The sequence below is a fragment of the uncultured Sphaerochaeta sp. genome (assembly GCF_963676625.2).
Classification (GTDB): domain Bacteria; phylum Spirochaetota; class Spirochaetia; order Sphaerochaetales; family Sphaerochaetaceae; genus Sphaerochaeta.
The window spans coordinates 1-57,671 of record NZ_CAXXYB010000009.1; the positions used below are offsets into that span (position 1 = coordinate 1).

Below are 57,671 nucleotides of genomic sequence, written 5' to 3' on the forward strand. Positions count from 1 at the left end.
TATTGAAGCCTTATAAGCCGATAAGCAAAAATTCTGACAAGGATTCTGATAAAAAAGCAGGAAGATTGATAGGAACAGTGGAACGTATTACCATGCTTGTCCTTCTATCCGCCGGACAGTATTCGGCAATAGGATTGGTTGCTGACAGCAAAATCCATCGCTAGATATGACAAGATAGCGCACGAATCCGAATTTGCAGAATATTACCTACTGGGAACTTTATTAAGCACATTGATAGTGATACTTGCCTCATTCATTTTGAAATTACCTGGAAGGAGTATGTAGGATAACTGTTCATCATATCATTTTTGGATTTCGACCATATTCTTTTTTGACGGTTATTTGCATTATTTGCCAGAATCCTCGATAATGATCTGTTTTTGATAAAAGATCACACATATTCTCATCTCAAATTACGATTTTGCCCTGAAGTTACGCAAGGATCCCTCTCGCTTCTTGGGAAAGAAGATATTCTTGCGTTCTCGAAAATCCATTGAGGACAATCTTGATTTTGGGAGAAGGATTCAGCTTAAACAAAACTCCTTGAGAAAGAACTTCATTGTATCATTTGGATACTTTTATTTCCCCATTTCGAGTTTCCAACGTAATTGATACAACCGGAGAGTTTCCGATGATGCCGGCAACCTTTGTATCCGAGACACTGAGCTTATCAGAAAATGAAGGTTACAATAGACCCTTCCTTGGTAGTGGCCGAAAATGAAAATTCAAGTTGCTCAGGAACCTCCAAGGTAAGCCCTCCATTTTTGGAATAGGCTGTTAGGTTTCCCAAAATTTCATTGAAAGAGATTTGTATATTTCCTTCACCGGAAGCTTCAAAGGAACCTGAACCCAAAATACCAGAAGCAGTCAAATTGCCATTCCTTGCAGTATATATCATTGCACCTTGGGAATCACGAATCGACGTATTTGCATTTGTGGTTTGTATCTGTATTGTTTGGGCGTCTAAGTTCCTGAAATTCAACAGTCCGTTTGTACTTTGGATTTTCACCATGGATGCAGTAAGCTCAGATCCCTCCATTTCCCCATTTGTTGTTATAACAGTGATAATGGATGCTTTTATATTGGACACTACAAGTTTTCCACTTGTGGTATCGGCACTGAAATCGTTGGATAAATGCAAAGGAACCCTGGAATCTATCGTACCGCTTGTAGAATGCAAGAATAAACTTCCAGTATATATTTGGGGTATATACAGCTCCACATATGATTCAAAACCAGAACGAAGAGGCCGCTCCCCCCTCTGTTATCCGTAGACCACTATTCCCTACAGAAATTCTTGCATAGTATTCTTTCTTATTCTTGTTCATGTATTCTTTCAAAAACAAGTTTTTCATTTTTGCTTTCCAGAATATGGATATCATCCTCATCATAGTCCAGGTGTATGCTTTGCATAGCATTCATATCGAAAGTCTGGATATGTACCAGTGTAGGTATCTTTGCATTGCTGCATCCTGTTAGGTGAACAACGAGAAAAAGGTATGCGACAGAAAAAGAAAATAGGCTACGTTTCATGAATCATCTTCCTTTGTATGTAATTAATTGAACCGTTCATTCAATTTTTATATATTTTTTTACGGATCTTTTTGATCCGCATTATGACACTTATATACTGTAAGCGTGAAGCAAGTTATCCATGCATACTTTTTTTGCTATTTCAGCTGTAATATCTTTTTGTATATCAAAAGCATCATTGGTGATATGCATACCCCACCAAGACATAGTTTCGATTATTACCTGGGCAGTATATTCAGGATACTCAACTTGGCGAAATGTTCCACTTTCCCCATAGTGAGTGATATAGGATACTATTTGACGATAAAATTCCAGACGATACTCTTTATAAGAGTGTATCAAATTTCCTAAATCATCAGGATTCTTTTCAATGAGCAAGCACCCTATTCCATATTTTGAGATTACATCATAGGCATCAGACAACATTTGTTCAAAGGGATAATCCGCTATATCGACTAGATGAGAGGAGAAAGTTTTCATGTTCCGTTCAAAAGCTTCCTTTATCTCATTATCCAAGGAATCAAACAACTCTGATTTTATCGGTAATTCAAATTCTTTCGTAATAAAAGTAGGTTCAACGGTTCCCTTGAGGATAAAATTGAGAATATCTCTCTTTCCTGTAAAATAGACATACAGCATTCCTGTTGATAGCCCAATTTCCCTTGCGATGTCTTTTATTTGTGTTCTTGAGTACCCTTTATTGATAAACAGGTGACTGGATGCATCAAAAATCATTTTCAATCTGTTTTCCATAGGACCTCGTATTTAATTGAACCGTTCATTCAATAGAATTGTTAAACTTTTTTCTTTTTTTTGTCAACATGTATTCCAAGCTAGAATAATTTTGAATAATTTTCATACCTGTCTCTCTCTCCAGCAAAAGAATCAGTGTTTAACGTTCAAAACCAAACTCTGAACTTTCCTACAATTTTCTTGATTTTTAAGTGTATCAAAGTCATCATCAATACTATACATATCTTGAAATCAATAATGGAGGGACCCTTATGATACAGTATTTGCCTTCATATGATATTGAAACGGTTCGTTGCCTGGAAGGAGTACGTAGCATAGCTGCTCATCATATTCATTTTGGAATTCCTGCTACGTTCTTTGTAGTCGGAGAATTACTGGAAGATCAGCATTGGGCAGAGGAATTAGGCCAGAATCCTTGATAATGATTTGTTTTCCATACAGAATCATACGTATTCGCATCTCAAATTACAATTTGGGACTGAAGTTACCAAAGAATTCCTTTTCCTTCTTGATGAAGAACTTTCAAAAACCAATTCCTTGATCGAAAAGACCTTCAAGCACACACCAACGGGATTTCGTTCCCCGATGGGATTTCCTGACGGCTTGAAAGGTGAAGATCAAATTCTCAAGGTTCTTTGGAACAATGGCATCCGCTATGTCAGCTCCAAGGCAGTAGGAAGACATGGAACCATCCCTGCCTCTTTGTCTGATTCCTTTTACTACGATGAAGAAGACATACTCCATCCCCTTCTGGAAATTCCCGTACATGGGTGGCATGACAATGTATTGAAAGGATACAACTATTGTCCCATGCTCTGGCCTCCACTCTATACTTGGAGTGCAATCCTCACACCACCTGAGACTCCCCAGGATGAATTTCTCATCTATAGAAAATGGTTTGAGGAAGCCGAAAAGATGAAACTCAGCCATTTCGGCCCTATTTTCCACCCTTGGGCAGTCTATCGGTTCAACCAGAAGGCAGAAACCATCGCCCTATTGTTGAATTACATACAGGAAAAGGGAATTCAGACCAATACCTATGAAGGATTCAACGAATTTACAAGAAAAAATAAACCTATTTAAAAAAATAGGTTTAGGGTATAAAAGAACAAGTCATTAATATCATTTCATCAAATAGAGAATTCCGTTTATCATCCCAAAAAGGGAAATAAAGGAAGGAAGGATCTACCTTGCTTTTTTCTTCTCAAGCTTTTCTTGCTTCTTCTCTTTCGGGGTCTTCAAAGGCTTTTTCTTTTCATCTTTTTTTGCATCTTGCGATTTTGACATAATAGGATACCTCTTTCAAATATATATACGACATAATGATCATAAACACATGTACGCCATAATACAACCTACATTTGTTTTTGCTTTGCCAAATTTTCATCTTTTTTTGCAAAAATCTATAATAGCCGGTCTTTTACCATTCTATAGGCAAGACTATATCCCTCTCCCTCTACCTTGATTCCACATATCTCACGCAACCCATGTTCTATGGTATCCAGTCGAAAATATGCAGCCCTGCAGGTTTGGGCCAGTAGTTTGGATAAGGTAGTTTTTCCTGTTACCGGTAATCCAGAAAATATAAAAAGTGTAGGTTTCATGTACATCTTATAGCTTTGGGCCTTTTCCTTTCATCAGTTTTTATAGATCAGTCAGAAGAACAGTGCCTAATCTTCACAATAGCAACCATGACAATATTCGATTCAGTTTAAAACAGTTGCCGGTAACAGGTTCCTAAAATCTCGATTTCTCATAATTATAGGGAATACTGGAGCCAACCACAACATCCTCTATTTTTTCCAGTATCAACCAATCATCCATATTGCCTTGATGATCAAATGCCATCGGCTTCATTTCCTGGATGTCAGAAAACTCAACCAGGCATAGACATTTTTTGTGCCATCGTTCTTTCTGTTTTTCTGACAAATCCAATTTGGATTGATTCTTTTCCATCACTCCAATTATTTCCGCGTCTGTCAGCTTAGTATAGTTTTGGACTGTCTTCACTGTTGCACTGGCTGAGATCAAGAGAGAGCCTTTTTTCATAAAATACAGCTTTTCATGTTCCTGTACACGACTATGCGGTATCTTTCTTCCGGCTGCGCCTCGAATAATCATCGTTTTTCGACCTGAAAGTATTTTTTCAAGCACTTTTTCCTTGTCATCGCAATACACAAGATGAACCATTTTGGTGCTCCTCCTTTAGCCTATGCAGTATACCTAACCCACGTTCATTTTCAATACAAAGAAATATTCAAGTACAGTCTTTTATTCTTATGGCCATGCCAATCATCATATTCTGAAGTGAAATACATCCGTGAATGAATACTATACACACCGTCCTCTTCAAATCATTTGCTGTGCTGCCATTTTCACGTTTGCAGACCATCCCTACGACCTATCTGCTTGAGATCGAGAATCTGGACACATTTCGCTCCCTGGTCATCTTGCACCAAGCCAAACACCTCCAGGGGCCATTGGGTATATAGCAAGGAATAATACCGTGACAACATGTCAGGAAACAGCACGGTTTCATACAAGGCAGTCTCATCCTCAAAGGAGACAAAGCACATGCTCTGGCCATCCTTGGTAAGCACTTCCTTCTGGGTAACTTGCCAACCTATCAACGTCACATGGTAGTTCACATAACGGTCGAGGTCACAGGCCCGCACTCGTTTTATCGGGACCAGGAATTTTGACCAGAGTATCAAGGGGTGAAAATCCCTGAGGAAGCCCAGGGCATCATATTCCCTGTGCAATTCATCTTCGGTTCTCCTGATTTTAGCTTGTATCACCTTTGTTTTTGCAACAAATATTGGTTCTTGCTTCGCAAAAAGATCACCCTGCTCAAAAGACTCAGTCCTGCGACGGGTAACCAGAAGCCGTTTGAGTTGTTCGCTTCGAGGTAAGCTGGGTGCAAGTGAGTCACACGTGCCGGCAGCAACCAAGGCAACCAGATCATCCCGACAAACCGATACCCTTGAAGCTATTTCTTCCAAGGATGCATACCTACCCCCACGTTCGCGTTCTTGCACAAGAGATCGCATTGCCGTATGGGACAGATTGGCTATGGCCATAAGTCCGATGACAAGCATCTGATTCTCTGCATGGTATCCCACCCTGCTTTTGTTTATATCCGGACCACTGATTACCAGTCCCATTCTTCGTGCCTCGCTGATATAGGCATGAGGACGGTAATACCCTCCTTGGTTGGTCAACACCGCTGCCATAAAGAATGCAGGATGATGGACTCTAAGATAGGCAGATTGAAAGGAAACCATTGCATAGGAAGCCGAATGAGGCTTGCAAAAGGAATATCCATCGAAAGAGAGCATCATGGCCCAAACCTCCTTGATAGTTGCCTCCTCTATTCCATTGGCTTGGCACCCTTCAAAAAATTGACGTTCATAGCGAGCCAACTTTGCGCCCCCGGCCTTCTTGGCTATTACCTTACGAAGTGCATCGGCATCGGTTTCGTTGAAATTGGCAAGAGCCACGGCAGTTTTGGAAACATCCTCCTGATAACAAAGAATTCCATAGGTCTCATCAAGGATATAGGCAAGCCTGGGATGCAAGGGATTCCAGGGTTTGCCTTTCAACCGATCGACATATTCAGCGATAAAACGATTAGCTGCCGGTCTTATAATGGAAGAATGGATGATGATATGTTCAAAATCACCCCTTCCGGTCTTCTTCTGCAATTGTCGCATTGCAGGGGATTCAATATAGAAAACACCCAAAGAATCGCCACGTGCCAAGGCCGCGATGGTTGCACTATCCTCGGCAGGTTTCCAGGTCTGCTCATCGATGACGATGCCATCTTCTTGCAAGTTGGCCAAAGCATCACGAATAACTGCAAGCGAACGATTTCCCAACAAGTCTATCTTTACGAATCCTGCAGCCTCGGTACCCTCTTTTTCCCAGGCCAGCAAAGGATATCCCTCGCGTGAATGACCAACAGGGGCATAGTGGCAAACAGCTTGCGGCGTTATTACCAATCCTCCGCAGTGCATGGACAATTCCTTGGGAAGCCCTACCAATTTTCTGGAAATTGAACAGATATCCTGCCATAGAGGATCAGGGATGGCCGATAATCCCTTGGTGAACAAAACCCGTTCGGTGCGGGTGATTTGGGCATCGTCGATGCCATAGGAGCGCGCAGTCTCCCGTAGCGCCGAGCGAAATCGAAAACAATTATGGTTGGCCACCCTGGCACAGTGATCCTGCCCGAATCGATTGAACACTGCCTGAAAAATACCATCGCGCTCATCCCAGGCAAAATCAACATCAATATCCGGGGGATCGAGTCTGGCCATTGATAAAAAACGCTCAAAATAGAGATTATAGGCAATGGGATCAACATTGGTGATATTCAGGGCATAGGAAACAATCGAAGCTGCACCGGAGCCCCGACCACAAGTCCTGCTGCTCATTGACACGATGTCGTGCATGACCAAAAAATACGCGGCAAATCCCTTTCTCTGTATGATATCCAATTCATATTCAATTCGTTCCAAAACAGCATCGGACAACTCCCCATAGCGCTTTTCGGCACCCAGGAATACTCGTTTCCTCAATTCTGATTGAACAGTAGCACCAGGGGTCGGATAATCGGGAAATGTGAGCTCTCCTGAAAAAGGGCTGGAAAGACACCTGTTAGCAACTTCCTCTGTTGCCGACAAAGCCTCCGGCCAGGAGGCAAAGGCTTTCTGATAGGACTGTTCATCCAACAGAACCCCTCCCTTTCTTTCCTGATCTTCCTCCAAAAGGGTCCCTATCGTCTTTCCCGTTGCAACCGAGCGCAATACCCTATGAACCGACCTGTCTGCTTCCTCCAGGAAACTGGCATCCTCGAGGGCCAGCAAAGGAAGCTTGAGACGGCGCGCAGTAGGAATGGAAGACAAGGAACGAGGGGAAATCGCCGCATAGAGATAGGCAGAGGTACCACTAAGACGTTCAAGAATTCCAGGAATAAAGGAAGCTAGCACCAACCCCTGGGAATCCTGGGCAAGGGAGGCAAGGCAGTCAGGGCAATCGTCTTTACTTTGCTCGGATAAAAGCTCGCATAACCGGGAAAAACCCTTGGAATCCTGAACAAAAGCAAAGACAGAACCTTCCCTACAGAGAAGTTCAGATCCCGTAATCAACTTGATACCTACCTCGGAAGCTGCTTCCAGACAAGCAGGAAGGCCATAGAGATTGTTCCTGTCTGTTATGGCTACGGAGGTGCATCCCTGGGCAGCCAGGGCCTCGAACAATCGAGGAACCGAGGCTGTCCCCCATAGCAAGGAATAGGCGGAACGTACGGCAAGTCGGCTAGACACGAAAAACCGCCGCTGCATGGGTGAGAATGGCAGGGCCAAAACGAACTCGGGTAGCATCGACTGCTGATTGCAGTCTTTCGTCTTTGGTAGGACCTTCCGGAACAAATAGGTCAGGTTCCTTCCAGGCAAGGGAAAGCCCTTGCAGGGAAAGATTGAAAGCTACTATACGAACCCTACGGTTCATGGCTTGCGTCGTAGCAGACCAACCGGCAACAATGAGCTCCTGATCCAGGACCCATTGCCCCTTGGTCCTCTGAAACGCTTCACTAAAGGCCCCATCGCTCCAAGAGAGGGAAACCTTCACGATTGAACATCCCAGTCTATCTTTACGCAGGGATAATCCTGCATCCTCAAAGGCAGAAACAATTGCGGCACGAAGCAAGTCAAGCTCACCTATCGGTTCAGCAAAATCAACCCTGCGAAAAATCCTGCGTTGGCCCAGGGTATGGGAATCCAGGGTGGAGAAATCCAATCCCCTGGCAGCATCCCTGAGCGATAGTCCCCGTTTACCCAAAAAAGCAACGACCTGTACATCATCCAAGGCGGCAATTTGCCCAATTTCCTTGATACCTGCCACTGATAGCAACCTACCGATGGAAGAACCGACTCCAGGAAGCAGGGAAACATCCTGTCGAGAGAGAAAAGCCGCTTCCTCGCCGTTCCGTATCTGGGTAATCCCGCAAGGACGAATAGTCCTGGTGCCTATTTTTGACACCAACTTGTTTGCAGAGACTGCTACTGCGGGTTCCAGGCTCAGTTGATCATGCATTTCATTGCGAATCCGTACTGCACAATCGACAGAGGGGCCAAACAGTCTGGAAGTTCCTGCGACATCCAGATAAACATGGCCTCCTGAGTCCTCCTGTATCGTAGGGGAATACTGGAGGGCAATTTTCATTATCGCAGCATTGGCCTTCGCATAGGAAACAGTATCGGGGGGAACCAATTGCAGGGAAGGCAATAAGCGTATCGCCGTGGCAACGGGCATTCCCGAACGGACACCTTCTTCAAAGGCCCTACGGGAAGGAGTAATGATGATACGGCGAGAAGTTCCCTCCTTGGCTATTGCAAAAGCAGTATCGGCAAGGAAAGGTTGCTTGGCAATGGCCACGGCGGCAGCGAAATCAGTCACATTGATATGGATGATGGTAGCCTGTTCTCCTTTCATGCCTTCGTTTCCTTTGGTTCCAAAAGAGATCGCAATCTCTGGGCATTTTTTACAGCCTGACCACGACGATGATTATTGAAGTAGACCACTACCGTGCCAGATCCAAGGGCCAGACCCCGGACTCGCTGTACAATGGACAAAAGTTCCCGATCAGAATAGAGATAATCGTAACGGGCGGCAGCATCGGATCCCCACCAGGCAGCTTGGTTCCTTCCATGCAGGCGAATATAGGCCAAAGGAGCGGTTGAAACATCCATAAGGGGAGGATTTCCCTGTATTTGAGGAAGATCAAGGGAAACAAAGGCAACCTTCAGGGACTTCAAGGCATCGAGGGTTCTGTTATTGTACCATTGGGCATTACGAAATTCGACAGCCAGGGGAATTCCCGGAAAAAATCGAAGAAGTGCATCCAAATACCGGCGTTGATCTGGTTCATAATGAAAGGAATACGGAAATTGGAGCAATACGGCCTCAAGGGAATCTGTATTGAGAAGTGGTTCAAGGGCAGAACGAAAAATCGTGGCCTCCCTTTTCCAGTTTGCAGGATCGATGCTATGGGTAAGGGATTCATGGGCCTTTATGGAAAAAACCAAAGAGGGAGCTTGCTCGTGCATGGCCTGCAATTGATCGGCTACAGGCATACGGTAGTAGCTGAAATTCAATTCAACTGTCTCAAATCTATCAGCATACAGACTCAGGTATTCACTTGCCTTTGTCCCTTCCGGATAAACAGGACCAACCCATTCTGTGTAGCTATACCCTGATGTACCAATCAATATATTTGCCATAATTCTGTTTTACTACATATATGTTAAGTAATCAAGAGAAAGACTATTCATTGCTCCCTGTCGAGGGATTCTTTTCAACCAACACATTTGCATGAAAACCAAACAGCTATTTCTTTCAGGATAATCTTGAATTCCTTCAGTCCATATTCAAAACTTATTTATGGAAATTGCTCTCTCAACCCTTTCTTCCAGGAAAAGCTTGCCACTGCGTTTTTCTGTTAGTACCATTGAGACACAAGGAGAAATTCAGGTGAAGGCAATTGAGGAGAGAAGAAGCATTCGTACATATACGAACCAAAAAATTGCAGATGAAACAGTTTTTCAATTGTTCGAAAGTGCAAGGCTTGCTCCCTCTGGAAGCAATTCCCAACCTTGGCATTTTTTGGCAATAACAAATCAGGAAATGCGAGAGAAAGTGGCAAAAGTCTCCCATGACCAGAAGTGGATGCTCAGTGCCCCGCTTTTCATTGTCTGCATCGCCAAAATTGAATCGAATACAAACCTATACCTTGATGAGACATCTCCCGAATTCAATCTCAAACGAGGAATCCGTGACACTTCGATAGCTGCAGAGCATATTGTCCTGGAAGCAACAAGGCTGGGTCTGGGAACCTGCTGGGTCGCTTGGTTTACCCAAACAGAAATAAAGACTTTGTTGAATCTTCCCCCTGATACCTATGTAGTTGGTATTCTCACTGTAGGATACCCTGACGAAAAGCCCGCACAAAGAAAAAGAAAAGAGCTTTCGGAAATACTTCATTACAATACGTGGTAACAGTATCTTCTCCAGCTAGGAAGACTTGTGCTTTTAGACAAGCATCTCTAGTCAATGACATAAATACTTACAGATTTTTAACAGCTCTTTGACAAAAAGGGCAAGTCACCCCCTTGTACCTTATCTTGCATCTGGCTACTGTTAATACAGTATAAAAAAAGGAGAGTCCGTTAGGACACGATGGATACAATAAAAAAAATTGATAGGTTACCTACCAAACAACTATATTTGCTTGTTTGTATTCCTGCTATTGCCATCCTTCTTTATTTTATTACCCAGGATGTTACCGTGCAATTTGCACAGACTCTTGAATTCATGTTTCTTATGCTACTGCAGACTTCTCTTTTTTGCCTGTTACTCAACATGCAATACCAGTTAAACACTTTTCGGATAGAGAAACCAACAAAACTTGAGTTCTTCCACCTTACAAGCGACATCCTTTTCAATAAAGAGTTTCTCAAGCTCAAAAACTATTTCCACCATAGCAACCATACCTACGACCATGTCGTCCGTGTTGCCTATATTTCCTATTCCATTGCCAAAATCCTCGGACTTGATTACAGGGCAACTGCAAGAGGTGGCTTATTGCATGATTTCTTCCTGTATGACTGGAGAGAACGAAAGGCAAGCGACCTACGAAGGAATATGCATGGAAAGGAACATCCTCTCATTGCTTTGGCAAATGCCAGAAAAAACTTTTCAGTAAACGACCTTGAGGCAGATATCATTGTAAAGCACATGTTTCCCAAAACGCACGCGCTTCCTAGACACAGTGAAAGCTTTGTGGTTTGTTTCAGTGATAAAATAGCCGCAAGCTATGAATATCTCTCTCATCTTTCTCATCCCAAAACGCACACTATTTCACGCTGAATTTGAACTAATATAAGAATTTGCGAAAATAATGCCCTGGAAGGACTTGAAAAAGCCTCTCTCAGGGCATCCATTTTCTGCAAAATACGCGTCTATTCCCTATTTTCTTACTATAAATAAAAATATATTCATTATATTTTAAAAACTGACAAATATTTTGCTTATATAGTGTATAATGTTTTTAGTTACTTATATTTACAATTGTCTTCCTGCACAAATCATTTCAAATTGGGAAAATTATGAAAAAAACACTTTTACTCGTGCTTGTTCTCTGTTTTTGCACGTTCTCTATGTTTGCCTCCAAAAGTTGGTTTGGAGTTGAAGGCTTCGCTACACGTAGTGAAGAAACAACGACCTATACTGTAGTGGGAATAGATTTTGACCAAGATAGTACGGCAACCCTTATGGGCGTAGCTGTCTCAGGTACTCTCTTCCCAAGCGAGAATTCACCCATTGGACTAGGTTATCAATAGGCGCCGGTAAAGTAGTCGATGCCACACATGGCTCTACGCAAGAAGATGTTTCTGATTATCCCCTGACTTGGAGAGGTTCCCTTTCCTGTCAATATAGTGCTGATTTTACAGAACAACTTTCACTGCAACTTGGAGCAGGAGTCTTGTATGAGTCGATTACCAGAGGAGCTGACAGCGATAACTCACTGGCTGTTGTTATTAGATATAGCACATTCAGCTTCATCGCCAATGCCGATTTGTTGTTCCATGTATCAGATTCCCTCGCACTCTTTGGAGGCGTAAGCGTCGCAACTCCCCTAAGTAGCCAGGCAGAAGTCACCAGCGGAGACTTCTCTATTGATTCTGACGTAACTGTTTCTGGCTATACCGTTCTTGGTAAACTCGGAGTGGCTCTTTCCTTATAACCCTGAGTTCCATTGACAACGCTACCTAGCAGGTATGCCAATGGAAAACTTTTTCAACATTCTTTAGTGAATAGTCAATTTTGCCCTAGCCTTCCTTCAAAGGAAGACGAGGGCAAAATCTTTATTTGAAATATAATCAGTTTTTAATACTATGTACAATTCATAATTTGTATCTTGTTCTGACATTCCTAGTATCCTTCATACCATGTACATCTCTTACCCAAAGTGGTTTTTCATTCCTTGCAATCTGTGTAGGATGGGATATGATACAGATAAGACTTTTCAAGGAGTAGTGCTTCCTATGGCAGAAAGAAAACAGTGCATCGGTATATTCACGGCCTCGTTGGACGATGCCTATCAATCGACAATCTGGCATGCCATAGAACAAAGTGCAGAGGAAAAGGGGTTTGGCTCAATCTCTTTTCTTGGCTCTCGCCTTGGTTCTCCCATTGCTTCGGAAGCTTCTTCCAACTTAGCCTACCATCTGGCAAACAAGCGTAATATCGATGGACTCATCATCATTTCCTCCTGCCTTGAAACGTTCTTGACTTCAGTGGATCTCAAGGCTTTCTTCGCTTCATGGGCCGACCTTCCCCGGGTCTCCATAGGTATGAGAATTCCCGGGATGTCCGATGTCAGTGTTGATGAAAGCAAGGCTCTTACCCAAGTAATGGAACACCTCATCGACGAACACAAGCATACTCACTTTGCCTTGATTGGAGGCCCAATTAGCCATGACGAGGCCATCAGCAGGTTGAACACTTGCCTGACAATCTTGAAAGAACGGAATATACCAATCGACCAACGTTTGATAGTCTCAGGAACCTTTACCCAGGATTCCGGTATTCGCGCCGTAGAACTTCTCTGTGAAACAGGCCTTTTTTTTGATGCCCTCGTTTGTTTGAATGATCAAATGGCGCAAGGAGCCTTGAAAGAACTGAATAGAAGAGGAATAAGAGTCCCTGAGGATGTTGCCCTCATCGGATTTGATGGAATTGAAGCCTCCCTGTATACCTTGCCTCCCTTGACGACAGTTGGGCAACCCATGCGTGAACTGGGAACTGCCGCAGTCAATATCCTGGAACGTTTGATGAAAGGGGGAAAAGAGGAGCATCTGACCTTGGAATGTACCGCTATCTTCAGGGAATCGTGCGGTTGCAAACCACGATTCCGATACACTCCCGATCTGCAGGAAATACCTCAGTATGCCAGTCTTGCTGAAAAAAAGGCTATCGATGAACTTATAAATTTAATAAAGGCAAATGATTACGATGGCCTGATCATTTGCCTTAATCATGCTATCGACACAACAGGAGCAGAACGTGGCTCACTACCACGATGGTATGAATATTTATCGTTCATTGAGCATCAATGCAGGGAATATAACCTAGCGGACAATCAGGCGATAACCAATCTCATGGGAGCAGCCAAGGCTTTCACGGCTGAAAAAATTGAAAGGCACCAAGCCACCAAACGGATTTCAGCCGAATCATCCTTCGAAACCTTACGACGAGTCAGTGCCATACTCGCAGGAGCTTTTGAACTTTCAGATATGTTTGCCAATCTGAAGAAAGTATTGAAAATGTTTGGAATAGACCGAGGATACTTGGTAGTATTCAACAAAGATAAAAACAAGACCAAATTATTGATGGATATAGAAAAAGAAGCAGAGACGGAAGCTTCCCTGCCCCAAAAATTCAATCGGACAAACCTGCTCCCTTCCTCTGTGGGTCATTTTTGGAAACAAAGACAATGGATTTTGATGCCACTGGTATATAATAGCGAACCCCTGGGATACCTGATTGTCCCAATCGGAATAGAGATTCCGGCCTTATATGACATCCTGCAAGAACAAATTTCCAGTAATCTGAAGGGAACCCTGCTCCTTGAACAAATCAGGTCACATGAAAAAACACTGTCTCAACAGGTTACCATAAGGACAAAGGATCTCATAAGTACTAACAAAGAGCTTTCCGCAGAAATAAAACGAAGAAGCGAGTTGGAAAAGGAAGTTTTGGAAATTTCCAACCAAACCATTGAACGCATCGGGCAGGACCTACATGATGATCTCTGCCAACACCTATTGGGAATTTCCTTGCTGGTATCCTCAGTCAAGAAAATTGCCATAGATCATCAATACATAACTGTCGATACCCTGGAAAAAATCAGTGCGCTGCTCTCGGAAGCAATTACCAAGATCAAAACGATATCGAGAGGCATGCTTCCCTTTGAAATGGAACCCCATACTTTTTTGCAACGCATTGAAGCCTTGGTTGGGGATACGCTTCGTATTTCCCATGTAAATGTACATATCAATGCTGATCCTGACTTTGAAATAGAGGATGCGAATGCTGCATTGCACATTTTCCATATTATCCAGGAAGCCTTGAACAATGCCATCAAGCATTCCCATGCACAGAGTATCGAAATTTCCCTGATACACGAAATTGCAAGTGATGGGACAATATATAAAGTTGCCTCGGTGGTCGATGATGGCATTGGGCTACCCAAGCAAATCAGGGAAGGAGGCTTGGGCCTTCGAATCATGCACAACCGGGCCAGCATGGCACAGGCACAATTATTGATTGATTCATCAAAAAAAGGGACAGCTGTACGTGTTTGCATAGGGAGGCAGGACAATGGGACAAAAAATTGAATTCATGGTCGTTGATGATCACCCACTTTTCCGACAAGGACTGGTGAGCGTCATAGAAAACTATGAACGTTATAAAGTCATCGGTGAAGCAAATACGATTGATGAAGCCATAAAGATTGTCGATGCCCATCCGCCACAAATTCTTCTGGTGGATATTTCCCTGCATCATGAGAATGGTCTGGAACTAGTAAAAATAGTGCACAGCACTCACCCTACTACGTTTCAACTAGTCGTTTCCATGTACGACGAGATCATCTATGCCTCAAATGCCCTGAAGGCAGGAGCCCAAGGATATGTCATGAAGCAAGAAGCTCCTGAGACGCTCATGCAAGCCATTGAAACGGTGCTCAATGGAAAAATCTACCTTTCACAATCCATGCATGAACGCTTGCTGGCTTCACTGATTTCCCAGGATACAAAAAAACCACAAGTTGATCCCATTACCCAACTGAGTGTCCGCGAACTGGAAGTATTTCGCCTGATCGGGCAAGGTTTCGGAGTTTCTGAAATTGCCTCCGCCCTGAATCTTTCAGGCAAAACCATCAATGTCTATCGTGACAATATCCGTCACAAATTATCGATCACCGACGCAGGAGCCCTTCGAAAATTCGCAATCAAATGGATGCAAAGCCGAGAGATGTAAAAGATTTTTACCTAGGACTAATGTCCTAGGCAAAGTCTAGGCATATGGCTAATGGCGTCCACAAACTTTCGAGAGTATTCTTTATTCAGGAAGTAACGATTTTAGGGGGGACTTTCCTTGTGTATATACCTGGAAAGTCAAGCAAAAAGTATTCATATGCCTTTTAGGCACATGCAATAAGGAGGATTCTACATGAAACGTGGTTTTAGCTTCTTGATGGGTATTATGCTGATCGCTTGCATCAGTATGCCACTGTTCGCCAATGGTACCGCGGAAAGCGCGACTACAGGGCAAAAGGTAATCAATATTTGGAGCTTCACCGATGAAGTACCAAAAATGCTTGAAAAGTACAAAGCCCTTCATCCCGACTTTGGATATGAAATCAAATCCACTATCGTTGCTACTACGGATGGAGCTTATCAACCAGCCCTTGACCAGGCTCTGATGAGCAGTGGTTCAAATGCACCGGACATCTTTTGTGCAGAGAGTGCCTTCGTCCTGAAATATACACAAGGCGATGCTGCTCAGTATGCTGCCCCGTACAAGGATCTTGGCATCGATGTCGATACACTTCTCAAAGAAGCCGACATAGCCCCCTACACAGTGGAAATCGGGACAAACCCGAAAGGACAATTGGTTGGTTTGGGATATCAGGCAACTGGTGGAGCTTACATTTATCGTCGTTCCATTGCAAAAGCTGTTTGGGGTACCGATGACCCTGCGATCATCAAGACAAAAATTGGTCCAGGTTGGGATAAATTCTTCAAGGCTGCAGCTGATCTGAAAGCCAAAGGATACGGAATTGTCTCAGGCGATGGTGATATCTGGCATGCAATCGAAGGCAGTTCCCCGAAGGGATGGATCGTTGACGGTAAACTGTACATTGATCCTACTCGTGAAGCATTCCTTGACCAATCAATGATGCTCAAGAAGAATGGGTATGAGAATGACACCAGAGATTGGACTGATGCATGGTATGGCGATATGAAAGATGCCAATCCAATGAAAGTCTTTGGTTTCTTTGGACCTGCTTGGTTGATCAACTACGTCATGGCAGGCAATTCCGGCGGCACAGCTCCTGGTGAAGGGACCTATGGGGATTGGGCAGTATGTGAACCTCCTGTCGGATTCTTCTGGGGTGGTACCTGGGTTCTTGCAAATAATAACAGCAAGATCAAGAGTGTTGTCGGGGACATCATCAAATGGATCACTCTTGACAGCTCAAATACAGGTCTCCAGTATTATTGGGCAAACGGGACCCTTAACGGCCCTGGTGGCACGAAAGACACTGTAGCTTCTGGTACCGTCATGAAAAAGTCTGATGGGAAGCTCCCCTTCCTCGGTGGACAGAATATGTTTGACGTGTTCGTACCTGCAGGAGCTTTTGCAACTGGCAAGAACAAGAATCAATATGACGAAACCATCAACATGTATTGGCGTGACCAAGTCCGTGAATATACGGCTGGAAATAAATCAAGAACCCAGGCTATTGCTGACTTCAAGCAACAGGTATTGGATAATCTCGACATTGCCTCCAAATAAGTATTTTTCGAAGCCGAGGGAACCCCTCGGTTTCGATACTTGTACGGAAGACTTCAGACAAAGGCCAGGTAGCTGGCCTTTCTTCTGAAGCAACAGACAATTATCTTGCGTAAGGGCGGATAATAAACTCGTCTTTCTCGTATTTCTGGAGGCAAACACCTATGAAGCAACATAAAAGTATCAACTACGCGAAATATGGGTATATCTTTTCCATCCCTTTCGTACTGACATTCTTGATTTTTTCCTTATACCCCTTGCTTTACACTACGGTAATCGGTTTTACCGACTTAAGGGGCCTGACCAAGACATCAATTCATATCTTGGACAATCCATTCGGAAATTTTCAATCAATCTTGCAAAATCCGACATTCGTGAAATCACTCTCGACGACTTTTATCATTTGGATCATGAATTTCATTCCCCAGATAGTTCTGGCACTATTGCTCACCGCCTGGTTTACCAACAGGAGTCTCCATGTAAAGGGACAAGGAATGTTCAAGGTCTTGATCTATATGCCGAATATCATCACAGCGGCAACCATAGCCATCCTGTTCTACAGCCTTTTTGGATATCCAAAAGGACCGGTCAATGACCTTTTGATGCAACTTGGAATTACCAAGGCACCCCAGAACTTCCATCTCCAGAAATGGACGGCCCGGGGAGTCGTTGCCTTCATCCAATTCTGGATGTGGTATGGAAATACAATGATTATCTTGATAGCAGGGGTACTTGGTATCAATCCTACGTTATTTGAAGCTGCCGAAATCGATGGGGCTACGGCTACACAGATATTTTTCAAAATAACACTTCCAAGATTAAAAACCATTTTACTGTATACATTGGTAACAAGCATGGTCGGTGGGTTGCAGATGTTCGATATTCCCAAACTTTTCTTGCTGGGAGGTCCTGATAATGCAACTCTTACTACCAGCGTATTCATTTACAATCAGGCTTTCAGCGGAAGTTATCTGTACAATCGGGCTTCAGCTGCAAGCTTGATCATGTTCCTTATTATCGCAGTACTTTCCTCCTTCATGTTTTATCTCTTAAGGGATAAGGATGCAGCGAAGCAAAAGAAACAGGCACGGGAATTGAAGAAAGCACTAAAAATGGCAGAGAAGGAGGTGGCAGTATGAACAACAGCCTGAAAGTGTCACGGAATATCAGCAAGACAATCATTTACATTGTCTGTATCTTTCTTTCATTCCTAAGCCTTTTCCCCTTCTGGATTATGTTCATGAATGCTACTCGTTCTACTTTTGAGATACAGCAGAATTCCATAGGACTTTTTCCCTCCAAATTTTTCATGAGCAATCTGCATATCCTTTCCGGTAAGAGCTTCAATGCGGCAAAGGGATTTATCAATTCCATGACTATTTCCAGTGGAGCAACTTTATGTGCAGTTTATTTTTCCTCATTGACTGCCTATGCCTTGGTTGCCTATAGCTGGAAACTAAGACAGCCGTTCTTTACGTTCATTCTGGCTGTCCTCATGATTCCTGCCCAGGTATCAAGCATCGGATTCTACCAGTTCATGTATCACATAAATCTGACGAACAATTTTCTGCCCCTTATCTTGCCTGCGATTGCTTCTCCTTCGATGGTGTTTTTCATGCGCCAATATCTGGTGGCCAACCTATCCTTGGATATAGTCAACTCAGCAAGAATCGATGGAGCTGGAGAACTCTATATTTTCAATAGAATTATTCTGCCCATAATGAAACCAGCTGTGGCAACCCAGGCAATTTTTACCTTTGTACTGAGCTGGAACAACCTTTTCTTGCCTCTTATTTTACTTACGGATAGTGATAAATACACCATGCCAATCATGGTAAGTCTCCTTAGGGGAGATATCTATAAAACAGAATATGGTTCAGTTTACCTAGGATTGGCTCTGACTGTCCTGCCTCTATTCGTAGTTTATTTCATGCTTTCAAAATATATCATCGCAGGTATTTCCTTAGGTGCCTTAAAGGAATAGGCGAAAGTTTTCTTCAAGGATTGAATAAAGTGAAGGTGGAAATTCTACCAGCCACTCTCAATCCTATAGGAATCGGTACGATATACATTCATATCTCATATCGCCTGGATGACACGGATACTTAGTGAAGGGAGTTGGCTCTATGCAAACAAATAGGGAACGGGCTGTTGAACTCGTTGGAAAGATGACATTGGAAGAAAAGGTCGCACAGCTTTGTGCTGCCTGGCTCGAAATAGCAGAAGACGGAAGTTTTTCACTAAAGGAGACTTCTTCTTTTCAAGATTGCCCAAAATTGGAAGGAACTGATGTGCTTGGCCTGGGGATAGGGCAAATAACCCGTCCTTTCGGAACCCAGGCAAAAGATCCTCGTTCTATTGCCAAGGGAGTCAATGAAATTCAACATTTTCTGGTGACAAAGACCCGATTGGGAATCCCGGCGATGTTGCATGAGGAGTGCCTTACAGGGGCTATGGTCATGGGAGCCACTATCTTTCCTTCAAGTCTCAATAGCGCCTCGAGCTGGGATATCGATTTGGTGGAACGGATTGCTACGGTGATCCACAAGGAGTTGTCTTCTCTGGGAATACATCAAGGTTTGGCCCCTGTCCTGGATGTTGCCCGGGATGCCCGTTGGGGACGAACAGAAGAGACTTTTGGTGAAGATCCTTATCTTGCAGGAAGCATGGGTATTGCCTATGTAAAGGGACTTCAAGGAGTTGAGCGCAAACCAATAGCTACTCTCAAACATTTTCTTGGGCATTCGTTCAGTGAAGGCGGACGAAACCATGCTCCTGTTCATATGGGACTGAATGAGATGCTCAATACGTTTGCCCTACCCTTTGAGATGGTAATAAAAGCAGCCAACCCCGGGGCAATCATGCCTGCTTATCATGATATTGATGGTCAGCCTTGTTCCAGTTCCCGTCGTTTACTGACCGGCCTTTTGAAAGAAACCTGGCTTTTCAGGGGTCTTGTCGTCGCAGACTATGAAGCTCCCAGTCAGTTGTTTCATGACCACCGGGTTGCTTCCAATCTTGCTGAAGCAGCTGCTCTTGCAGTTCATGCAGGAATGGATATCGAACTTCCAGGCAGTACTACCTTCAAACCAGGTTTGGAGCAAGCCATTCATAAGGGAATACTTCCAGTATCAGAATTGGATGAAGCAGTCTGCAATGTACTGATGGAGAAATTCCGCCAAGGTCTTTTTGAAAACCCGTATATTGAAGTGGAAAATATTCATCTCAATAATCAGGTAAGCCATGACCTTGCCGTTGAAGCTGCAACCAAATCGATTGTACTTCTTAAAAATGATGGCATTCTGCCACTTTCTCCTACAGGAACGATAGCAGTGATCGGGCCCTTGGCCAATCATCCATATGCCATGTATAACGGATACTCAGCTCCCATTCACCTACAAGGTTTGGAGGGAGCAGAGAATACCCTTCCCCTTCGTGCAAAGACCATCAAGGCAGCAATTGAGGGACTGTCAGGTACAGCAACTATTTTATATGAACCTGGTTGCATGATCTATGAAAACAAGATAGAACGGGCCGTATTCTTCCCTGGAGATGTATCTGAGGAGGATTTGAAAAACACAGAAAGGCCCAGTACTGATACCAGTCGTATTTGCAAAGCAGTCGAAGTTGCCAAAAAAGCAGATGTCGTCGTGCTGGTCGTCGGGGATATCGTTGGATTATTTCAACGGGGAACGGTCGGAGAAGGTTCTGATGTTTCCTCTCTAGCATTGCCAGGTGTACAGCAGCAACTCGTTACAGCCATTCTGGAAACCGGAAAACCAGTCATTCTTGTCTTGGGGAGCGGACGTCCCTATGCCTTGGGAGAATTCAATGAGAAAACGTCGGCCATTTTGGCTACCTGGTTACCAGGGGAAGGCGGAGGGGAAGCCCTTGCAAATCTGCTGTTCGGGAAAGCCTGTCCAAGTGGCAAGACTCCATTATCCTTTCCTCGTTCCGCAGGGGCCCTTCCCTATGCGTACAACCATACGCCAAAGGCAGCGGGATTTCCTAGACAACGTGAATTCGGTGCGTTATATCCATTTGGCTATGGTTTGAGTTACACCGATTTTTCCTATGGAGATTTCAATATAGACAAAAAAGAACTATCGACTGAGGATGAAATCAATATTTCTTTGACCGTCACGAATATCGGAAAATGTGCAGGTGATGAAATTGTACAACTCTATGTGCATGATTCATTTGCCTCAATTGTTCGTCCGGTAAAGGAATTGAAGGGTTTTGCCAGGATTTCCTTGCAACAAAAAAAGAAAAGCATTGTAACGTTTACCATACCATCAGATATGCTTTCCTTTGTTTTTGATGGAATAAACAGAATTGTTGAGCCCGGCACCTTTGAGCTTATGATCGGAAAATCTTCTGCCGATATAATCTGGAGACAGGAAATTACAGTTACCGGGACAACCAGGGTTTTACCGTATGACTGGAAGTTCCAAACTCCGGTCAAAATTCAGTATTGTTAATTAGCTTTGAGTGCATCCTGGTGAGGATGTCCACCCTGAAAATCAACGATTACCTCCGTTGGATTCAGGGTGGTTTTATGTAGGCTTATCATTGATTTATATATCCTGGCTGCAAAGGTTCCCTTATCAACAGAACATCCAATGTTTCGGATTGTCAGCCTCCTGCTGGAACTCTTCCAGAAACTTGGCTATGTGATATCCATCAGTTGTTGCATGACTTACTGTCATGGAAAGTGGCATGAGCAATTTACCATCCTTCTTGTAATATTTTCCGGCTTCAATGGAAGGGAAAAAATATGTAGGATTCTGGGTCTGCAAGGAAAAGGACTTGAAGGAGACCCAAGGCAAAGTCGATACTGTATAACTATTGACAGGAGGATCTGGCTTTCCTAGGACTCCATGAACACCTGCATATCGTTCAGTATCCTGTAAATAATTCTTGTAGAACTTCGTAAAGCTTGCATCAAAGGAAGTCCATATCAACGATATAGTAGTATCATCCGGATGGAAAAGGGCATACATTGGGGTAAGAGTATCCCAATAGCCGAGAATATCATCTTTATAGGCAATCCTGAATTCCTGATATCTATTGCAAATCAAAGTTGACAGATAGAGATAGCAAGGAAAAAAATTTATCCCTTCCTTCTTCGCAGTTTCCCTAAGTATTGTCACATCAAGATCTACCGACACTGAATAGCCAGTGGGAGCCATCCGCGAGAAATAATAAAACATCTGTATTCTTGGTCAATTGGGTTGAACGTACTTTCAGCCATGCTTTACCACCATATTTCTTACCAATTTCAATTGGTCCTCAAACTGCGTTTTTAAAAATCCCAACACAGGTGCCGTTGCAATTACATTATCAAAGAAATATAGAAGATGAATGGCAAGCGTTTCACTATCTTGTACCGAAAAAACACCTTGTTCATACCCATAGGTCAGCAATGAGGAGAGCATCTCAGCACCAGCTTTGAATCGTTCTTGAAGGAACACATTTTGATCAGGTTCCGTAAAGGAAAACTCATGAATTGCATAGTAAAAACCATTGTCTTTTGCAAGGAAAGCTTCTCTCTGTTTTTCCAGAAAGCCATCAAACAACAAAACTGCATCAATATTTTTTGAAAGAGCTTCAGACAATTCCTCACTACTCGAATCTCGATCATCAATAAGCAGTTCAATAAATATCTCTTTCGTTGAACCAAAATGACGATATAACCCACCTCTACTCATATGTGTTGCCTCGCACATATCTTGCATGGTAACCAAACAGTATCCTTTTTGGGCAAATAATTGTTTCGCCACTTTCTTGATTTGTTCTCTGGTGCAATCACCTTTTGTAAGCATATCTACCACCTATATAAACGACACTATTGTCGCTTATTAAACGACATGCGTGTCGTTTTATCAAGTAAGTTTTATGCCGTTTTGCTTATTCAATTCAAAGTTTGAAGGAATCTTTACATTTTTTTTGGTTTTAGCTGCATAGTTGTTCAATAAGACAATTGCAATCATTTCCCATACCCTATTGAAATTTTGCAATTGTCTCACCAAATCAGAAAACAAGTATTTTCCTTAATCATCAAGAAAATAACTTTTCATTGGCTTTTCTTTCTTTCCTGCAAATAGGTGCGAAGCAAAAGAGGCCAATCACTCTGGAAAATGGTAAATCCTCGGTCCAGAAGCCACCCCCAGTGTTTTTCCTGCCCCTCTGCAATGGCACTACGGTCGTCATGTCCTGCACATAGATTGATATCGTCGGTCAAAGTCAGGGTATTTACCCATAGAGCCAAACCTTCTTTCTGGAGGGAATGCAAAAAAGAGGGAGCGACCACAGCACTTTGCTCTGAGTTAAACACGATTTCCACTGCTACCTTGTTTACGTTATATTGATTGGCCAGTTCCCTGTCTTCCGGCCTTTTTATAATCGGCATATACATTTGATGCAGACCAAAATTTTCAAGATATTGCAACTGAGTTGCGACAGGAGGCGATTTTAGAATAATTTGATCAAACATTGCATGATCCTTGAGAACGGGAAAAAGTTCTGGCCAGAAATTCCAGGATCTATCAAGATTGATCAAGCATCGTCCCTTGAAATGTTCCAAGACAGCATCCAAAGAATTTATACACTCTTTTTGGGGCTTTCTGAACGTATAACTCAGGTAATGGGTGTTTTTCATCTGTTCTGCAGTCATTGAAAAAATATCCTGATCAAGATCCAAGACAGAAGGTATTTGTTCATCATTGAGAACAAAGAATTGATCATCCCTTGATTTTACTACATCCATCTCAATGATATCAGCGCCTTGGACCAAGGCATTCTCAAAAGCTGAAATAGTGTTGGGAAATATACTCCCTCCCCAACTTCCCCTATGGGCAGCAATACGTACTTTTCCGTCTCCAACAGGATTATCCATAGTTGACTCCTCGTAGAATTTGCCGGGAATCATGCTTGAGAAGATGCTCGATTCCCTTGTTCTTTTAATACTAGCGGAGCCCAGGAATATAGGCAATCCAAGGAATTTGATCTTTTGTGACACGCCAAGAAACTTAAAATTATGTAAAAACAGCTATTTTCATTCTATGAAAAAAGGATCATCCCCTATTTCTGTCTCTCCAAGAATTCGGATGTCATGCTCCAGCAAAAGCTCGGCACATACGCCATTACCTGCAATGACTTTTCCCGAGAAACTACCATCATAGATTTCTCCATGTCCACAGGAAGGACTTCTTTCCTTGAGTATGGCAAACTTGCAATCCAAGAGCTTGGCCAGTTTGAGACAAGCCTGGGCTCCTTTTTCAAACGGAAGGGTAACATCAATTCCGGAACGGGAAACAACAAGTCCATCCTTGCGTTCCGAGGGTTCCCGAGGTGTAGCCAAACCTCCATACACTTCCGGGCAAACAGGAACCAGGTGATACTGTTTTTTAAGGGTGCATACGTTCTCATTGGTCTTATCCGTACCGTCATAACGGCAGCATATACCCAAGAGACAGGCACTGACCAATATTGTTTGTTTTCCTTCACCACTGCTTTCTTGAGTTTCTGTATGGTTCATTTCAATATCCTTTTCTGCTCCATTCTACATAATGCAATGTCTTTTTTCCATACAATTATTACGTAGGCATACCATAGAAAACAATAAGCTATCAGCCTACCATTTTCACCTGGCAACCAATAGCCTATTATTGAGTTCTATAGTTCTATAGAATCAAGCATCCACTGAATTTCTGCTTCCAATCTGGTAATCGTCCTTATGTGCAAACATAAAGGAAACGGTTCTCGGTTTATTCCCGGTCAGTTTTTCAAAATCGTCAGTGAAGGAATTCATTTTCCCCAAACGTATGGCTTGGGCGAAGGTGACCATTCCATCACTTGAAAACGGAGCCGGGGAATCTTTCTTGAAATTACCATCAGTTGTCCTGGGTACTCCCATTGCATCAAAGGCTGCATACATAGCTTCATCAGTAGTATTATTGAGAGTAACGTTCATTCCTGTTTCCTTGTTTCCCTTTGAGACAAATTCGGCAAGAGTCAACAACTCAGGTCCATTGATATTCAAGACCGCCTTATGCAAATCAGTCTTCAAAAGTGCATAGGCTGCGGCAATTGCACAATCCTGCCGGGAGATATACGCCATTTTACCTTCTCCCTGACAACTGGTCATAACTCCGTTGGAAGTCAAGAAACTGGTAACCATGGCCTCTGCATACTGGGAATTTCTCAAGAAAATATAATCAAGCCCACTTTTTTCAAGATATTCTTCGGTAAAGGCATGATCGAGCTTCTCAATACTGGGATTCTGGGGGTCTCTTGCGTTCACCAACGAGGTATAGACGATCTTCTTCACTCCCGCCGCCTTGGCTGCCTCAATTGCTCTCTTATGCGCATTCTGTCTTTTTTCACCTACAAAGGGAGCTGAAATGATCAGCATGACGTCGCCACCGGCAAAAGCCTTTTCAAGACCTTCCTCATGGTTGAAGTTTGCAACCCTGGCATCAAAACCTTCCTTCAAATACCCTTCTATTCCTTTCTCGATAGGGGCCGTGAGAATTAGGTTTTTCTTATCTACAAGTTTAACGATTTCTCTTACGACGCGACTACCGAAATTTCCATCTGAACCAGTAATAATTATGTTCTTCATAATTTGACCTCCAAGATCTAGTTCTAATATACCTATTTTATATAGATAAAAATAGAGCGATTAATCTTATGAAGAGCATAAGAAATACTTATGGTTTCTTATAATAGGAAATAACTTCATCAATAAACAATGGTAGGCATGGGTTTTGATTTCCCTTACGATAGGCAAGACAAAACTCTGCATGGTGATGGGTTTTGGCAACATCCAACATACAGATAGTTTTATCAGGAGTAATGACTTCTCTGGATGTCAAGGCAATTCCTTGATTAAGTCGGACAGCAAGGAGCATTTCTTCAAGGCTATCGACTTCTTTTATTATATGGGGAACTATTCCATCTTTTTCAAAGGCTTTGAGAAAATCCAAATAAAACTGACTGCCTACATTCTTTGAAAGAGAGATTATATCTTGATCTGCAAGTTCACTCGCCTGAATCATGGATTTTTTTGCCCAAGGATGTTGTAGGGAACAGACGACACAAATCCTATGCTTCATAAGCACTACGGTGCGAATGCCATCCTTGTCCTTGAAATCGTTTGCAATGCCAAACGCTACATCCAAAATTCCTTCTTTCAGCCCTTTATATCCATTTCCAAAGGTAATTTTCTTGATATCAAGCATTACTTTGGGGGCTTGCTTTTTAAATATTTCCGCTATTTTCGGTAAGTCATGTTCTTCCATAGGTCCAGTAACACCTAATCGTAATCTACAATCTTGATTCTCAGTTGCAAGCAACCTAACTTGTCTTTCTGCTTCTATGCACGCTTCATAGATTACTTTGCAATGTTTATAAAAACATTGTCCAACCTTGGTAAGTACAGGTCTATATCCGTTCCTATCAAACAACAAGACATCAAGTTCACTTTCCAATAAACGTATCTGTTGGCTTACCGCTGATTGTGAAATCTGGAACAGGGAAGCAGCTGCAGAGAAACTCCCCTCTTCGACCGTCGAGATAAACAGTTGTATTTTTCTATCCAGCATGAATGTATCCATTACACAGACTTCCCTTTATCTTGATAACCTTATACTTCCCTATTTTACCCTACAAGTAAATAAATAAATCTAAATCTTTGTTTTCATTTAAACAGCATTCTGAAAAATAATAAGAAAACACACAAGGTTATTATGATAGAGAGAAGAATTACTTGGACAGAAAGATATAAGACTCTTCTGTGTACATCCAAAATTCTAGATTCCAGTTTCGGTCCTTTGCAAGGAAACCAATAAATCGGCATTATCCTGTAAAGCAGGATTTATCATGGCATACATATAGGCAGTTTTACCTTCGCAGTCCTGCAAAGAACAATCGGCTCCCATCTGGAGCAATAAACGTACTATCTCAGGTTGCATGGATGATTCAGATGCGTATATGAGTGGAGTCCTATCTGCATCGTCTTTATCATTTATTGCAGCCCCATTTTGCAATAAAATCGACAATACTTCCTTTTGCGTGTTGAAAGCTGCAGCATACATGAAAGCAGTGGCGCCCCAACCATCTTTTTCTTCCACTATTGCACCTCGTTCCAACAAGAGGGAAATGATCTGGGGATGTTCGTTGTACTGTGCGGCGATCATAAGCAAGGTCCTATCTTCTTCATCTTTAGCGGAAAAATCTGGATCTAATTGCATAAGCATATCAAGGATTTCGCAAGTTACATTATGTTGAAGGGCAACCATGAGAAGTGTCTCTTCCCTGCCATTTCTTGTATGTATATCCAAACCTGCTTCCAAGGCTTCAGTAACCTGCTCAACCGTGGTATCTGGAGAAAAAGAGATCATATTCTTTGATTTTTTACTCATGCACCTGCTTCCTATTCATTCTTCTGCTGAAGAATATCATGTTCCTTAAAATGAAACCACTGGGCAAAAGAAGGGATTGGCACAAAGAATTGTTTCATACAAGAGATAAATTCCTTGCAGTTCAAATCCTAGAATATTACTATGAATCAAAAGAGGCTAGCATGTGTGACACAATGGTAAGAATTGAGAAGGATGTACGGTTTTTTGCAAAGAATTCAGATAGGGATCCAGGAGAACCCCAACTACTTTTGTATTGCACGGGAACGGAAGGACTTACCAACGCGACTCACCCAGAACACAAGGCATACTATGAAGACAAGCAATACCAGTTGCTTCAAAAAGCAGCAAGTATGTACGCCTCCCCCTTCAAGGCCTTGATCAGTCGCCCTTCCTGGATGTGGGGAGCGGAAATGGGCATAAATGAATGCGGCGTAGCCATTGGTAATGAGGCTGTCTTCTCTCGCTCTGCCGTTGATCACAATGGATTGCTAGGTATGGATATTCTTCGTCTTGCCTTGCATAACAGTGCAAACTCAATGGAAGCTGTTTCAATAATTATTGATCTCATAACCAAATATGGCCAAGGTGGAAATGCAAGTTATTCAGGTCACTTGAGTTATCATAATTCGTTTTTGATACAAGACCCTCAGCAAACCTATATTCTGGAAACAGCAAATAAGCGCTGGGCCCTTAAAAAGATCGATTCCTATGCTTCGATTTCCAATGGGTATACGATCGGTACCGATTATCAGGATGCAGATACACGAACCTTGGCAAAACATTGCAATTTCAAGCATAGCCATGCAAGTCCTTTGCATCTATTATTTACCAAAGGCAATGAACGCCAACGTTTCACCACTTCCCAGTTGACCCAAGTGGAAGCTTCCTGGAAAGGCCTTCGCGATATTCTTGTTTCCAATAAAGGATCTGCAGGAACCCTTGAACATTCAATGCAATCAATCTGCCTTGATGCCAAAGGCTTGGTTGCATCGCAAACCACCTCTTCAATGATCGTGGAATATAGAGATACAGCATTTTTGGTTTGGCTTACTGGTTCGCCCTTGCCCATCTATCATCCCTTTATTCCTTTTACCCTTTCAGAAACACAATTTGCTTCCAATCCTTTTGCCTCGATAACCCAATCCTATGCTTTCTCCAAACAACGCATCGACCTTACAAAATTGGTCATGGAGGGATCACCTCAAGCAAGGGAAGCAATAGCCAAGCTGGCCAGAAACCTGGAAAGCATCTTCGAATCCAAAGTACGAGAACCTTTTCTGGAGAACAATCAAGCTTCCTTGGATATTGCTTGCAATGCGTGTTTCACCATGCTTGGTGATCATGATAAGGCAGTACAAAAAATCTTGGAAACACTATAGCAAAAGTTGCATCACCCTTTTTTGAAAGAATGAATCGATTTGGAGAACTGGGCAAGGTTCACTCCAAAGTTCAGTTTTCTGCATTATTCAATCGATACAAGGGATGCAACAATCCTGTGGGAGGATATAACTTTTCACCTATTTTCTTGAATCCAAGCCTGAGGATACAAGTTCTTGAAGCTGCATTATCACTATGATGACCACAATACAAGGCTTTTGCATGCAAAGTGGAAAAAGCATAGGTAAAAACTGCTTGGGAAGCCTCTTGGGCATATCCCATATGATGAAACTGAGGAAGCAGATAGAATCCGAACTCAAAAGCCCCTGAATCCTTGGTATATGGACGTAATCCACAACTTCCGATGAACTGTGAAGTCCCTTGCAAGAAAATTGGCCAATATTGCACTCCGTAGGTCTCTTTATTGAAGATTTCTGTATTCAATCGGGTACGGATTTCTTCTTCAAGGAAGCAACCGGTCGCACAAAGATATCGAGTTACCAGAGGGTTTCCCCATAAGGCAAAAGCATATTCATATAAATCTTCTGTCCAGATTGAAAAAGAAAGTCGAGGGGTGTTCAACCAATATTTCTGCATAAAAAATTCCTTATTCCCTAAACAATGAAAGAAAGTTCTGACTTCTTCAAATGTCAGTTTTGCTCGTTGTCATTATTATTTTGTTGTTCCAAGGTTCCGTGTTGCCAATACACTGGTTCGATACTCATTCACATAGGTCAGCGTCAATATAAGAACTCCTCCGATTATCTGGCTATTCCCCAGGTTTTCCCCAAGGAATAATACACTGAGAAAAATTGAAAACAGTGGTTCCAGATAACTCAGGGAAACAATTTCCACTGCCTTGAGTTTTTTGTAAGATAGAAAATACATCGGATAAGCCAAACCAGTATGAATAATGCTCAAGATGAGCAACGAAGCCAATTGGCCTCCTGCAAGATGCAGAACCCTTGAAAAAGAACCGTGCATCAATTGATACGGCAAGAGAACCAAGGAGGCCCCAAGTAATTGAATGAAAGTTCCATACACGGTATCAACCTTGCTAAATATAGGCGAAAGATTGATCTTCTTGTTCATCAGCACGATATAGGCATAGATGATTCCTGAAACACAGGCGAAAAAAATACCCTTGAAAGAATTTGGTCCGGTCTTGATACTTGTATCTATCAGGAAATACAAACCAAGGAAACAACCTAGTATCGAGAAAAATTGAAGCCTGGTAAGTTTTTCATTCAGTACATAGGGAGAGAGAATCATTACATAGACCGGACACATATTATAGATAAGCACTGTTGTCGATATCGAGGTATTCTCGTATCCCAGAAATAAGGCCGTCCAGGCAAGGCCGATACCCATGCCACTTACAATATACGGTATGAGAATTTTCACTCCCGTCTTGTTTTTTCCTTTTCTCAAGAAAGAAAGAATCCCCAGGACAGGAAGCGCAAGGAATGCACGAAAAAATGCAAGTTCAAATGCCGATAATTCAATATATCTCGTAAAAAGTCCTATGCTACCCCACAGGAGCATACATAATGACAATATCAATCGCATCCCTATTTTTTTATCCTGCATATACACACCTTGAATACGTAGTATTTATCTGAGAAGAGGAAGACTTCCCGTAAGCTTATTTATTTTCTTTTTGTTGCCACCTAGGCAAAGGCCCAAATAGTGCAAATCTTTTTCCGAGACAGCATACATTTTCTCAATATACACTGAATAGGTATTTGCGCCTTGTGCAATATCAGAAAAATCTACAACAAAAACATCGTCATAATTCTGTTTATATACCATTGTTCGTATCTCCTTGAGATACTCCTGCGAAGCTTTCAAAATAGGAATGGGTACATTGGTAATTCCTGCATGAAATTTTCCGTCACTGTCTTGTACGTCGACATCGACGAGTTCAGGGAATTTTTTCCCCAAAGTCATTCCAAAAACACCGGCAGTATTTGCAATGAGACCAAGAGGAAGGTCTTCGGCAAACACCATGACAATTTTTTCTACATTCAATGACATCATCTTATGAGATCCTCAACTTTTTGGACACTTATTTTTTAAGAAAAATCTGTCTATACTGATTTGGAGTAAGCCCAATAAATCGTTTGAAAGTATTTGCAAAATGACTTTGGTCATTAAATCCACACGAAAGGGCAGCAGTTATAGCCGTATTCCCTTCTTGCAGCATTTTTTTTGCCTTCTCAAGCCTGACATTTTGCAAATATCGGTAGGGTGATACTCCCATTTTACGGGTAAAACTCCTTATTAAATAGGATTTGGAATAGCCACAAATCCCTGATAGTTGGTCCAGACTTATATTCTCTGCAAAATGGATATCCACAAAATCTTGCAGATTCTGAAAGTCTGCAACATCCTTGACCGGATATTGCATATTCTCATTGCAGAACTGCAAGATCAACTGCTCAAGCAGGACATATAAAGCCTCTTCCTTTTCCAATCGTTGCGCCTTTTCTACTATGAGGTCATACAGCTTCGATAAGGACTGGGCAAGATCAGGATCGATTACTACGTTTTGCGTGAAATAGGGGTGCAGCGTTTTCCCCGTAATTTCATAGGCATAGTGTTCCAGGACCTGCATATCTATATTCAAGGCACGGTAATCAAGGGGAATTATGCCCAGAGGAGCACAAGTATGGTTGTCCTCTGGATTGAAAAGAATCAAATTCCCAGGTCCCAAGGTATACTCAGTTCCCTTGCATTGCAAATGCCGACATCCATTCTCTATGCATCCAATGACATAAAAAGAATGGAAGTGATTGGGAAATTCCTGTATGATTCCTTGCAAGGAATATGCTTCAATAAGCAAGTCCTCATCAAAATAGATATGTCTCTCTTCACTCATGCAACTTCTTCTCTTTGGTTGTGTTCGTTACGTAATTGTGTTGCATGATATAAGAAATGTAAAAAAAATTCTTGTACGATAATGAACAACGCATCATGTACTGGATTCAGAAATCTTGACACAGGGACCCGTTCACAAAACAGTACTGATCATTACCCATATCCGTATGATCAGTTTCTCATTGCAAGCTTTATATCCTCAAATAGAATGGGAGTATAGTGTATTCTTTCTACGCTTACGCAAAAACTTTGGGAAGAGTAATCCTTATATGCCGGATTCCCATGCACATGTCCAAAAATATTTGCATAGGGCATTGTATTGCATATATAGACTGGTTCATGTGAGAGAATATAAAAATTCTCATAGAGTATCGGCCATCTTGATACCTCAGAGAATCCTAGGGTACGCCATTGCAAAGGAGTCCTCTGCTGGTCATGGTTCCCCATTACCAGTACTTTTTCTCCTTGCAACATGGAAAGGATTTCTTTTGTGGTTTCTTCATCTCCTTCAGAGAAATCCCCAAGGACAAACACGGTATCCTCACTTTTGACAATTTCATTCCAACGAGCAATGAGAGCAGAATTCATCTCCCGAACTGAAGCAAAGGGCCTATTTTCATAACGTAAGATTCTTTCAGAGCAGAAATGAGTATCGGATATAACGTAATTCTTCCCCATTATTGGCTCCTTACTCGATCTCAATGAATTCGAGGGCATTTTCTATTTGGGCAAGACCTGAAGGGCCATGAGATGATCTCCATTCATGATGATAACCGAGACATCGACAAGACCAATGTATATTGTCACGGTCAAATGACTGTCTATAATGGACATGTCCGAACAAAGCGTATCGTACAGGATACTTCTTATAAAGTATTTCCAACGCTTCGCTTCCGAGAAAAGCATTGAAATATCCCCAATCCTTTTGATCTTCGGGAACTGTCATCTCTCGAATCGGTACCATGTGGGTAACCATGAGAAAATTTTTAGCCTTTTGTTGCATCATCATTTGTTTTTCCAGCCGATGCAAAAAGAAATCATTTTTCGCGATATTATCCGCCGTCCATTGATTTTTTAAGGAGTCCTGCCAGATTCTTCCATTTCTCTTCATCTGAGAAAATTCTTCCCTGTTATAATTGGAGGATCCAAAACTGTAGTCATACCAACCAATGTCGCCGATGACAACAGTGTTCCCGATGGCAAACGGATGGCTGCATAAACAATGGCTGTCTTCACAGAATCTAGAATAGATTTCTTCAGTCGGTGCCAAAGCAAAATTTTCGCTCCAGAGATCATGATTCCCAGGGACAAAAAGAACCTGGACCCCACTTCTTGATTCAATGGCATCTACTGTCGACAGAGTGATTTTGATATTCCCACTGATATCCCCCGCCAGCACTAATAATTGAGGATGGTGTTCCTTGAGGCATTGGACAAGAGAACCAATGATATCATAGGAATTATTAACATCAACATGGATATCGGAAATCATGGCAACTTTCATGTATTCATTCCTTTTATAAGATGACAGGCACAAAAATGACCGGGAGAGACTTCAATCATACTGGGATTTTCCTCAATGCAACGTTTTCTACAGGAGATGCATCTTGTATGAAAAGGACACCCGGAGGGAGATCTTGAGAGACTGGGAATATCTCCTGAAATAATCAGGTCTTCCTTTACCAGGTCAAACGCATCGACAGAAGCAGAGAACAATGCCTTTGTGTACGGATGCAAGCAGTGCTGATATATTTGTTCGGTTTTCCCCATCTCAACCAGACTACCCAAATACATTACTCCTATACGGTCGGAAAGATAGGAGACAACTTGAAGATTATGGGAAATAAATAGATAGGTCAAACCAAATTTCTTTTGCAAATCCTGCAACAGATTCAGAACTTGAGCCTGCACAGAGACATCCAAGGCAGAAACCACTTCGTCACAAACCACAAAGGAAGGATTGAGTATCAAGGCAATTGCTATCGCAACCCGTTGGCGTTGTCCTCCTGACAATTCGCGTGGCCAACGATTCAGATAGGAATCATCCAAACCTACCTCCTTGAGTATTGAACATACCAGTTCCTTTCGTTCTTGCGCATCCTTTCCAATTTTATGAATCATCAGCGGTTCTTCCACCAGCCATCCAATTCTCTTTCTGGGATTGATTGATGAATAAGGATCCTGAAAGATAATCTGATTTTCTTTTCGCATGGCTTTTTCTTGCTTGCGATTCACTCTGCCCTCCTGAAAATTGGTGTACCGCACCGTACCCGAGGTAGGTTCCAGAAGACGGACCATCAATTGACCAAGAGTTGATTTTCCACATCCTGACTCTCCTACCAGACCAAAAGTCTCTCCTTGTCGTATGGAAAATGAAAAATTACTCACTGCCCTGACAGGTTTATTCTTTGTACCCTTGTATTCTTTCACCAATTGGTTGCATTCCACCAGAATATCATTTTGTCTCATTGTTTTCTGCTTCCTCAAGATATAAATGGCAAACTACCATATGTCCATCTTTCATGACTGCATGGGGATTTACGTTTTTGCAAAAACTCATTCTTTGTGTACACCGATTGTAAAACTGGCACCCAGACTGAGGTCTGTTTTCCAGGGAAGGTACAATTCCAGCGATTGAGTCAAGCCTTTGATCCTTTTTACTATAGCTGGGAATTGAACCCAGAAGTCCCTTGGTATACGGATGCAATGGATTATTTAGTATCATATTTACCGGCCCATTTTCTACGATGGTTCCTGCATACATGATATTCACATAATCACATAAATGGCTCACCATCCCAAGGTCATGAGAAATAAGCATTATGGCAGTTCCCAATTCCTTATTCAACGTTTTCATCAAGCTCATTATTTGTTTTTGGATAGTGACATCCAGGGCGGTCGTGGGTTCATCGGCTATAAGCAAGGGAGGATCATTGATCAAGGCCATGGCAATTATTATCCGTTGGCGCATTCCTCCTGACAACTGGTGAGGATAACAGGAATATAAACGCCCGACATCAGGCAATCCTACTTTTTCCATCATGGACAAAGTCAATTCCCGCGCTTGTATCTTTCCCAATCCATGATTGCGACCATTTTCCTCGATTTGTTTTCCAACCTTTACCAAAGGATTCAAGGCTGTCATAGGTTCCTGGAAAATCATTGCTATCCCCTTCCCTCGCAAGGTATTCCATTGTTGCTTGCTTTGAGAAAGAAGTTCCTTTCCTTCAAAATAGATTTTTCCTTTTCCGATATGTGCCGACTCCGGTTGCAAGCCCATACAAGCTAAGGCTGTCTGAGTTTTTCCGCACCCAGATTCCCCAACAAGGGCAAGGATTTCTCCTGAATGTATTGTTAGGGATACATCTTGTACTGCATGGCAAAATCTCTCTTTGATACGATAATCGAGATGCAGGTGCTCAATTTCCAAAATAGTTTTTCTTTCCTTTTCCATGATGCACATCCTATTGCTGGCTTATAGTTTGCAGGCCATCCCCAAGCAAATTGAATCCCATGACCAATAGCGAAATGGCAACAGAGGGAATCAATACATACCACCATGCTTGCAAAATATAGTTTTGGGCTTCACTCAACATTTTTCCGAAACTGGGATTTGGAGGCTGCATGCCCAGACCTAGATAACTCAGCCCTGCCTCACTCATCACTGCACTGGCAAAACCAAGGGAGGCTGTCACTAGCAATTCCGGGACAATATTGGGAAGGATGTGCAAAACCAGGATACGAGCATGCGAAGCGCCCCTTGCACGCGATGCTTGAACAAATTCAGCATTTCTATATTTCATGAACCCGCTTCTTGCAATCCTGGTAAAACGAGGAATGGACATGAGCCCCAAGGCAAGAACCGTATTTTGCAGGCTTGTTCCAAAAACCGCTATAATCATCAAGGCAAGCAAGATTCCAGGAAAAGCCATTTGCGTATCGATTAACTTCATGATAACTTCATCAGTCTTTCCCCCGAAATATCCAGACAGCGCACCGAGAGGAGTCCCCATCAAAAATCCAAACCCAACCACCAGAATACCGATGAGCAGAGAAACCCGGGTACCTACCAAAACCCTTGAATAGATGTCCCTGCCCAATTGATCAGTACCCAAGATATGGGCAGTTGTAGCCCCTTGCAATTTATGTGCAATATCAATTGCATTGGGATCATAGGGCAAATAGAAAAACCCCAGGATCATCAAAACGACTACGGTCATTACCATATAAAAACCTATGGCAAAATTTATATTGGAAAAATATCCTCGTATGAGGGAATTGCTCTTCATTGAAAACTCCTAAAGAAGACGAATCCGGGGATCAATCATGGAATACAACAGGTCGACACTAAAATTGCACCCAACCACAATACAGGCTAGATACATTACCAAGCCCTGAATGAGAGGCAAATCACGGGTTGCAATGGAAGTTGCTATCAGCTTTCCAATTCCCGGAAGTGAAAATACATTCTCGATAATGATACTTCCTCCCAAGACGTCAGCAACCAGCATTCCGAATATCGTAATTACCGGTATCAATGAGTTTCTCAGTACATGGCGTCGCAAGACCGTATTCTCATCAAGCCCCTTGCTTCTCGCCGTTCGGACATAGTCCAATTTTTGTTCCGAGATGATGCTTACCCTAAGATAACGAATCAATACAGAGGAAGTTCCAAGGGAGAGGGAAAAAGCAGGAAGGAATAAACCTTTAAGACAAGCCAGTGGATTTTGGGACCAGGAAATGAATCCAAGGGAAGGAAACCAGCGAAGCCTGACCGTAAAAATACTTATCAACAAAATACCCATGCAGAAGGAGGGAATCGATAACCCTAGCTGAGAAATCAAGGAGAAAGGAACTATATACTTGGCTTTGTCTTGTTTTGCAAGCCAGATACCTATCGGTAATCCGATTAGAATTGTAAGGACCAAGGTAAACAAGGCAAGCAAGGCCGTTACCGAAAAACAGTTTGCAATGATACTAGATACAGGTTTTTGGTAACGAAAAGAAATACCAAGATTACCATGCAAGGCACTGTCGACCCAAGAAATATATCGTTCAACCGCTGGTTCATCCACATGCATGGTCTTTTGCAAGGCTTCAATTTGGACTGGATCGGCATCTACTCCCAAAATTACGAGCGCTGGATCCCCTGGAAGAATCTGAAAAATCAAAAACGTAATTATCGAAACCAAAAACAACGTAACGATAAAACCAAGTATCTTGCGAACATAATATCTCATGAAAAAGCGCTCCTTCCTGGTAGAACAGGAATATCCTCCGATTCTACCTGGATAAACCAGGCAGAATCATTGGAAAACCTTCTTCTCTACTCTTCGAAATACAATTTGCTGAGATCCATGAACCCGACTGGATAGAAAACATACCCCTTCAAATCTTTTCTGGCAGCGACGGTCAGATTTGGATCACAAACGTAGACGGCAGCAGCATTTTCGGTAAGGATCTTCTGGCATTCCTTATACATCGATATCCTTGAGGCATCATTAGTCTCGACTTTTGCCTTTGCAATCAATTCATCGAAACGGGCGTTGGAAAACTTGAAGAAGTTCCTTGGATAGGTCGTTGTATACCTGCCAAGTACTGAATCAGGATCCAGTTTTCCGGTAAGTCCGATGATGGTAGACTGGTATTGTGCCTTTGCATAGACCTGATCCAGCCAAGTAGCCCATTCTACTGGCTGGATGGTAGCCTTTATTCCGATGGCAGCTAATTGCTGGGCAAAAATCTGGGCGGTATCGATATGTGATTGATAATTGGAAGGCACGGTAATGGTCATTTTGAACCCATTCGGGTAGCCAGCTTCAACGAGTAATTGTTTTGCCTTGGCGAGATCATGTTTATAATAACCGGATAGGGTATCATTGTAGTACATTCCCATTACTGGACTGAAGTTCGAATCCAATTTGGTTGCATACCCACCAAAAACTCCATCAATTACATCTTGCTTATTCAAGGCATAATTGACTGCCTGCCTGACTCGAACATCCGAGAAAATTGGATCCTCATTGTTCAAGGCAAAGATTTGGACCATATTCTGGGGAGAGTTGTAAATAGTATAATCAGAGCTGAGTTGTTTCGCATCCTCAGCCGTAATGGAGGCAAAATCAAGCTGTCCTGATTGCAAAGCCGAAACGATTGCGGACTCATCGGTCATGATGTAAATTTCTGCTCGCTTGACCTTGGGCATTCTGTTTGTGTCATAATAGGCATCGTTACGTTCCAGGACAATCCGTTGCCCAGGAGTATATTCCACAAACCGATAGGGACCAGTCCCGACAGGATGTTCGGCTTGGTTGATATACCCTTCCGGTACGATGGAAATTGAAGTCAAGGAAAGGAAGGCCGCTGAAGGCTCAAGAAGAGTAATTACAAACGTATAGGCATCAGGGGCATTGATATTCTTGATCAATGCGAATTTGCTCGATACAGCCTTTTCCCCACTCATTCCAGTCAAATTGTTATAGGTATATAATACATCTGCACTGCTAAAGGGTTTATCGTTATGAAACAAGACGTTTTTTCTAAGCTTGAAAGTATAGGTAAGACCATCAGGAGAAATAACGACACTTTCTGCCAGCCCAGGAATCATCTTCCCGTTCGTATCGTAAAGCATCAATCCTTCAAACACATTATGGAAGATTGCCTCGGTATCGGTGGCAGCCGATTTCCAAGGATCAAGGCTATCTGGTTCTGACCCGATATTGGTCCGGACCACCGAAGGCACTGTAACCTCATTGGATTTCACTTCCTTCACTCCTGTTGCAGTGAGGGAAGAGATTGCCAGGGCAAACAAGCAAACTACTATCAATAACTTTTTCATCTAGAACTCCTAACTGAATTTCTTCTCTCATTACATGAGATTTTCATAAGACATGATCATGATCAAATATCCCTTGCCCAATAAGCGAAGGAATAGTTTGAATCGATGAAAGGATATAGGGATGATTCAGTTCTTCAATACCTGCAATCCCAACGAAATTGAGGAGGCAACTGTGCATACCTATCTGGGCAGCACCAAGAACGTCATCATAATAATTATCCCCGACATACAGGCATTCTTCACTCTTCCAATCTTTGCATTTGATGGCATGTTCGAAAATTCTTTTATCTGGCTTTTCAATCTGCACTTCACTTGAGATAACAATCGGGTCGAGAAACATATCCAATTTTGTTTGGGAAAGGATGGTACGACAACCAAAATCCCAGTTTGATATCAAGCCGACATCAATGCCTTGATCCTGCAATACTTTCAATGTCGGGAATGTCCAGGTATAGGGAACCCAGGAAACGGAACGAAAATCAGAAAGATGTTCCTTGAAAAACGTTTGATCCAGGGAAACTCCTTGCAAGAATTTTGCAATGGCTGAAAGATATCCACTCAAGGAATTTTCTGATTTATTCCCTAATTTTCCGGGATGGTTTTTCATATATTCTTTATTTGCCAAATGGTAGGCAAGCTTCACGTCTTCCAAGGAAAAAGTATATCCAGCCCGCTCAATACAAGAATGGAAACTTTCAGGAAGATTGTTTTTTATCAACGTAAGACCCAAATCAAAAAAGACATGTTTAATCAAAAATAGTACCCTTCACTTTGTTGCATCACTTAATGACGTAAGAACACTTTTCATCAACATCTTGCATCGATTGACCAGTAAGTTCTACCGAAAATCTGTAAGGATATCATTAAAAAAGTATGAGCGTCTTTAACTGGAGATATGCATTTTTTGCTGAAAAGGTAATTCAAAGGAACTCGTTTTTCAGTGAACTACCCAATCCTGCAAATTCTACGAAACGGTGACATCATTATATAAATATGATTTTCCAAAGCAATTCTATTACCCCATACCTTTAGGTTTTCAGTAGCATTTAGAATATAATTATTGAAAGTAATCTTCAAAAAACACATTCCCTTATCTTTCTCAACATAGTCATTACTTTCTCTTTTAGTATATTTATATAGCTATATGTATGCTATCATTCACGCGGCGTATCGACAAAATGATTATTCTTAAAATTATTCGGCCAATCACTAGTACAACCCCTCATTAGTCGTTATTATTTTTTTTCGTGCGTTGAAAAGTTTTTTCAATTTTGCAACAATCCAATGTATTTGACGGCACTATATTTATTGTTTAGATATGGAAATGCATTGGAAAGACTTAATATTAAAGGGCTAGATGACAATATCTAGTACAAAAATTTTTATGGAATAGAAAGGAACAGGGAATGAACGAAATTTTATACAAACAGTCGAACAAGTATTATCTTGATCGCCAAAATGAAACTGAATCCAACTCAAGAAGCTATCCGAGAAAGTTCCCATTTGCCATTAAAAGCGCCAAAGGCTCTTATCTTGAAGACGTTGAAGGAAATAAATATCTGGATTTCCTTTGTGGTGCCGGCACCCTGGCCCTTGGTCATAATGATCCCGAAGTCAATCAATCAATGATTACTCTCCTTACCAATGATGCACCTCTTCATACATTGGATTTAACAACTCCTGTAAAAGACAGATTTGTTCATACCCTCCTGAATCTATTGCCAGATGAATTGAAAAACAATGCAAAAATACAATTTTGCAGCCCTTCCGGAACAGATGCTGTCGATGCAGCTATCAAGCTCTGCAAAACAGCTACAGGACGATCCTCCGTCATTGCATTCACGGGAGCCTATCACGGCATGGGCCATGGAGCTCTTGCTCTCACAGGAAATCTCAGTGCCAAACAGAAAGTCAATGCCCTGATGCCCGACGTACATTTCATGCCATATCCCTATTCCTACAGATGCCCGTTTGGTCTTGGGGGAGAAGCAGGGACCGATGCAATTTGTGCATATTTTGAACGCGTCCTGAAAGATCCTGAAAGCGGCATAACCAAACCGGCCGCAGTTATCCTTGAAACCATACAAGGTGAAGGAGGGGTCATCCCCGCCCCCATCAAATTCCTGCAAACCGTGCGAAGAGTTACCAAGGAACTGGGAATTCCCATGATCGTTGATGAAATTCAGTGTGGTATTGGCCGTTCAGGAAAATTCTTTGCCTTTGAATATGCAAACATCGTACCTGATGTCATTTTATCTTCCAAGGCTATCGGAGGCTCCCAACCGATGGCTGTGGTGATCTATAACAAGGATCTGGACCTTTGGCAACCTGGTGCCCATGCCGGTACGTTCAGGGGAAACCAACTGGCCATGGCTGCAGGTACTGTTGTCATGGAACGCGTTTCCCAGCCAGAATTCTTGCAAGAAGTCTTGGAAAAAGGTGCAATCATCGAAAATCGTCTGCTTGCCCTCAAGAAAGAAGTATCCATTCTTGGCGACGTACGAGCCAAGGGGCTGATGCTTGGTTTTGAGTTCATCGATCCCAAGGGAGAAGCAGATGCATTGGGTTCATACCCAGCCTCAGGCGATATTGCAGCCCAAGTACAGCATGAATGCTTCAACAACCATCTTATTATGGAAAAAGGTGGTCGATACGGCTCGGTCATGCGATGCCTTTGTGCCCTCAATGTTTCACCAGAAGAAATACATATCATGCTCGATATTTTGGAAACAGTCATTCGAAAGGTAGATGCTGATGCAACAAACTGAGACCGAAACTTTTTTTCTTACATCAGAAAAGAAGGACAAGGCAAATTATCAAACCATGATGGAACATACCATCATGGCTATTCTTGGCTCTCTGGGGGATTCGAAAGCTTATTCAGGAAAAACTCCACAAGAACTCAAGGATTTGCTTCAATCCCAAACCTTGCTCCCCGAAAAAGGCTTGGGGTTTGAGGCTGTATTGCAACAAGTATCGAAAACGATATTGCCCAACCTTCTGAGAACTTCTTCTGACAGCTACATGGCTCATTTGCATAGCCCTGCCCTTTTGGAAAGCATTGCTTCTGAGCTCATACTATCTACGTTCAATCAGTCCATGGATTCCTGGGACCAATCCCCCATCGCAACCGAGATTGAAATTGCTACAATTTCCCAACTGGCCGGACTCTATGGATTCGATGGCAATAGTGATGGCGTTTTTACTTCAGGAGGAAGCCAATCCAACCTGAGTGGAATCACCCTGGCGAGGGATTGGTATTGCAGTACAAAGCTTCACCATGATGTCAAGAAAGACGGACTCCCCCCTTGCTATGGAAAATTCAGGATCTATACTTCAGAAATCTCCCATTTTTCCATGGAAAAAAGTGCTCATCTTCTGGGCCTTGGATATAACGCCGTCGTCAAAGTCCCTGTTGATTCAGCTTGCAAGATGGATGCAAAAGCGCTTGAAAATCTTATTCAAGTTGATATGAAACAAGGTCTGTTGCCCCTATGTGTCGTCGCGACCATTGGAACCACTGATTTTGGCAGCATTGATCCTATTGAAAAAATCAATGACATCTGCAAGCGGTATAATCTATGGCTCCATGCTGATGCAGCCTATGGTAGCGGTCTCATCCTTTCACAAACCTATGCTTCCCGTCTGGGACCTCTTGGGCTATGTGACTCCCTTACCATTGATTTTCACAAGATGTTCTTGCTTCCTATCAGTTGCGGGGCTTTTCTGGTGAAGGATGGAAGCACTCTAGAAGCTTTTTCCCTGCATGCCGATTACCTTAATCGTGAAGAGGATGAGGAAGACGGGTATACAAACCTCGTTGGAAAATCCATGCAGACAACCAGACGTTTTGATGCCCTGAAAGTGTGGATGGCTTTCCAGACACGGGGAAAAGACGGCTACGGCCAAATAATTGATACATGCATAGAAAATGCAACGTATCTCTATGAGAAACTATCTGATAATCCAGCCTTTGAGGTTGCAACCAAGCCTGAAATAAGTTCGGTTGTATTCAGATTACGTGCTTCCTGTGACACCAACAAGAAAATCAGGAGAAGCCTACTCCTGGACAAAGGTGTGGTTATCGGACAAACAGTGTATGCAGAAAAGACCTTCCTTAAATTCACTTTGTTGAATCCCTTGATCAATCATCAAAAACTGGATTCCTTGATTGCATTGATAGAACAATTGGGAAAAGAAGTCTAAGATACGATACAGAAAAACAAAGGAAGTTTTGTTTTTATCAGGAATCTTCCTTTGCTTTTATGCTTCGACACACAATGAATGATACCAGTACGTTTTAGGGCCCCTTAGCGTTTTTTGGGTAAATCAAAATAGTATTTCCAACTATCAATTCCTTACATGAAAATAATTAGCTATTTTTTACACTTCTTTTACAGGAATTATTTACATATCTTGCACATAGGTCTACTATAATTGTCGAACGTTTACTTTCAAATTGATTGTTTTATGATACTGTTCATAGCAGTCCTTACCTTAAGAAAGGAGAGGGATTATGACAATGCCACCAAACCTGATCCTTGATTTATTTTCCATAATTCCACTTCTGTTTACCATCAACATGGCAAATCGGCATCGACTGCAAAATCCTCGAAATAAATACTATGTATATACTTCGCTCACAACGATTGTCTTGCTTCTCACAGAAATATTTTCATTCATTTTTGTTGAAAAAAATCAATATTCCTTTGTAATCTTACATAGATTGATGAATACCATAGGTTTTTCACTGAGCCCTGCAGTACCTTATTTTATATTGTATTTTGTCCTGACCAAAGAATTATCTCCCTTGATAAAAAAACTTCTGAGATTGCCAATTATCATAAATTGCATTCTCAGCGTACTGAGTTTCCAGACGGGATGGTTGTATTACGTAAATGCAAACAATGAATACATGAGAGGTCCTTTTTTCCTGTTTACGACAATACTCTGCCTTCTTTATTTTGGCCTGGATGTCTTTTGGATATTGCAATCACGATACACCTTTGACAAATTGGACCAAATCTATCTTTTCTTGATAATCCTGCTTCCTTTGGGAACTTCCTTGATCCAAATTGCCAAGCCCGAAATCCTTACACTCTGGGGGGGGATTTCAATGACCCTTCTCTTGTTTTATATTTTCACCCTTGAACTTACCTTTGAATTTGACAATCAGACGCAAGTCAGGAACAGGGAAGGCTTCGAAAGGGAAATGCAAAACATGGCAACCAAGAATGCCACTATTTTTGTATTTGACCTGAACAACCTGAAAAAAACCAATGATTTCCATGGACATAAGGCTGGTGATACCCTTCTGTTTGATACGGCAAAGATTATCGAAAGCATTTTCCTTGATTATGGTTTCACTTTCCGCATAGGAGGCGATGAGTTCTGCGTAATCTGTAAGCCTCTACCAGATAATGAAGCCAAACGACTTCTATCGAATTTGATGGAAATAATTATTGAACGCAACACGGAATGCCTCATCCCCATTGACCTTGCCTATGGATTCACAAATTACCAATTCAAACAGGATCTCTCAATTTTCACTGCCTTTGCCAAAGCGGATAATGCAATGTATGAACAGAAAGCAAAATACAAAAAGATGTTGGAAAACAATAAGAATCAATAAATTGCAGGAGTACATGCAACTCAAATTTTAATTAAAATGGCGTTGCAAACTTTCATAAGAAATTATCTGAAAAAGAAATAACTGGAAAAGTCACTATTTTAACGCTGATTGTCAGATATTTCGGATTTAGAAAATCTTTTTTATTATTTTCATATTTATCTACATTTTGTTATTTTATTTGCATACCACTATACATTATCTCTACAAAGCAGTATTCTTTAGGAGCTTTAGATTATTGTGTTGCAACTCGTTCGTTACCCTTTTTAAGTAAGTATGTAAGCGTGCGTTTCTGAATCGCTTCCGCAAACAGGTAAAAGTTCAAGACAGCCCAAACTAAAAGCAATATATGTAACAAACAAGCCTAGGCTTGTAAAGGATGCTTTTATGGCAAAGAAAATTTACGTTGGTAACATGAGTTACAACACGACCGAAGACGATCTCAGAGACATTTTTACCCAATACGGTAACGTACTCAGTGCAACTATTATCATGGATCGTGAGACCCGTCGCCCCAAGGGGTTTGGTTTTGTAGAGATGGAAGAGGATTCTGCAGCTGATGCAGCTATCTCCCAGCTTGACGGAAAAGAAATTGATGGACGCAACCTTCGTGTTAACGAAGCAATTGCAAAACCCAGAAACGATTTTTCAAGAAACAGGTATTAGTCCTCGATTCTTTAAAAGTTAATATTTCATGATTCAGAAACGTAGCGGAGCCAGTAATGGCTCCGTTAATATTTTCCAGTCCTAATACGATTTTTTTCATCCTTTGGAAACCAATGATATTTCATTGATTACATGCATCCTGTCAACTTATACTGGCTCTTTTGCATTTTGGCGATTACCTTGGCCTGACCAAAGTGGACGTCCATCGATATTCCTGAACTGCCAACTTTTCCCATTTGAATCCACGGCAATGACTGAGAAATCATTCTCGTACAAAAATCCAGTCACCTTTGCCTGAGCTCCTGAAGAAAGCTCGATACCCTTGGGATATATGATTTCATAGTTCCCCAAATGCAATGAATATTTTTGGGAATCAAATGTGGTAAGAAACCATTCACCATCAGAAAGGGAAAGAGTACCTACCAATGTCCCTGTTTTTCCTAATCGAACATAGTCGCTTCCTTTCAATTCCGTCGAAGCAAACAAACCTGAGGCAAGCAAAACCAATACGACCAACGCCAATAACCTTTTATTCATCCGAACCTCCAAATCTCTTGATACAGTTATTTTTGCATCAAAACATGGAGTTGATTGACGAACATAGTAAAGATTAGGTAAAGGAAATGATAAATAGGGTCTTGTGTTTCCCTACATCAATCTGGACATCAATCGTCCAGCCATGAGCCTCCACGATTGCCTTTACAATCGACAACCCCAATCCACTCCCTTCTGTTTCCCTTGCTCTGTCCGAACGAAATAGACGATCAAATATTCTGGGAAGAATGTCCTCATCGATGATACCATCGTTTTCAACAGTAAAGGATTTTGGTAGAAAACCTTCCTGTCGTTCCTCACCCTGCACAGAAAGCTTCAGAATTCCCTTTTCGCCATAACGCAATGCATTGGAAACGAGATTCACCCCTACCCGTTCCAAAAGATCAGGGTCAGCGACAATAGTACCGCCTGGAACGGCAAGAGATAGAGAAATGCCAGCTTTTCTTGCCTCTTCATCGAACTGGCCTGCCAAATGGCTAAAAAAAGAGCTGAGTTGTATTGATTTTGCATTTGGTTGAAATCCCGGGGATTCAATTTTGGTAAGTAGGGAAAGACTCTGCACCAAAGTTTCTAGTTTTCCGGTCTCAGATAGCAAGCGATTGAGACGGTTCTCATCTGGAATGAAAATACCGTCTATCATAGCTTCCAATTGTCCTCGTACCACGGTAATCGGGGTTCGAAGGTCATGGGCAACATCGGCAGCCCATTGTCTTCTCAGTCCTTCTTCCTGTATGAGATTCTCCTGCAGGATTCCCGAAGCCTCACTGATATGGCGGAATTCCACCACAGGACAGGTTGGTATCGAAACATTGCGATCTCCTTCTGCCATTCGTTCCAGGGTATTGACCAAGGAGGAAGCTTGCTTTTTCAAAGGTCGCGAAAAGAACCAGGCAAAAAGAAAGGCCATCAAGGCTGCCAACAAGGAGCCCCAAACCAATAACCATTGTGCCGTACGAAGAAGTATTCTGTTTGAATCCAATTCCGTGAAGGAAGGCATCACTGTACTATAACGGAGGGCAAGTGTCCCATCAGAAAGTTTTATTTCAAACCACTCCTTTGAATCCATCATCATATTCTGCAGGAAATTCCTGCCCATCCCTGCTCCTTCCCCTTTTTTGAAATAGTAAAGGATTTCACCACTTGGGGAAGAAACTACCAGCAAAGAAGGATTGTAAGGCAACCCTTCCAAGGCTGTTTCTATATCTAGGCGAGCAGCTTGCTTGCCTTCTTTCTCCAACGTCAAGGCAACCTCTGAAAGCCTATCATTGATAAAACCATGAAGAGCTTGCGTTTCGGACGTATGCCAAGATTCCAATATCCTTCCACTTCCAAAATACAAGAGAAGGGAAAGAATGATGGAAAACAATAAGAGGGAAAGAAGGACAAGGCCTAACATTCTTGCAGTCAGGCCTTGCAATAGAGTTCTAAAGCGTGAAATTTTTTGTCGTATCATAGTGTTTCAGGTCCTTCATTTGGTTCCCCAATGAATTTGTATCCAAAACCCCGAATGGTCTCTATCCAACCCAACCCACCTAGCTTTGCCCGTAAATTCTTGAGATGAGTATTGACCGTTCTCTCAGAACCATCATGGGAATAATCAAGGCATTCCCCAAGAATACGCTCTCTGCTCACAAGGATGCCTGACTTATCAGCCAACCAGGAAAGGATCTTCCATTCCACGGCAGTCAGGTGAACCGGGGCTCCATCAAGAAAAACTTCATGGGAAGCACTGTCAATTGCAAGCAAATGGCCTTCTGTTTTCCAGAATTTCACTGTTTGCACAGTAGGTATCTTGCCATTTGCCTGACCATCCTTTTCGACTCGACGAAGAATAAGTTGTACCCTCAATACCAACTCTCTCGGAGAAAAGGGTTTTACTATATAGTCTTCGGCACCGAGTTCCAAACCTGTTATCCTATCACTTTCCGATTCCCTTGCAGTAAGAAACAAAAAAGCTACGCCAGGTCTTTGCGACCGGATTTTCTTGGCAAGTTCAAAACCATTTCCATCAGGAAGCATTACATCAAGGATACAGAGTTCCGGCGGTTTGAAATCAAAAGCCTCCAAAACTCCGGAAACCCGATCAAATTCCTGTACAGTATACCCCGAGATCTCGAGGTAGGCCCGTATGGTTTCCCTGATGCTGTCATTGTCCTCAACTATATATATCATGCTACAAGTGTACGCTGAGTCTTACTGGCAGGCAAGTTGAAAACCTTACCAAGAGCCATCGAATAGCTTTCTTTACCTAATCTTTACCGACTCTTCCTCCTGTCTGTCTAAAAACTCCCTATACTCAAGACAACCCTAACCGAGGAGCATTTCTATGCGAACAAAAAATCATTTAAAGACAATCATGGCTTTAGTTTTACTGGTAATCCCGACATTCAACCTTTTTGCTTGTGAAATGAGCTTCCATTTAACCGGTCCCCAATATTCGGATACAAGGGTCTTGCCGGGATCCACCATCTCCCTTCAACAAGGGGAAATCTACAATTTGGAAGTTGAATTTACAGAAGACCATCGCAATTGTACCGTACCGGCTGAGGATACCTTGTTTTTGGTTGATGGATCAAAATGGAAAACCTCAAAAACTTCTCTTGCCTTGGTCCTTGAACATGAAATCAACTGGGTTGAGGAATCACGCTATATAAATACGAGTATTCTGACTTTTGAAGCCAATAAGGATGGATCTACGGTCCTGGATATCCTCAGGGATTGTAGGAAGGGAGGCTATGATGAATCGATTACCTTTATGGTTGACTAGGTTGAAGAAACCGGCAAAAGTCAGGCTTCTCGTACAAATAGGAATATTTTTGGGAGCTTTACTTCTCCCTGTGGGTATCTTCCACTTGATCTGTCCCTTCGGAGGAATCGAGACGTTGACCCGTCTTTTTGCACAAGGACTATATATTCCGAAAACAGGGCTACCCAATCTTATCATTCTTTCAGCGGTCCTGTTGACAACAATTCTTGTTGGCCCAGTATTCTGTGGGTGGCTTTGTCCTTTGGGAAGCATACAGGAATGGATTCGAAGTCTTGCAAAAAAGATAGGCATCAAGCGGATAGAAATTCCTGAAAAATTGGAAAAAGTACTTTCCTTGTTGAAATATGTACTCTTGTTTCTCATTCTCCGTGCCACCTTGCTCTCGTTCAACCTAGTCTTTCTCAAGGTTGATCCCTATTATGCACTATTGCATTTCTTCACAGGTGAAGTAGCCACTGCGGCACTTATCCTCCTTGCGGTCGTTTTGATTGCTTCCTTTTTTCTTGATCGTCCCTGGTGCAGATTTCTCTGTCCGTTAGGAGCAATTCTGGGACCATTGGGGAAAATCAGTCTTTTCAAGGTAAGGCGGCCTTCCTCAAAATGCATCGGGTGTGGAGCCTGTTCCCGCGCTTGTCCTGTAGGACTCAACCCTGATAAAGAAACTACTGTTACAAGCAGCAAATGCATACGCTGTGGTCTTTGTGAGGTCTCCTGTCCGCCGAAGTTGAAAACCTCAAATCATTCTTTCAGAATTTTCCTTATTACCGCCCTGTTGTTGACAGGAATCTTCTTTACCTCCCAATTGTTTGCGAAAGGCGAGAATACCGCACAAGAAGGCGTCACAGCCAGTCTTTCAACCTTTGTACCGAAACCCCAGACAACCATCGCAGAACTTGCCACAGGAACAGGAAACACCCTCTCGGGCATCTATGAATTGCTTGCCCTGCCCGATTCAGTTGATCCGGCAACGGACCTTGTTGATTTGGAAGATGAGTTTGAAGACAAGACCTGGAATTGGATCCAGGAAAGACTCAAGCATGACCTATAAATAATTTTTTAGGTTTCCATCAGCAGAGCAGGCTCAGTGTAAGGCCAAATAGAAAACAGACACCGAAAAGACCATACATGCTGGAAACAACTTGCATGGAAGAAGATTTTGTCTTTGCCGAGAACCCTGATTTCTGTAGGAAAAGCAACTGCCACAAACTGAAACCAACGGAGAATAGAGTCGTAACGACCAGCCACAGGGGATACACCTTGACCATTACAAGCACTATCCCCAACAAGTGCGCTGCAATCAACTCTCCATAGAGCAAGACTGAGGCCTTTCGTTCCGTCAAGACTATTGACAGTGTTCTTCGTCCAGCCTTTCTGTCAGCGTCCATATCGCAGGTATTGTTTACACTGAGAATCAAGGCAACCATAAAAAAGAATGGCAGGGAAGAGAGAAAAGCTTCACTGTCAAAAAATAGGGTTTGCACATAGAAAGAGAGCAAGAACAAGGCTGTACCCAGAAAGCCTCCGGCAAACAATTCCCCCAAAGGAGTCCGAGATATAGGAAAAGGCCCTCCTGTATAGGAAAAACCAACGACCATACAAATAAAACCCAGGGGAATCAATTTCCAACTGGTAAGAAAAGCGAGCACCAAGCCCAAAATACCTGCCATCATAAAAAGGCCAAGGGATATCAAAAGAGCCTGGAAAGGCTTGACCCCATCATGGACAAGGACCTTGTCTTGTTCCTTGTTGTCCTCTTTGGTATCCGTTCCGTTTACATAATCAAAATAGGTATTGAACCCGGTTGTTCCCATATCTACAAACAATACGGCGAACATCATTGGCAACCCAATTTTCCAGGACCATGTACCTGTCCTGTAAAAAGCATATAGGCTTCCGCTAAGAAAGGTTACCAGGCTGACAAGTTTTGTCCTGACCTCAACTATATTATTAAATTGTTTTATATTCATATATCCTTCTCTGATTTAATGGAGAAATTCCACCAAATCCCAAAGATTTCCATAGAGATCACTGAATACTGCCACCGTTCCATATTCAGCTACCTTTGGGTCACGGATAAAAGTAATTCCCTTTTCTACCATGCTATGATAATCTCGCCAGAAATCATCCGTCGAGAGAAACAGGAATACCCTACCCCCGCATTGGTTCCCTATAAAGGATATCTGTTCTGGCTTGGAGGCCCTTGCCAGCAACAACGTAGTCCCAGATGAATTGGGAGGTGCGACTACCACCCATCTTTTGTCTTGCTCTGGTTGGTAGGTATCCTCTACAAGGGTGAATCCCAAGATATTCACATAGAAATCAAGAGCCTCATCATAATCCCTGACTACAAGCGCAATATGGGCAATGGATTGTTTCAAAGTAGTTCACCTCCTGACATCTTTCGAATGCCATACCATAAGAATAGATGCAACGAAAACATGTCCTATCCCATTTTCCTTTTTTCAAAAGCCGAATAAAAAAGCATAGCTATCAGCGTAAAAAGATAGGGAATCGCAAGGATGAAATCAGAGGGAAGGTTGAAGGCTCCCTGGGCATAATTGCCAAAAGCCTCAGAAAGGCCAAACAAGAAGGAAGCGATCAATAAGCCTAGGGGGCTTTTATTACCCAAAAATATAACGACCAAGGCAATCCATCCCTTACCAGCGGTTATATTCGGAACAAAAGCTCCAAGATTCAAGGTAAGCAGGGAACCACCGAGACCACAGGTAAATCCCGAAATCAAAAAAGCAAGGAACCGATAATGATTGGCTCGTATCCCCAAGGAAGACAAGGCCTGGCTGTTCAACCCAGTTGCGCGAAGTCGAAATCCAAATACGGTTTTCTTAAGAATGATATAGCCGAGGAACAACAAGAACCAACTGACATAGACAAAGGCGGAATAGCCAGAAAAGAGAGCATTCAATATCGGAATATCCTTGAGAAAGGGAATGGAGAAAACAGGGAGAGAAGGAATGGTGTCAAAGACAACCACTCCCTTGTTCTGGAACAACTTGAAGGAAAGAACTACAGTAAAACCCGAAGCAAAGAGATTGACCGCCAGTCCGGTAATAAAGACATTGGATTTCAGATAGAGGGTTATTGATGCCATCACTGCAGAAAGAGCCATGGCGCTCAAAATCCCCCAAGCAATTCCCTGTAATAAGCTTCCCGTATAATACGTACCGATGATTCCAAAGAAAGAACCAATGAGCAATAGTCCTTCCAGAGCAATATTCAGCATACCTGTAAGTTCCGTAAAGAGCCCTCCCAAGGAGGCCAGCAACAAAGGAGTCATAACCAATATGGCACTATGAAGGATTGAGAGGGTTACGTTCATCGTGAGCCTCCCTTTGGATGGAAAAGATGCAACAAGACTTCACTGGATACCAGGAAAAAGACAAAAGCCTGAACAACTGAAGCAAGTTCAAACGTAACATCAGACTGAATCATGGCATTTCTGGCACCTGATTCGATATACGAAAAAAAGATGGCGGCCGGGATTACCGCAGAGGGTTTGTATTTTGCAATCAAGGCAACAGCAAGGCCATTCCATCCCATACCTGTCGAGAATTCCTTGATACAAGCATAATAGGTTCCAAAAATTGCCATTCCTCCACCAAGCCCATAGAAAGCCCCGCTGAGAAACATTGGGAGCACTTCGTACCGCCTGACATCGATGCCACCATACCTCGCGAAGTTTATATTGTTTCCGCAAAGTCTCAGCTCATATCCACTTTTTGTCTTGAATAAATAGATTTGTACCAGAACCACTGCAAGTATTGCCCAGAAAAGTGCAGAACTTAGATTGGAAGGTTGCAAGATGGCCTTGAGCCTGAAAGCCTCAGGAATCTTCCTTGTTGCGATCAGGTTTGTAGAGGTATCCATAAAGGGACCTGCAATCAAGTAATTTATGACAAGCAAGACCGCATTGGAAATCAGAAAGGAAGTAATCATCTCGCTCGTATTCCATTTCATACGGAAATAACCAGACAATCCAGACAAGAATCCGGCGGTCAAGGCTCCAATAAGCAATGCCAAGACTGCCCCGAGTATTCCCAAAGGTTCAAAAAGAAGAGCACAAAGCGTTGCTACAAAACCACCTGCATAAATCTGGCCTTCTCCCCCTAGGTTGAAAGTTCCCCCTTTCATGGCCAGCGATACGCCAAGACCTCCGAAAATCAAGGGAATGGCCCCGTTGAGCATATTGCCCAGATAATACATATTTTGCAGGGGACCGAGAAAAAAATAATGCAAGGTCTTCCCCGGGGTTTTACTCAACCAAAAAGAAAGGACTACTGCGCCCAAGAGAGAAATAGCGATGATAGTGGTCATTCCCAAGGCATCTTCAAACCACACCTGAAGATTTTTTGCTTTTCTTTTATTCATGGAACACCTGTTGTTTTATTCCCAGCATATAGGCCCCCAATTCTGTCTTGGTTATGTTCAATACCGCCTCTTCATCCAAAATTGCGGCAACAGAACCTTGATGAAAAACGATGATGCGATTGGCCAGTGAAAGAATTTCATCCAGGTTGGAAGACAAAAGCAAGATTGCTGAACCTGAATCGCAAAGCGCAGTTATCTTTTCATATACAAATTGGCTACTTGCCACATCGAGCCCCCAGGTTGGTTCCGAAAGGACCAGATAATCGTGGTTTTGTTCTATTTCCCTAGCCAAAATTACTTTCTGGATATTTCCACCTGAAAAAGTATCAAGATTTCTTGCAGAAGAACCTTTGACAGAATACGCATCCAAGACTTTTTTTGTCTGCAACTGTATTTTATAAGTATCGAGAAATCCATAATGAGTATACTTTTGCAAAGAATTTACAATGAAATTTTCTTGCACCGAGTTTTTTTGGGAACTGCCAATCATCAATCGATCAGAGGGAACATAGGACAACCCATTCTCTCGTAATCGTCGGGCACCTAAATTGGTGATATCCTCTTGGTTATGATAAATTTTCCCTTTTGTTACAGGAAGAAGTCCGCCAAGAACATTTTCCAGTACGCCCAATTCGTTCTTTCCGACACCTACAAAACCAAGGATTTCATTGGAATAAGCAGTAAAGGACAAATCCGTGAGCAACGGTTGTTCCTGCGAAGGACGCATCACCGTTATATGATCAAAGCGTAGAATCTCTTTTTTGGGTTTAGTCGGAACGCAACGAAATCGATGCATCTGAATATCCTTGCCCATCATCAGATTGGCAAGCCTTTGTTCATCGACATCCTTGGTTTCATACGTACCAATCAGTTTTCCTTGACGCATTACTGCTACCCGATCTGAGAATCGTTTTACTTCCTGGAGTTTATGGGTAATGAGAACAATGGATTTCCCTTGTCTGGTAAAGAGTTTCAAGGTCTTGAACAAGGACTGGATCTCTTGTTCAGCAAGAATTGCCGTAGGTTCATCAAGAATTAGGATGTCTATCTTGCGATAGAGCATTTTCAATATCTCCACTTGTTGTTTCTGACCAACTGTAAGATTCTTTACCAATTCTCCTGCATCAAGAGAAAAATCATGCTCCTTGATCAATTCCTCTACTTTTTTCTCGGCGCTTTTTTCATTAAAAAAAACTTTATAAAAACGAGGCTCGACACCTAAAACTATATTTTGAGCAACAGTAAGTTCTTCAATCAACATAAAATGTTGATGTACCATTCCAATTTTCAAATGATTCGCGATAAGCGGAGAATATATCTTTTCCTCTTTTCCCCATATCTTGATCACCCCAGAATCTGCTTTCTCCATGCCATAGAGAATTTTCATCAAGGTAGTTTTTCCAGCTCCATTTTCACCGGCAAGGCATAAAATCTCTCCTTTGCGAAGCGAAAGATTCACGCCATCATTCGCTTGTAGGTCATTATATCTTTTGCTGATGTTACAGAGCTCAAAGGCAAGATCCACTATACGTACTCCTTGTGCCTATCGGTTATCTCTACAAAATTAGAGAGAAGGCACCGTATAGACAATCTTTCCTGCATGAAAATCCGCCATGAAAGCATCAAATTTTGTCCTGATGGATTGCGGAAGGTTTTCCGTATAGGCAGGATCGGCGGAAATGAAATCAATATAGCCTTCCTGTATCCCGACAGTCGTTGCCGTGCCGTAAGCTACCTTGCCTTGCAACACATCCCCAAGTATTTCTTTTGTAAGTTTTTTCTGTTCCATGATTCCACAACCAACCACCATTTTGGGAACCGCACCATAGGAATTTGTGTTGGGGAATACTATATAGGCCCCTTTTTCACCAGCTATTTTGAACAAACCCTGGTCTGCCCCACCTGATAGAGTCATGAATACATCAACCTTGGCCTCAATCATACTCAAGGCCAGTTCAGCTGCCTTGTTTGCATCATACCAATTCCCTATTACCCGAAAATCAAGGGTAATATTCGGATTTACCCTATGGGCTCCATCCAAGAATCCCGGAATTATCTGTTTATTCAACAAGGGAAATTCCTGTGCAGCAATAAACCCTATTTTCAAGTCACTGTTTGCATACGGTAGGGAACTAGTCGTAACCAGCCCCGCAAGATATCCAAGGAAATAAGATTGTTCATATTGGTTGTAGAGATACGTTCGTATCTGGGGATTGCCAGCAAGTTGCGCATCCGTAATGACAAATTTCTGATTCGGAAATTTCTTGGCAATACTCTGACTGATATCAGAAAGCGAAGGGTTGGTGGTCAAGACAATATCATATTGTCCGGTAGCCACCAGGGAGGTCAATTGTTCTTCCCATTCAGCCTGGTTGAAGCCTGCCTCATATACCTTTACCGTCACGCCTTGATGTTCCGAAGCAAATTCATTTGCTCCCTCTGCCATTGAAATATAGGGAGGACTCCCGGCAAGGACCCCGGGAATATAGACCAATACAGAAAGGGAGTTTCCATTCACTACTGGTTTTTCAGCATTCCCCGTAGCAAAAACACCAACGGTTACAAAAAGAAGCAAAAAAGACAACCATATACTATTTTTTATAGACACTGTATGCATAGTAGATATTCCTTTAATAGTATAAGACCAAGGTTTTATACATATGGTCAATGATACGTAGATATAACCTCTTGTCAACAGTGGCGACCAGTTCATACATATTCAAGGATAGTACTTTTCATGACCATAAAAGAAAAAACGCAAGTATCACCCTATACTAGATAGTCTTGAGTTTCTGGTATGTTGCCTTATAGACTCCGAATAGATCGTCATAGAGATTCTTCACTCCAGGGTCAGGAACATACCAATGAGCTATGGTAACCAAGTTTTGTGAAGCCTCGGCAAGGGACGTAAAATGTCCTGTAGCAGTCTGTGCAATAAGCATATCCCCGACCAATTCTGCATCGGTAAGGGAAGGAACAAGGACTTCCCTTCCGGTAATATCAGCCTTGAGTTGGTTCAGGAAACCACTATGAGCAGGTCCCCCGCTCAATCGCAATTCCCCTACCTCTGCTCCCAGGTCTTCCATTACGGTGATGACATCACGTACGGCATAGCAAACCCCTTCGGCCACGGCACGAAGCATTTCCGGTCTACCTGTATCCAATCCAAGTCCGTTAAAGACACCTCTGGCATCAGAATCCCATATGGGGGCACGTTCCCCACAAAGATAGGGAAGAAACACCAATTTATTGCAACCCGCTTTGGCCTGGGCCATTTCACCGTACATCATATCATAGGAACTATCGGTCAATCCGAACGTGGATTTTGCCCAATCAAGGGCCTGACCCGAGGAAGAAATAAAACCAGATACATTATAATAGGGATGTATCGGATGCCGATACGCCATCAATCGATCATCTCCCAAGGGTTTTGCCGTACAAAGATTAATTCCCTCGGAGGTTCCTGATCGATCACAAACCCGTCCAAGGGCCACAGTTCCAGTTCCCAAAATCGAGACAAAGAAATCTGGAGCCCCTACATATACTTTTGTACCTTGCTTCAGTCCCAGACTCTTTTCAGCCAGGGACGAAACACTACCCAAAAATTCACCAGGATAGCAAAACGAAGGAAATTTGGAGATATCCAGCCCCAACTTCACAAGAAGGTCCTCGCTCCAATACCAACGTTCAGAACCTTTTGCATGGATTATCGTTTTAGGTACACCTGTCAAAAGATAGTTGAAATAATCATAGGAAGAGAGAAAATATTTTGTCTTTTCATAAATTTCTGGTTCCCTCCGATACACATACAGAGCTTTTGGAAGAGAAAAACTCGCATCCACGAAGGAAGCAGAGAGTTTTGAAACTATTCTTGATTCCTCATCAGCTCGATGCTCATTCCATAGTCTGGCAAGGCCTGTCTCACAGACAAGCAATCCATCTTTTATTTGTGGAGCACCATACACGGGAACCAACGTAGGTCCATTGCCACTTATTACTACAGAATCGACCTTATCCAACGGAGGAAAGGAAGAACAGAGAGCCTTCAAGGAAGAACTCCACTGGAGGGGATCAATCAAATACCCCTGGGACACAATCTTGGCATGATTCAAAAAGCATAGAGCTCCTCGATCATCAAACAAGGCAGCTTTCAATGTACTTGTACCCACATCAATAGTGAAAATCATTGGTCACCAACTTTTATCAATACACGATAGGTAGTTTCTTGCAACGCAGCTTCCAAAGCTTTTGCAACATCCTGCAGGGGAAAAATATCACTGATCAAATCCTTGACCTGAACTTTTCCATAGGACAGGGCTTTCACTGCCAGGGAAAAATCCAATTCACTTCTTCCCTCACTGCCCGTAATTTGTATTTCTTTCCGGTGAACGGTATTCATATCCACAGGGAATATAGGCGTATCATCATAGGAAGTAAAGATATTGACTTTGCTTCCGGGACACAATACTTGGAAAGCCATTGCAGAAGCAATTTGCGAGGAACTGGTGATAATACACCCCTCCACACCATATCCCTGGGTAAAATCAAGAATCTCCTTGATGCATTTCTCAGGATTCGAGGCATCAAAGGCGGCATCAACCCCCATTGAAGTGGCCTGGGATAATCGAGTCTTGTTTATATCCGACACCAATACCCTGAGGCCCATGGACAAAGCAGCCTTTGCATGCAACATCCCCATGGTTCCACAACCTATGATAAGGAGGGTTTTACCTAGTGAAGCATCTATTTTGGCAAGTGAACGAAGACAACAGGCAAGAGGTTCCGCAAAGGTAGCCTCCAAAAGGGAGAAAGAAGGGGCAATAGTAAAAACCTGCTCTGGCTGGACTGCAACATATTCACAGAAAGCTCCCAACAGTTGACTTCCTATCTTGTGACGATTTTCACAAAGATTGGTATTGCCTGTTCGACAGGACAGACAACCATGGCATCTCGTTACCAAATCCAAAACTACCCTATCGTGTACTCTGTGGTCAGTTAAGACTTCAGAACCAATCTCGACTATTTCCCCTGAGGCTTCATGACCAGGCACGATCGGATAACAAATTCTTCGGCTCCCGGTAAACAAGCGTTGCTCCAGTGTGCAAATACCACAATAGGCAATTTTAACCATAATCTGGGAAGGTTTGAGAGAAGGATACCTGATATCTGAAAGTTCAACATGGCGAGGGCTGGTTATAGAGGCACATTTCATCACAG

The 57,671-nt window shown here is 42.4% G+C and carries 56 protein-coding genes and 1 pseudogene; 19 read left to right on the forward strand and 38 right to left on the reverse strand.

The genetic code is table 11. From position 1 onward, the window contains the following. Positions 1 to 670: 670 nt before the first annotated feature. The 3 genes and pseudogenes from ACHZBG_RS13935 to ACHZBG_RS13945 form a co-directional block, all read right to left on the reverse strand. Positions 671 to 1,231: pseudogene (locus ACHZBG_RS13935) on the reverse strand (DUF4097 family beta strand repeat-containing protein); the annotation flags it as partial. Positions 1,232 to 1,314: 83 nt separating this feature from the next. Then, positions 1,315 to 1,533 (reverse strand): hypothetical protein, encoded by a 219-nt coding sequence (locus tag ACHZBG_RS13940; protein ID WP_320130070.1) that lies wholly within the window; start codon positions 1,531 to 1,533, stop codon positions 1,315 to 1,317. 90 nt (positions 1,534 to 1,623) lie between these two features. Beyond that, positions 1,624 to 2,286, reverse strand: coding sequence for a helix-turn-helix domain-containing protein (locus ACHZBG_RS13945; protein WP_320130071.1), 663 nt, complete (start codon positions 2,284 to 2,286; stop codon positions 1,624 to 1,626). Positions 2,287 to 2,537: 251 nt separating this feature from the next. On the opposite strand from ACHZBG_RS13945, the gene ACHZBG_RS13950 reads away from it, so the two are divergent. Together ACHZBG_RS13950 and ACHZBG_RS13955 are read left to right on the forward strand one after the other, a co-directional pair. Then, a complete protein-coding gene (locus tag ACHZBG_RS13950) occupies positions 2,538 to 2,705 on the forward strand; it encodes a hypothetical protein (protein ID WP_320130072.1) in 168 nt (55 codons plus the stop codon). 7 nt (positions 2,706 to 2,712) lie between these two features. Next, positions 2,713 to 3,369, forward strand: a complete 657-nt coding sequence (locus ACHZBG_RS13955) for a polysaccharide deacetylase family protein (protein WP_320130073.1) — start codon at positions 2,713 to 2,715, stop codon at positions 3,367 to 3,369. 320 nt (positions 3,370 to 3,689) lie between these two features. Here ACHZBG_RS13955 and ACHZBG_RS13960 read toward each other — a convergent pair whose 3' ends face one another. From ACHZBG_RS13960 to ACHZBG_RS13980, 5 genes are all read right to left on the reverse strand, one after another. After that, positions 3,690 to 3,890, reverse strand: a complete 201-nt coding sequence (locus ACHZBG_RS13960; RefSeq protein ID WP_320130074.1) for a hypothetical protein — start codon at positions 3,888 to 3,890, stop codon at positions 3,690 to 3,692. A 133-nt stretch (positions 3,891 to 4,023) separates the two neighbouring features. Beyond that, positions 4,024 to 4,476 carry a hypothetical protein gene (locus tag ACHZBG_RS13965; RefSeq protein WP_320130075.1) on the reverse strand — a complete coding sequence of 151 codons (453 nt, stop codon included), beginning with the start codon at positions 4,474 to 4,476 and terminating at the stop codon, positions 4,024 to 4,026. 185 nt (positions 4,477 to 4,661) lie between these two features. Further along, the gene (gene dnaE / locus ACHZBG_RS13970; RefSeq protein WP_320130076.1) at positions 4,662 to 7,613 is read right to left on the reverse strand and encodes a DNA polymerase III subunit alpha; all 2,952 of its coding nucleotides are present in this window, start codon (positions 7,611 to 7,613) and stop codon (positions 4,662 to 4,664) included. Next, entirely contained in the window at positions 7,606 to 8,781 is a 1,176-nt protein-coding gene (locus ACHZBG_RS13975) for a DNA polymerase (protein WP_320130077.1), read from the reverse strand. The genes dnaE and ACHZBG_RS13975 overlap by 8 nt, the downstream gene beginning before the upstream one ends. Further along, positions 8,778 to 9,569, reverse strand: a complete 792-nt coding sequence (locus tag ACHZBG_RS13980; protein ID WP_320130078.1) for a DUF72 domain-containing protein — start codon at positions 9,567 to 9,569, stop codon at positions 8,778 to 8,780. Before ACHZBG_RS13980 ends, ACHZBG_RS13975 begins: the two co-directional genes overlap by 4 nt. Positions 9,570 to 9,729: 160 nt before the next feature. On the opposite strand from ACHZBG_RS13980, the gene ACHZBG_RS13985 reads away from it, so the two are divergent. The 10 genes from ACHZBG_RS13985 (at position 9,730) to ACHZBG_RS14030 (ending at position 21,410) form a co-directional block, all read left to right on the forward strand. Next, complete coding sequence (locus ACHZBG_RS13985) at positions 9,730 to 10,344, forward strand: nitroreductase family protein (RefSeq protein ID WP_320130079.1); 615 nt, start codon at positions 9,730 to 9,732, stop codon at positions 10,342 to 10,344. Between the two features lie 180 nt (positions 10,345 to 10,524). Further along, complete coding sequence (locus ACHZBG_RS13990) at positions 10,525 to 11,214, forward strand: HD domain-containing protein (RefSeq protein ID WP_320130080.1); 690 nt, start codon at positions 10,525 to 10,527, stop codon at positions 11,212 to 11,214. Positions 11,215 to 11,453: 239 nt separating this feature from the next. Continuing rightward, on the forward strand, positions 11,454 to 11,687 hold the full coding sequence (locus tag ACHZBG_RS13995) for a hypothetical protein (RefSeq protein WP_320130081.1): 234 nt from the start codon (positions 11,454 to 11,456) through the stop codon (positions 11,685 to 11,687). Between the two features lie 143 nt (positions 11,688 to 11,830). Continuing rightward, positions 11,831 to 12,091, forward strand: coding sequence for a hypothetical protein (locus ACHZBG_RS14000; RefSeq protein WP_320130082.1), 261 nt, complete (start codon positions 11,831 to 11,833; stop codon positions 12,089 to 12,091). A gap of 301 nt (positions 12,092 to 12,392) precedes the next feature. Further along, a complete protein-coding gene (locus ACHZBG_RS14005; RefSeq protein WP_320130083.1) occupies positions 12,393 to 14,747 on the forward strand; it encodes a substrate-binding domain-containing protein in 2,355 nt (784 codons plus the stop codon). Beyond that, positions 14,731 to 15,390, forward strand: a complete 660-nt coding sequence (locus ACHZBG_RS14010; RefSeq protein ID WP_320130084.1) for a response regulator transcription factor — start codon at positions 14,731 to 14,733, stop codon at positions 15,388 to 15,390. Before ACHZBG_RS14005 ends, ACHZBG_RS14010 begins: the two co-directional genes overlap by 17 nt. Before the next feature lie 192 nt (positions 15,391 to 15,582). Next, positions 15,583 to 16,932, forward strand: a complete 1,350-nt coding sequence (locus tag ACHZBG_RS14015) for a carbohydrate ABC transporter substrate-binding protein (RefSeq protein ID WP_320130085.1) — start codon at positions 15,583 to 15,585, stop codon at positions 16,930 to 16,932. A gap of 161 nt (positions 16,933 to 17,093) precedes the next feature. Further along, the gene (locus tag ACHZBG_RS14020) at positions 17,094 to 18,068 is read left to right on the forward strand and encodes a sugar ABC transporter permease (protein ID WP_320130086.1); all 975 of its coding nucleotides are present in this window, start codon (positions 17,094 to 17,096) and stop codon (positions 18,066 to 18,068) included. Further along, on the forward strand, positions 18,065 to 18,913 hold the full coding sequence (locus ACHZBG_RS14025; protein ID WP_320130087.1) for a carbohydrate ABC transporter permease: 849 nt from the start codon (positions 18,065 to 18,067) through the stop codon (positions 18,911 to 18,913). The genes ACHZBG_RS14020 and ACHZBG_RS14025 overlap by 4 nt, the downstream gene beginning before the upstream one ends. Before the next feature lie 142 nt (positions 18,914 to 19,055). Continuing rightward, positions 19,056 to 21,410, forward strand: a complete 2,355-nt coding sequence (locus ACHZBG_RS14030; RefSeq protein ID WP_320130088.1) for a glycoside hydrolase family 3 N-terminal domain-containing protein — start codon at positions 19,056 to 19,058, stop codon at positions 21,408 to 21,410. 126 nt (positions 21,411 to 21,536) lie between these two features. Here the strand turns inward: ACHZBG_RS14030 and ACHZBG_RS14035 are convergent, their stop codons facing one another. The 7 genes from ACHZBG_RS14035 to ACHZBG_RS14065 form a co-directional block, all read right to left on the reverse strand. Beyond that, complete coding sequence (locus ACHZBG_RS14035; protein ID WP_320130089.1) at positions 21,537 to 22,142, reverse strand: CatA-like O-acetyltransferase; 606 nt, start codon at positions 22,140 to 22,142, stop codon at positions 21,537 to 21,539. 33 nt (positions 22,143 to 22,175) lie between these two features. Then, positions 22,176 to 22,754: a TetR/AcrR family transcriptional regulator gene (locus tag ACHZBG_RS14040; RefSeq protein WP_320130090.1), complete on the reverse strand. Its 579-nt coding sequence runs from the start codon at positions 22,752 to 22,754 to the stop codon at positions 22,176 to 22,178. Positions 22,755 to 23,005: 251 nt separating this feature from the next. Continuing rightward, positions 23,006 to 23,827: a glycerophosphodiester phosphodiesterase family protein gene (locus tag ACHZBG_RS14045; protein WP_320130091.1), complete on the reverse strand. Its 822-nt coding sequence runs from the start codon at positions 23,825 to 23,827 to the stop codon at positions 23,006 to 23,008. Between the two features lie 159 nt (positions 23,828 to 23,986). Further along, entirely contained in the window at positions 23,987 to 24,469 is a 483-nt protein-coding gene (locus ACHZBG_RS14050) for a DUF523 domain-containing protein (RefSeq protein ID WP_320130092.1), read from the reverse strand. A 153-nt stretch (positions 24,470 to 24,622) separates the two neighbouring features. After that, complete coding sequence (locus ACHZBG_RS14055; protein ID WP_320130093.1) at positions 24,623 to 25,555, reverse strand: NAD(P)H-binding protein; 933 nt, start codon at positions 25,553 to 25,555, stop codon at positions 24,623 to 24,625. Between the two features lie 88 nt (positions 25,556 to 25,643). Continuing rightward, a complete protein-coding gene (locus ACHZBG_RS14060; protein ID WP_320130094.1) occupies positions 25,644 to 26,549 on the reverse strand; it encodes a LysR family transcriptional regulator in 906 nt (301 codons plus the stop codon). A 195-nt stretch (positions 26,550 to 26,744) separates the two neighbouring features. After that, on the reverse strand, positions 26,745 to 27,356 hold the full coding sequence (locus ACHZBG_RS14065) for an ankyrin repeat domain-containing protein (protein WP_320130095.1): 612 nt from the start codon (positions 27,354 to 27,356) through the stop codon (positions 26,745 to 26,747). A gap of 161 nt (positions 27,357 to 27,517) precedes the next feature. Between ACHZBG_RS14065 and ACHZBG_RS14070 the strand changes: the two genes are divergently transcribed. Then, complete coding sequence (locus ACHZBG_RS14070) at positions 27,518 to 28,735, forward strand: hypothetical protein (RefSeq protein ID WP_320130096.1); 1,218 nt, start codon at positions 27,518 to 27,520, stop codon at positions 28,733 to 28,735. Positions 28,736 to 28,805: 70 nt separating this feature from the next. Here ACHZBG_RS14070 and ACHZBG_RS14075 read toward each other — a convergent pair whose 3' ends face one another. The 12 genes from ACHZBG_RS14075 to ACHZBG_RS14130 form a co-directional block, all read right to left on the reverse strand. Then, the gene (locus ACHZBG_RS14075; protein ID WP_320130097.1) at positions 28,806 to 29,330 is read right to left on the reverse strand and encodes a GNAT family N-acetyltransferase; all 525 of its coding nucleotides are present in this window, start codon (positions 29,328 to 29,330) and stop codon (positions 28,806 to 28,808) included. A gap of 75 nt (positions 29,331 to 29,405) precedes the next feature. After that, positions 29,406 to 30,323 (reverse strand): EamA family transporter, encoded by a 918-nt coding sequence (locus tag ACHZBG_RS14080; RefSeq protein ID WP_320130098.1) that lies wholly within the window; start codon positions 30,321 to 30,323, stop codon positions 29,406 to 29,408. 24 nt (positions 30,324 to 30,347) lie between these two features. Beyond that, positions 30,348 to 30,773 carry a DUF2000 domain-containing protein gene (locus ACHZBG_RS14085; protein WP_320130099.1) on the reverse strand — a complete coding sequence of 142 codons (426 nt, stop codon included), beginning with the start codon at positions 30,771 to 30,773 and terminating at the stop codon, positions 30,348 to 30,350. 28 nt (positions 30,774 to 30,801) lie between these two features. Continuing rightward, the gene (locus ACHZBG_RS14090) at positions 30,802 to 31,614 is read right to left on the reverse strand and encodes an AraC family transcriptional regulator (protein ID WP_320130100.1); all 813 of its coding nucleotides are present in this window, start codon (positions 31,612 to 31,614) and stop codon (positions 30,802 to 30,804) included. A gap of 170 nt (positions 31,615 to 31,784) precedes the next feature. Further along, positions 31,785 to 32,291, reverse strand: a complete 507-nt coding sequence (locus ACHZBG_RS14095; protein WP_320130101.1) for a metallophosphoesterase — start codon at positions 32,289 to 32,291, stop codon at positions 31,785 to 31,787. Positions 32,292 to 32,301: 10 nt separating this feature from the next. After that, complete coding sequence (locus ACHZBG_RS14100; protein ID WP_320130102.1) at positions 32,302 to 33,117, reverse strand: metallophosphoesterase; 816 nt, start codon at positions 33,115 to 33,117, stop codon at positions 32,302 to 32,304. After that, positions 33,114 to 34,082 carry an oligopeptide/dipeptide ABC transporter ATP-binding protein gene (locus tag ACHZBG_RS14105; protein ID WP_320130103.1) on the reverse strand — a complete coding sequence of 323 codons (969 nt, stop codon included), beginning with the start codon at positions 34,080 to 34,082 and terminating at the stop codon, positions 33,114 to 33,116. Before ACHZBG_RS14105 ends, ACHZBG_RS14100 begins: the two co-directional genes overlap by 4 nt. After that, positions 34,069 to 35,067 carry an ABC transporter ATP-binding protein gene (locus ACHZBG_RS14110; RefSeq protein ID WP_320130104.1) on the reverse strand — a complete coding sequence of 333 codons (999 nt, stop codon included), beginning with the start codon at positions 35,065 to 35,067 and terminating at the stop codon, positions 34,069 to 34,071. Before ACHZBG_RS14110 ends, ACHZBG_RS14105 begins: the two co-directional genes overlap by 14 nt. Positions 35,068 to 35,077: 10 nt before the next feature. Further along, complete coding sequence (locus tag ACHZBG_RS14115) at positions 35,078 to 35,902, reverse strand: ABC transporter permease (RefSeq protein ID WP_320130105.1); 825 nt, start codon at positions 35,900 to 35,902, stop codon at positions 35,078 to 35,080. A gap of 9 nt (positions 35,903 to 35,911) precedes the next feature. Further along, the gene (locus ACHZBG_RS14120; protein ID WP_320130106.1) at positions 35,912 to 36,853 is read right to left on the reverse strand and encodes an ABC transporter permease; all 942 of its coding nucleotides are present in this window, start codon (positions 36,851 to 36,853) and stop codon (positions 35,912 to 35,914) included. Positions 36,854 to 36,939: 86 nt separating this feature from the next. Beyond that, a complete protein-coding gene (locus tag ACHZBG_RS14125; RefSeq protein ID WP_320130107.1) occupies positions 36,940 to 38,451 on the reverse strand; it encodes an ABC transporter substrate-binding protein in 1,512 nt (503 codons plus the stop codon). 43 nt (positions 38,452 to 38,494) lie between these two features. Next, positions 38,495 to 39,205, reverse strand: a complete 711-nt coding sequence (locus tag ACHZBG_RS14130; RefSeq protein WP_320130108.1) for an HAD-IA family hydrolase — start codon at positions 39,203 to 39,205, stop codon at positions 38,495 to 38,497. Between the two features lie 652 nt (positions 39,206 to 39,857). Between ACHZBG_RS14130 and ACHZBG_RS14135 the strand changes: the two genes are divergently transcribed. From ACHZBG_RS14135 to ACHZBG_RS14150, 4 genes are all read left to right on the forward strand, one after another. Beyond that, positions 39,858 to 41,219: a diaminobutyrate--2-oxoglutarate transaminase family protein gene (locus ACHZBG_RS14135; RefSeq protein ID WP_320130109.1), complete on the forward strand. Its 1,362-nt coding sequence runs from the start codon at positions 39,858 to 39,860 to the stop codon at positions 41,217 to 41,219. After that, positions 41,206 to 42,657: an aspartate aminotransferase family protein gene (locus ACHZBG_RS14140; protein ID WP_320130110.1), complete on the forward strand. Its 1,452-nt coding sequence runs from the start codon at positions 41,206 to 41,208 to the stop codon at positions 42,655 to 42,657. The genes ACHZBG_RS14135 and ACHZBG_RS14140 overlap by 14 nt, the downstream gene beginning before the upstream one ends. Before the next feature lie 310 nt (positions 42,658 to 42,967). Beyond that, positions 42,968 to 44,083 (forward strand): GGDEF domain-containing protein, encoded by a 1,116-nt coding sequence (locus ACHZBG_RS14145; RefSeq protein WP_320130111.1) that lies wholly within the window; start codon positions 42,968 to 42,970, stop codon positions 44,081 to 44,083. 384 nt (positions 44,084 to 44,467) lie between these two features. Beyond that, entirely contained in the window at positions 44,468 to 44,746 is a 279-nt protein-coding gene (locus tag ACHZBG_RS14150; RefSeq protein WP_320130112.1) for an RNA-binding protein, read from the forward strand. A 147-nt stretch (positions 44,747 to 44,893) separates the two neighbouring features. Here the strand turns inward: ACHZBG_RS14150 and ACHZBG_RS14155 are convergent, their stop codons facing one another. From ACHZBG_RS14155 to ACHZBG_RS14165, 3 genes are all read right to left on the reverse strand, one after another. Continuing rightward, complete coding sequence (locus tag ACHZBG_RS14155) at positions 44,894 to 45,283, reverse strand: hypothetical protein (protein ID WP_320130113.1); 390 nt, start codon at positions 45,281 to 45,283, stop codon at positions 44,894 to 44,896. A 73-nt stretch (positions 45,284 to 45,356) separates the two neighbouring features. Further along, complete coding sequence (locus tag ACHZBG_RS14160; RefSeq protein WP_320130114.1) at positions 45,357 to 46,754, reverse strand: HAMP domain-containing sensor histidine kinase; 1,398 nt, start codon at positions 46,752 to 46,754, stop codon at positions 45,357 to 45,359. Then, complete coding sequence (locus ACHZBG_RS14165) at positions 46,751 to 47,473, reverse strand: response regulator transcription factor (RefSeq protein WP_320130115.1); 723 nt, start codon at positions 47,471 to 47,473, stop codon at positions 46,751 to 46,753. Before ACHZBG_RS14165 ends, ACHZBG_RS14160 begins: the two co-directional genes overlap by 4 nt. A gap of 154 nt (positions 47,474 to 47,627) precedes the next feature. Here ACHZBG_RS14165 and ACHZBG_RS14170 point away from each other — a divergent pair, with 154 nt between their 5' ends. Both ACHZBG_RS14170 and ACHZBG_RS14175 read left to right on the forward strand, forming a co-directional pair. Continuing rightward, positions 47,628 to 48,068, forward strand: a complete 441-nt coding sequence (locus ACHZBG_RS14170) for a hypothetical protein (RefSeq protein ID WP_320130116.1) — start codon at positions 47,628 to 47,630, stop codon at positions 48,066 to 48,068. Continuing rightward, positions 48,040 to 49,116 (forward strand): 4Fe-4S binding protein, encoded by a 1,077-nt coding sequence (locus ACHZBG_RS14175; protein WP_394699405.1) that lies wholly within the window; start codon positions 48,040 to 48,042, stop codon positions 49,114 to 49,116. Before ACHZBG_RS14170 ends, ACHZBG_RS14175 begins: the two co-directional genes overlap by 29 nt. Before the next feature lie 19 nt (positions 49,117 to 49,135). Here ACHZBG_RS14175 and ACHZBG_RS14180 read toward each other — a convergent pair whose 3' ends face one another. From ACHZBG_RS14180 to ACHZBG_RS14215, 8 genes are all read right to left on the reverse strand, one after another. Next, positions 49,136 to 50,035, reverse strand: a complete 900-nt coding sequence (locus ACHZBG_RS14180) for a prenyltransferase (protein WP_320130118.1) — start codon at positions 50,033 to 50,035, stop codon at positions 49,136 to 49,138. 15 nt (positions 50,036 to 50,050) lie between these two features. Beyond that, entirely contained in the window at positions 50,051 to 50,446 is a 396-nt protein-coding gene (locus ACHZBG_RS14185; protein ID WP_320130119.1) for a VOC family protein, read from the reverse strand. A gap of 65 nt (positions 50,447 to 50,511) precedes the next feature. Then, positions 50,512 to 51,405 carry an ABC transporter permease gene (locus ACHZBG_RS14190; protein ID WP_320130120.1) on the reverse strand — a complete coding sequence of 298 codons (894 nt, stop codon included), beginning with the start codon at positions 51,403 to 51,405 and terminating at the stop codon, positions 50,512 to 50,514. Beyond that, the gene (locus tag ACHZBG_RS14195; RefSeq protein WP_320130121.1) at positions 51,402 to 52,454 is read right to left on the reverse strand and encodes an ABC transporter permease; all 1,053 of its coding nucleotides are present in this window, start codon (positions 52,452 to 52,454) and stop codon (positions 51,402 to 51,404) included. The genes ACHZBG_RS14190 and ACHZBG_RS14195 overlap by 4 nt, the downstream gene beginning before the upstream one ends. Beyond that, positions 52,447 to 53,979 (reverse strand): ABC transporter ATP-binding protein, encoded by a 1,533-nt coding sequence (locus ACHZBG_RS14200; protein WP_320130122.1) that lies wholly within the window; start codon positions 53,977 to 53,979, stop codon positions 52,447 to 52,449. The genes ACHZBG_RS14195 and ACHZBG_RS14200 overlap by 8 nt, the downstream gene beginning before the upstream one ends. Before the next feature lie 39 nt (positions 53,980 to 54,018). Next, positions 54,019 to 55,071, reverse strand: a complete 1,053-nt coding sequence (locus ACHZBG_RS14205) for a BMP family ABC transporter substrate-binding protein (RefSeq protein ID WP_320130123.1) — start codon at positions 55,069 to 55,071, stop codon at positions 54,019 to 54,021. 157 nt (positions 55,072 to 55,228) lie between these two features. Beyond that, positions 55,229 to 56,623, reverse strand: a complete 1,395-nt coding sequence (locus ACHZBG_RS14210) for an FGGY-family carbohydrate kinase (RefSeq protein WP_394699406.1) — start codon at positions 56,621 to 56,623, stop codon at positions 55,229 to 55,231. Between the two features lie 14 nt (positions 56,624 to 56,637). Then, entirely contained in the window at positions 56,638 to 57,666 is a 1,029-nt protein-coding gene (locus ACHZBG_RS14215) for an alcohol dehydrogenase catalytic domain-containing protein (protein ID WP_320130125.1), read from the reverse strand. Positions 57,667 to 57,671 lie beyond the last annotated feature (5 nt).

What these genes read in the sequence shown, in the direction of transcription:
- ACHZBG_RS14120 (WP_320130106.1), bottom strand. Translation starts at nt 36,853, where the DNA reads ATGAGATATTATGTTCGCAAGATACTTGGTTTTATCGTTACGTTGTTT.
- ACHZBG_RS13995 (WP_320130081.1), top strand. Translation starts at nt 11,454, where the DNA reads ATGAAAAAAACACTTTTACTCGTGCTTGTTCTCTGTTTTTGCACGTTC.
- ACHZBG_RS14140 (WP_320130110.1), top strand. Translation starts at nt 41,206, where the DNA reads ATGCAACAAACTGAGACCGAAACTTTTTTTCTTACATCAGAAAAGAAG.
- ACHZBG_RS14010 (WP_320130084.1), top strand. Translation starts at nt 14,731, where the DNA reads ATGGGACAAAAAATTGAATTCATGGTCGTTGATGATCACCCACTTTTC.
- ACHZBG_RS14070 (WP_320130096.1), top strand. Translation starts at nt 27,518, where the DNA reads ATGTGTGACACAATGGTAAGAATTGAGAAGGATGTACGGTTTTTTGCA.
- ACHZBG_RS14045 (WP_320130091.1), bottom strand. Translation starts at nt 23,827, where the DNA reads ATGGATAATCCTGTTGGAGACGGAAAAGTACGTATTGCTGCCCATAGG.
- ACHZBG_RS14110 (WP_320130104.1), bottom strand. Translation starts at nt 35,067, where the DNA reads ATGGAAAAGGAAAGAAAAACTATTTTGGAAATTGAGCACCTGCATCTC.
- ACHZBG_RS14195 (WP_320130121.1), bottom strand. Translation starts at nt 52,454, where the DNA reads ATGAATAAAAGAAAAGCAAAAAATCTTCAGGTGTGGTTTGAAGATGCC.
- ACHZBG_RS14215 (WP_320130125.1), bottom strand. Translation starts at nt 57,666, where the DNA reads ATGAAATGTGCCTCTATAACCAGCCCTCGCCATGTTGAACTTTCAGAT.
- ACHZBG_RS14145 (WP_320130111.1), top strand. Translation starts at nt 42,968, where the DNA reads ATGACAATGCCACCAAACCTGATCCTTGATTTATTTTCCATAATTCCA.
- ACHZBG_RS14165 (WP_320130115.1), bottom strand. Translation starts at nt 47,473, where the DNA reads ATGATATATATAGTTGAGGACAATGACAGCATCAGGGAAACCATACGG.
- ACHZBG_RS13960 (WP_320130074.1), bottom strand. Translation starts at nt 3,890, where the DNA reads ATGAAACCTACACTTTTTATATTTTCTGGATTACCGGTAACAGGAAAA.
- ACHZBG_RS14115 (WP_320130105.1), bottom strand. Translation starts at nt 35,902, where the DNA reads ATGAAGAGCAATTCCCTCATACGAGGATATTTTTCCAATATAAATTTT.
- ACHZBG_RS14135 (WP_320130109.1), top strand. Translation starts at nt 39,858, where the DNA reads ATGAACGAAATTTTATACAAACAGTCGAACAAGTATTATCTTGATCGC.
- ACHZBG_RS14150 (WP_320130112.1), top strand. Translation starts at nt 44,468, where the DNA reads ATGGCAAAGAAAATTTACGTTGGTAACATGAGTTACAACACGACCGAA.
- ACHZBG_RS14180 (WP_320130118.1), bottom strand. Translation starts at nt 50,035, where the DNA reads ATGAATATAAAACAATTTAATAATATAGTTGAGGTCAGGACAAAACTT.
- ACHZBG_RS14205 (WP_320130123.1), bottom strand. Translation starts at nt 55,071, where the DNA reads ATGCATACAGTGTCTATAAAAAATAGTATATGGTTGTCTTTTTTGCTT.
- ACHZBG_RS14155 (WP_320130113.1), bottom strand. Translation starts at nt 45,283, where the DNA reads ATGAATAAAAGGTTATTGGCGTTGGTCGTATTGGTTTTGCTTGCCTCA.
- ACHZBG_RS14190 (WP_320130120.1), bottom strand. Translation starts at nt 51,405, where the DNA reads ATGAACGTAACCCTCTCAATCCTTCATAGTGCCATATTGGTTATGACT.
- ACHZBG_RS14160 (WP_320130114.1), bottom strand. Translation starts at nt 46,754, where the DNA reads ATGATACGACAAAAAATTTCACGCTTTAGAACTCTATTGCAAGGCCTG.
- ACHZBG_RS13965 (WP_320130075.1), bottom strand. Translation starts at nt 4,476, where the DNA reads ATGGTTCATCTTGTGTATTGCGATGACAAGGAAAAAGTGCTTGAAAAA.
- ACHZBG_RS14090 (WP_320130100.1), bottom strand. Translation starts at nt 31,614, where the DNA reads ATGAGTGAAGAGAGACATATCTATTTTGATGAGGACTTGCTTATTGAA.
- ACHZBG_RS14050 (WP_320130092.1), bottom strand. Translation starts at nt 24,469, where the DNA reads ATGAACCATACAGAAACTCAAGAAAGCAGTGGTGAAGGAAAACAAACA.
- ACHZBG_RS14095 (WP_320130101.1), bottom strand. Translation starts at nt 32,291, where the DNA reads ATGGGGAAGAATTACGTTATATCCGATACTCATTTCTGCTCTGAAAGA.
- ACHZBG_RS14065 (WP_320130095.1), bottom strand. Translation starts at nt 27,356, where the DNA reads ATGAGTAAAAAATCAAAGAATATGATCTCTTTTTCTCCAGATACCACG.
- ACHZBG_RS14060 (WP_320130094.1), bottom strand. Translation starts at nt 26,549, where the DNA reads ATGGATACATTCATGCTGGATAGAAAAATACAACTGTTTATCTCGACG.
- ACHZBG_RS14020 (WP_320130086.1), top strand. Translation starts at nt 17,094, where the DNA reads ATGAAGCAACATAAAAGTATCAACTACGCGAAATATGGGTATATCTTT.
- ACHZBG_RS13945 (WP_320130071.1), bottom strand. Translation starts at nt 2,286, where the DNA reads ATGGAAAACAGATTGAAAATGATTTTTGATGCATCCAGTCACCTGTTT.
- ACHZBG_RS14125 (WP_320130107.1), bottom strand. Translation starts at nt 38,451, where the DNA reads ATGAAAAAGTTATTGATAGTAGTTTGCTTGTTTGCCCTGGCAATCTCT.
- ACHZBG_RS13980 (WP_320130078.1), bottom strand. Translation starts at nt 9,569, where the DNA reads ATGGCAAATATATTGATTGGTACATCAGGGTATAGCTACACAGAATGG.
- ACHZBG_RS14075 (WP_320130097.1), bottom strand. Translation starts at nt 29,330, where the DNA reads ATGCAGAAATATTGGTTGAACACCCCTCGACTTTCTTTTTCAATCTGG.
- ACHZBG_RS13990 (WP_320130080.1), top strand. Translation starts at nt 10,525, where the DNA reads ATGGATACAATAAAAAAAATTGATAGGTTACCTACCAAACAACTATAT.
- ACHZBG_RS13975 (WP_320130077.1), bottom strand. Translation starts at nt 8,781, where the DNA reads ATGAAAGGAGAACAGGCTACCATCATCCATATCAATGTGACTGATTTC.
- ACHZBG_RS14175 (WP_394699405.1), top strand. Translation starts at nt 48,040, where the DNA reads ATGAATCGATTACCTTTATGGTTGACTAGGTTGAAGAAACCGGCAAAA.
- ACHZBG_RS14085 (WP_320130099.1), bottom strand. Translation starts at nt 30,773, where the DNA reads ATGATGTCATTGAATGTAGAAAAAATTGTCATGGTGTTTGCCGAAGAC.
- ACHZBG_RS14030 (WP_320130088.1), top strand. Translation starts at nt 19,056, where the DNA reads ATGCAAACAAATAGGGAACGGGCTGTTGAACTCGTTGGAAAGATGACA.
- ACHZBG_RS14015 (WP_320130085.1), top strand. Translation starts at nt 15,583, where the DNA reads ATGAAACGTGGTTTTAGCTTCTTGATGGGTATTATGCTGATCGCTTGC.
- ACHZBG_RS14170 (WP_320130116.1), top strand. Translation starts at nt 47,628, where the DNA reads ATGCGAACAAAAAATCATTTAAAGACAATCATGGCTTTAGTTTTACTG.
- ACHZBG_RS14035 (WP_320130089.1), bottom strand. Translation starts at nt 22,142, where the DNA reads ATGTTTTATTATTTCTCGCGGATGGCTCCCACTGGCTATTCAGTGTCG.
- ACHZBG_RS13950 (WP_320130072.1), top strand. Translation starts at nt 2,538, where the DNA reads ATGATACAGTATTTGCCTTCATATGATATTGAAACGGTTCGTTGCCTG.
- ACHZBG_RS14025 (WP_320130087.1), top strand. Translation starts at nt 18,065, where the DNA reads ATGAACAACAGCCTGAAAGTGTCACGGAATATCAGCAAGACAATCATT.
- ACHZBG_RS14080 (WP_320130098.1), bottom strand. Translation starts at nt 30,323, where the DNA reads ATGCAGGATAAAAAAATAGGGATGCGATTGATATTGTCATTATGTATG.
- ACHZBG_RS14040 (WP_320130090.1), bottom strand. Translation starts at nt 22,754, where the DNA reads ATGCTTACAAAAGGTGATTGCACCAGAGAACAAATCAAGAAAGTGGCG.
- ACHZBG_RS14005 (WP_320130083.1), top strand. Translation starts at nt 12,393, where the DNA reads ATGGCAGAAAGAAAACAGTGCATCGGTATATTCACGGCCTCGTTGGAC.
- ACHZBG_RS14100 (WP_320130102.1), bottom strand. Translation starts at nt 33,117, where the DNA reads ATGAAAGTTGCCATGATTTCCGATATCCATGTTGATGTTAATAATTCC.
- ACHZBG_RS13985 (WP_320130079.1), top strand. Translation starts at nt 9,730, where the DNA reads ATGGAAATTGCTCTCTCAACCCTTTCTTCCAGGAAAAGCTTGCCACTG.
- ACHZBG_RS13940 (WP_320130070.1), bottom strand. Translation starts at nt 1,533, where the DNA reads ATGAAACGTAGCCTATTTTCTTTTTCTGTCGCATACCTTTTTCTCGTT.
- ACHZBG_RS14105 (WP_320130103.1), bottom strand. Translation starts at nt 34,082, where the DNA reads ATGAGACAAAATGATATTCTGGTGGAATGCAACCAATTGGTGAAAGAA.
- ACHZBG_RS14055 (WP_320130093.1), bottom strand. Translation starts at nt 25,555, where the DNA reads ATGAAGAACATAATTATTACTGGTTCAGATGGAAATTTCGGTAGTCGC.